The 57,671-nt window shown below is 64.4% G+C and carries 50 protein-coding genes (1 of these 50 only partly in view); 17 read left to right on the forward strand and 33 right to left on the reverse strand.

Annotation, left to right across the window (positions count from 1 at the left end; genetic code table 11):
* Positions 1–104 precede the first annotated feature (104 nt).
* A complete protein-coding gene (locus tag IVB29_RS21975; protein WP_247505478.1) occupies positions 105–1,652 on the reverse strand; it encodes an AMP-binding protein in 1,548 nt (515 codons plus the stop codon).
* A gap of 16 nt (positions 1,653–1,668) precedes the next feature.
* Positions 1,669–2,823 carry an iron-containing alcohol dehydrogenase gene (locus tag IVB29_RS21980; RefSeq protein ID WP_247505479.1) on the reverse strand — a complete coding sequence of 385 codons (1,155 nt, stop codon included), beginning with the start codon at positions 2,821–2,823 and terminating at the stop codon, positions 1,669–1,671.
* A gap of 328 nt (positions 2,824–3,151) precedes the next feature.
* Here IVB29_RS21980 and IVB29_RS21985 point away from each other — a divergent pair, with 328 nt between their 5' ends.
* From IVB29_RS21985 to IVB29_RS21995, 3 genes are all read left to right on the forward strand, one after another.
* A complete protein-coding gene (locus IVB29_RS21985; RefSeq protein WP_247505480.1) occupies positions 3,152–4,357 on the forward strand; it encodes an efflux RND transporter periplasmic adaptor subunit in 1,206 nt (401 codons plus the stop codon).
* Entirely contained in the window at positions 4,354–7,524 is a 3,171-nt protein-coding gene (locus tag IVB29_RS21990) for a multidrug efflux RND transporter permease subunit (protein ID WP_247505481.1), read from the forward strand. The genes IVB29_RS21985 and IVB29_RS21990 overlap by 4 nt, the downstream gene beginning before the upstream one ends.
* Before the next feature lie 179 nt (positions 7,525–7,703).
* Positions 7,704–8,894, forward strand: coding sequence for an ABC transporter substrate-binding protein (locus IVB29_RS21995; RefSeq protein ID WP_247505482.1), 1,191 nt, complete (start codon positions 7,704–7,706; stop codon positions 8,892–8,894).
* A gap of 156 nt (positions 8,895–9,050) precedes the next feature.
* Here the strand turns inward: IVB29_RS21995 and IVB29_RS22000 are convergent, their stop codons facing one another.
* From IVB29_RS22000 to IVB29_RS22015, 4 genes are read right to left on the reverse strand one after another with little or no spacing between them, the layout of a single operon-like run.
* Positions 9,051–9,440: an MAPEG family protein gene (locus IVB29_RS22000; RefSeq protein WP_247505483.1), complete on the reverse strand. Its 390-nt coding sequence runs from the start codon at positions 9,438–9,440 to the stop codon at positions 9,051–9,053.
* A gap of 28 nt (positions 9,441–9,468) precedes the next feature.
* Positions 9,469–10,551, reverse strand: coding sequence for a lipocalin-like domain-containing protein (locus IVB29_RS22005; RefSeq protein WP_247505484.1), 1,083 nt, complete (start codon positions 10,549–10,551; stop codon positions 9,469–9,471).
* Positions 10,541–13,003: an ABC transporter permease gene (locus IVB29_RS22010; protein WP_247505485.1), complete on the reverse strand. Its 2,463-nt coding sequence runs from the start codon at positions 13,001–13,003 to the stop codon at positions 10,541–10,543. The genes IVB29_RS22005 and IVB29_RS22010 overlap by 11 nt, the downstream gene beginning before the upstream one ends.
* Positions 13,000–13,653 carry an ABC transporter ATP-binding protein gene (locus tag IVB29_RS22015; protein WP_247505486.1) on the reverse strand — a complete coding sequence of 218 codons (654 nt, stop codon included), beginning with the start codon at positions 13,651–13,653 and terminating at the stop codon, positions 13,000–13,002. The genes IVB29_RS22010 and IVB29_RS22015 overlap by 4 nt, the downstream gene beginning before the upstream one ends.
* A 146-nt stretch (positions 13,654–13,799) precedes the next feature.
* Here IVB29_RS22015 and IVB29_RS22020 point away from each other — a divergent pair, with 146 nt between their 5' ends.
* On the forward strand, positions 13,800–15,125 hold the full coding sequence (locus tag IVB29_RS22020) for an MFS transporter (RefSeq protein ID WP_247505487.1): 1,326 nt from the start codon (positions 13,800–13,802) through the stop codon (positions 15,123–15,125).
* A gap of 52 nt (positions 15,126–15,177) precedes the next feature.
* Here IVB29_RS22020 and IVB29_RS22025 read toward each other — a convergent pair whose 3' ends face one another.
* The 11 genes from IVB29_RS22025 to soxX all read right to left on the reverse strand — a co-directional run bounded on the left by IVB29_RS22025 (position 15,178) and on the right by soxX (position 24,454).
* Positions 15,178–16,893, reverse strand: coding sequence for an amidohydrolase family protein (locus IVB29_RS22025; protein WP_247505488.1), 1,716 nt, complete (start codon positions 16,891–16,893; stop codon positions 15,178–15,180).
* 80 nt (positions 16,894–16,973) lie between these two features.
* On the reverse strand, positions 16,974–18,194 hold the full coding sequence (locus IVB29_RS22030) for an MFS transporter (protein ID WP_247505489.1): 1,221 nt from the start codon (positions 18,192–18,194) through the stop codon (positions 16,974–16,976).
* Positions 18,195–18,356: 162 nt separating this feature from the next.
* Positions 18,357–18,524, reverse strand: a complete 168-nt coding sequence (locus tag IVB29_RS22035) for a hypothetical protein (RefSeq protein WP_247505490.1) — start codon at positions 18,522–18,524, stop codon at positions 18,357–18,359.
* An 89-nt stretch (positions 18,525–18,613) separates the two neighbouring features.
* Positions 18,614–19,651 (reverse strand): MBL fold metallo-hydrolase, encoded by a 1,038-nt coding sequence (locus IVB29_RS22040; protein WP_247505491.1) that lies wholly within the window; start codon positions 19,649–19,651, stop codon positions 18,614–18,616.
* Positions 19,652–19,811: 160 nt separating this feature from the next.
* On the reverse strand, positions 19,812–20,270 hold the full coding sequence (locus IVB29_RS22045) for a hypothetical protein (RefSeq protein ID WP_247505492.1): 459 nt from the start codon (positions 20,268–20,270) through the stop codon (positions 19,812–19,814).
* 1 nt (position 20,271) lies between these two features.
* A complete protein-coding gene (gene soxB, locus IVB29_RS22050; RefSeq protein WP_247505493.1) occupies positions 20,272–22,017 on the reverse strand; it encodes a thiosulfohydrolase SoxB in 1,746 nt (581 codons plus the stop codon).
* Between the two features lie 51 nt (positions 22,018–22,068).
* The gene (locus tag IVB29_RS22055) at positions 22,069–22,374 is read right to left on the reverse strand and encodes a hypothetical protein (protein WP_247505494.1); all 306 of its coding nucleotides are present in this window, start codon (positions 22,372–22,374) and stop codon (positions 22,069–22,071) included.
* Positions 22,371–23,234 (reverse strand): sulfur oxidation c-type cytochrome SoxA, encoded by an 864-nt coding sequence (gene soxA / locus IVB29_RS22060; protein WP_247505495.1) that lies wholly within the window; start codon positions 23,232–23,234, stop codon positions 22,371–22,373. Before soxA ends, IVB29_RS22055 begins: the two co-directional genes overlap by 4 nt.
* The gene (gene soxZ / locus IVB29_RS22065; protein ID WP_247505496.1) at positions 23,234–23,545 is read right to left on the reverse strand and encodes a thiosulfate oxidation carrier complex protein SoxZ; all 312 of its coding nucleotides are present in this window, start codon (positions 23,543–23,545) and stop codon (positions 23,234–23,236) included. The genes soxA and soxZ overlap by 1 nt, the downstream gene beginning before the upstream one ends.
* Before the next feature lie 11 nt (positions 23,546–23,556).
* Positions 23,557–24,048, reverse strand: coding sequence for a thiosulfate oxidation carrier protein SoxY (gene soxY, locus IVB29_RS22070; protein WP_247505497.1), 492 nt, complete (start codon positions 24,046–24,048; stop codon positions 23,557–23,559).
* A 49-nt stretch (positions 24,049–24,097) separates the two neighbouring features.
* On the reverse strand, positions 24,098–24,454 hold the full coding sequence (soxX, locus tag IVB29_RS22075; RefSeq protein ID WP_247505498.1) for a sulfur oxidation c-type cytochrome SoxX: 357 nt from the start codon (positions 24,452–24,454) through the stop codon (positions 24,098–24,100).
* Between the two features lie 247 nt (positions 24,455–24,701).
* Between soxX and IVB29_RS22080 the strand changes: the two genes are divergently transcribed.
* Entirely contained in the window at positions 24,702–25,373 is a 672-nt protein-coding gene (locus IVB29_RS22080) for a DUF938 domain-containing protein (RefSeq protein ID WP_247505499.1), read from the forward strand.
* Between the two features lie 180 nt (positions 25,374–25,553).
* Here IVB29_RS22080 and IVB29_RS22085 read toward each other — a convergent pair whose 3' ends face one another.
* A complete protein-coding gene (locus tag IVB29_RS22085; protein WP_247505500.1) occupies positions 25,554–27,623 on the reverse strand; it encodes a prolyl oligopeptidase family serine peptidase in 2,070 nt (689 codons plus the stop codon).
* A 185-nt stretch (positions 27,624–27,808) separates the two neighbouring features.
* On the opposite strand from IVB29_RS22085, the gene IVB29_RS22090 reads away from it, so the two are divergent.
* The gene (locus tag IVB29_RS22090) at positions 27,809–29,056 is read left to right on the forward strand and encodes an MFS transporter (RefSeq protein ID WP_247505501.1); all 1,248 of its coding nucleotides are present in this window, start codon (positions 27,809–27,811) and stop codon (positions 29,054–29,056) included.
* 130 nt (positions 29,057–29,186) lie between these two features.
* Positions 29,187–30,425: an MFS transporter gene (locus tag IVB29_RS22095; protein WP_247505502.1), complete on the forward strand. Its 1,239-nt coding sequence runs from the start codon at positions 29,187–29,189 to the stop codon at positions 30,423–30,425.
* 77 nt (positions 30,426–30,502) lie between these two features.
* On the opposite strand, the gene IVB29_RS22100 is transcribed toward IVB29_RS22095, so the two are convergent.
* A complete protein-coding gene (locus tag IVB29_RS22100; protein WP_247505503.1) occupies positions 30,503–30,997 on the reverse strand; it encodes a VOC family protein in 495 nt (164 codons plus the stop codon).
* Between the two features lie 93 nt (positions 30,998–31,090).
* Positions 31,091–31,633, reverse strand: a complete 543-nt coding sequence (locus IVB29_RS22105; RefSeq protein ID WP_247505504.1) for a carboxymuconolactone decarboxylase family protein — start codon at positions 31,631–31,633, stop codon at positions 31,091–31,093.
* Positions 31,634–31,770: 137 nt separating this feature from the next.
* On the opposite strand from IVB29_RS22105, the gene IVB29_RS22110 reads away from it, so the two are divergent.
* Positions 31,771–32,970 carry an acyl-CoA dehydrogenase family protein gene (locus tag IVB29_RS22110; protein ID WP_247505505.1) on the forward strand — a complete coding sequence of 400 codons (1,200 nt, stop codon included), beginning with the start codon at positions 31,771–31,773 and terminating at the stop codon, positions 32,968–32,970.
* Between the two features lie 142 nt (positions 32,971–33,112).
* Positions 33,113–34,252: an acyl-CoA dehydrogenase family protein gene (locus IVB29_RS22115; protein WP_247505506.1), complete on the forward strand. Its 1,140-nt coding sequence runs from the start codon at positions 33,113–33,115 to the stop codon at positions 34,250–34,252.
* Between the two features lie 99 nt (positions 34,253–34,351).
* Here IVB29_RS22115 and IVB29_RS22120 read toward each other — a convergent pair whose 3' ends face one another.
* The 13 genes from IVB29_RS22120 to IVB29_RS22180 form a co-directional block, all read right to left on the reverse strand.
* Positions 34,352–35,389 (reverse strand): amino acid ABC transporter substrate-binding protein, encoded by a 1,038-nt coding sequence (locus IVB29_RS22120; RefSeq protein WP_247505565.1) that lies wholly within the window; start codon positions 35,387–35,389, stop codon positions 34,352–34,354.
* 86 nt (positions 35,390–35,475) lie between these two features.
* A complete protein-coding gene (locus IVB29_RS22125; protein ID WP_247505507.1) occupies positions 35,476–36,069 on the reverse strand; it encodes a L,D-transpeptidase in 594 nt (197 codons plus the stop codon).
* 448 nt (positions 36,070–36,517) lie between these two features.
* Positions 36,518–37,492 (reverse strand): hypothetical protein, encoded by a 975-nt coding sequence (locus tag IVB29_RS22130; protein WP_247505508.1) that lies wholly within the window; start codon positions 37,490–37,492, stop codon positions 36,518–36,520.
* Between the two features lie 114 nt (positions 37,493–37,606).
* Positions 37,607–37,735, reverse strand: coding sequence for a DUF2474 domain-containing protein (locus tag IVB29_RS22135; RefSeq protein ID WP_247505509.1), 129 nt, complete (start codon positions 37,733–37,735; stop codon positions 37,607–37,609).
* Positions 37,735–38,745, reverse strand: a complete 1,011-nt coding sequence (cydB, locus tag IVB29_RS22140; protein WP_247505510.1) for a cytochrome d ubiquinol oxidase subunit II — start codon at positions 38,743–38,745, stop codon at positions 37,735–37,737. Before cydB ends, IVB29_RS22135 begins: the two co-directional genes overlap by 1 nt.
* Complete coding sequence (locus IVB29_RS22145) at positions 38,742–40,151, reverse strand: cytochrome ubiquinol oxidase subunit I (protein WP_247505511.1); 1,410 nt, start codon at positions 40,149–40,151, stop codon at positions 38,742–38,744. The genes cydB and IVB29_RS22145 overlap by 4 nt, the downstream gene beginning before the upstream one ends.
* 142 nt (positions 40,152–40,293) lie before the next feature.
* On the reverse strand, positions 40,294–40,881 hold the full coding sequence (locus IVB29_RS22150) for a thioredoxin family protein (RefSeq protein ID WP_247505512.1): 588 nt from the start codon (positions 40,879–40,881) through the stop codon (positions 40,294–40,296).
* Positions 40,882–40,913: 32 nt separating this feature from the next.
* Positions 40,914–41,612, reverse strand: a complete 699-nt coding sequence (locus tag IVB29_RS22155; RefSeq protein ID WP_247505513.1) for a cytochrome c biogenesis CcdA family protein — start codon at positions 41,610–41,612, stop codon at positions 40,914–40,916.
* A gap of 394 nt (positions 41,613–42,006) precedes the next feature.
* Positions 42,007–42,618, reverse strand: a complete 612-nt coding sequence (locus tag IVB29_RS22160; RefSeq protein ID WP_247505514.1) for a sigma-70 family RNA polymerase sigma factor — start codon at positions 42,616–42,618, stop codon at positions 42,007–42,009.
* A 361-nt stretch (positions 42,619–42,979) separates the two neighbouring features.
* On the reverse strand, positions 42,980–43,717 hold the full coding sequence (locus IVB29_RS22165) for a response regulator (protein ID WP_247505515.1): 738 nt from the start codon (positions 43,715–43,717) through the stop codon (positions 42,980–42,982).
* Positions 43,718–43,727: 10 nt separating this feature from the next.
* Positions 43,728–45,473, reverse strand: coding sequence for a DUF3369 domain-containing protein (locus IVB29_RS22170; RefSeq protein WP_247505516.1), 1,746 nt, complete (start codon positions 45,471–45,473; stop codon positions 43,728–43,730).
* The gene (locus tag IVB29_RS22175) at positions 45,443–47,521 is read right to left on the reverse strand and encodes an ATP-binding protein (protein ID WP_247505517.1); all 2,079 of its coding nucleotides are present in this window, start codon (positions 47,519–47,521) and stop codon (positions 45,443–45,445) included. Before IVB29_RS22175 ends, IVB29_RS22170 begins: the two co-directional genes overlap by 31 nt.
* 6 nt (positions 47,522–47,527) lie before the next feature.
* Positions 47,528–48,523, reverse strand: a complete 996-nt coding sequence (locus IVB29_RS22180) for a TRAP transporter substrate-binding protein (protein WP_247505518.1) — start codon at positions 48,521–48,523, stop codon at positions 47,528–47,530.
* Between the two features lie 189 nt (positions 48,524–48,712).
* Here IVB29_RS22180 and ugpB point away from each other — a divergent pair, with 189 nt between their 5' ends.
* From ugpB to IVB29_RS22220, 8 genes are all read left to right on the forward strand, one after another.
* Positions 48,713–50,053: a sn-glycerol-3-phosphate ABC transporter substrate-binding protein UgpB gene (gene ugpB, locus IVB29_RS22185; RefSeq protein ID WP_247505519.1), complete on the forward strand. Its 1,341-nt coding sequence runs from the start codon at positions 48,713–48,715 to the stop codon at positions 50,051–50,053.
* A 294-nt stretch (positions 50,054–50,347) separates the two neighbouring features.
* Positions 50,348–51,379 (forward strand): M4 family metallopeptidase, encoded by a 1,032-nt coding sequence (locus tag IVB29_RS22190; protein ID WP_247505520.1) that lies wholly within the window; start codon positions 50,348–50,350, stop codon positions 51,377–51,379.
* A gap of 120 nt (positions 51,380–51,499) precedes the next feature.
* Entirely contained in the window at positions 51,500–51,775 is a 276-nt protein-coding gene (locus tag IVB29_RS22195; protein ID WP_247505521.1) for a protealysin inhibitor emfourin, read from the forward strand.
* Positions 51,776–51,787: 12 nt separating this feature from the next.
* Positions 51,788–52,780: an aminoglycoside 3'-phosphotransferase/choline kinase family protein gene (locus IVB29_RS22200; RefSeq protein ID WP_247505522.1), complete on the forward strand. Its 993-nt coding sequence runs from the start codon at positions 51,788–51,790 to the stop codon at positions 52,778–52,780.
* A gap of 232 nt (positions 52,781–53,012) precedes the next feature.
* Positions 53,013–54,635, forward strand: coding sequence for an ABC transporter substrate-binding protein (locus IVB29_RS22205; protein ID WP_247505523.1), 1,623 nt, complete (start codon positions 53,013–53,015; stop codon positions 54,633–54,635).
* Between the two features lie 213 nt (positions 54,636–54,848).
* The gene (locus tag IVB29_RS22210; RefSeq protein ID WP_247505524.1) at positions 54,849–55,862 is read left to right on the forward strand and encodes an ABC transporter permease; all 1,014 of its coding nucleotides are present in this window, start codon (positions 54,849–54,851) and stop codon (positions 55,860–55,862) included.
* Between the two features lie 3 nt (positions 55,863–55,865).
* Positions 55,866–56,765, forward strand: coding sequence for an ABC transporter permease (locus IVB29_RS22215; protein ID WP_247505525.1), 900 nt, complete (start codon positions 55,866–55,868; stop codon positions 56,763–56,765).
* A gap of 94 nt (positions 56,766–56,859) precedes the next feature.
* Positions 56,860–57,671: part of an ABC transporter ATP-binding protein coding region (locus IVB29_RS22220; RefSeq protein ID WP_247505526.1), annotated on the forward strand (this coding region is incomplete at its 3' end). Its footprint extends 140 nt past the window's final position; the window shows 812 of its 952 annotated nt.

The following is a 57,671-nucleotide window of genomic DNA, read 5'->3' on the forward strand; positions in this document are numbered from 1 at the left end:
GGGACGGTGAGAGTTGGACTCGTGGAGAGTCCCCCTCACCCGGAATCCGCGCTTGCGCGCGCATTCCGGCCTCTCCCCGCACGCGGGGAGAGGCGAAGAGCATCTCACACAATCCGCGACGTCTTGTTCCCCCAGTAGCGATCCCTCAGCAGCCGCTTGTACAGCTTCCCCGTCGGCAACCTTGGCAATTCCTTCTCGAAATCAACCGAGCGCGGCACCTTCTGCCGCGACAGCGACGCGCCGCAGAAGGCGATCAGCTCCCCGGCGAGCGCCTCGTCCGGCACCACACCCGGCATCGGCTGCACCACCGCCTTCACCTCCTCGCCGAGATCGGGATTGGGCACGCCGAACACCGCGGCATCGGCAACCTTCGGATGGGTGATCAGCAGGTTCTCGCATTCCTGCGGATAGATGTTCACGCCGCCGGAGATGATCATGAAGGTGGCGCGGTCGGTCAGGTACAGGAAGCGGTCCTCGTCGACATAGCCGACGTCGCCGACCGTGCTCATGCTGCCGTCGTCCGAACGCGCTTCCTTGGTCTTCTCCGGATCATTGAAATATTCGAACGGCGATCCCGTCTTGAACCAAACTTGGCCGGGCGTGCCGGCCGGGCACGGCTTCATGTCTTCGTCGAGAATGTGGAGGTCGCCGAGCAGCACCTTGCCGACGGTGCCGCGATGAGCCAGCCATTCCTCGCTGTTGCAGGCCGTGAAGCCGAGCCCTTCGGTCGCGCCGTAATATTCGTGGATGATCGGCCCCCACCATTTGATGATGTCGTCCTTCACCAGCGCCGGGCAGGGCGCGGCGGCGTGGATTGCGATCTCAAGCGATGACAAATCGTAGCGCTTTCGCACCTCCTCCGGCAGCTTCAGCATGCGCGAGAACATCGTCGGCACCAGCTGGGTGTGGGTGATGCCCCATTGCGGCACGAGCTGCAGATAGCGCTCGGGATCGAAAGTCTCCATGATGATCGCGGTGCCGCCCATGCGGATCGTGAGATTGACCGCCGCCTGCGGCGCCGAGTGATAGAGCGGGGCCGGCGACAGATAGACCATGCCTTCGCGGTAGTGCCAAAGCTTTGAAAGGAAATCGAACAGCGGCAGATTGTGCTTTGGCGGCTCTTCCGGCAGCGGCCGAATAATGCCCTTTGGGCGTCCTGTCGTGCCCGACGAATAGAGCATCGATGTGCCGAGACGTTCATCCGCAATTGGTGTCGCCGGCAGACCGGCGGTGACGTCCGCAAGGCCGACGATGCGCTCGCTCTCGCCAGGACCGTCGGCGACGATGCAGAGCTTGACGTCGGGACAGGCGTTGATCGCCTCGCGCGCGATATCGAGTTTTGCAACGGACGTGATCAAAATCTTGGACTGGCTGTTGGTCAGGAGATAGGCGAGTTCGCCCGCTGTGAGGAAGGAGTTGATGCAGGTGTAGTAGAGCCCCGACCGCTCGCCCGCGCCGCAGGCTTCGAGATAGCGGGAATTGTTCTCCATGAAGATCGCGTAGTGATCGAGCCGCCTCAAGCCGTGCTTGCGGAACAGATGCGCCAGGCGGTTGCTGCGCGCATCGAGTTCGCGATAGGTGGCCTCGCCGCTCGTGGCCATGATGAAGGCGGGCTGGAGCGGGCGTAGACGGGCATGCAGACCGGGATACATCAATCCTCCACGTGAATTAAGCGGCGAGAAGCAAGATTTCGCGCACCTGCGCTGGGCTCTCGATCTTGCGCGGGTTGCGCGGCACCCAGGGCGTGCGCATCGCCTGTTCGGCGATGGCGTCGAAATGCTCCGGCGAGACGCGTACGTCCGCGAGGCTGCGCGGCATGCCGAGCGAGCGGATGAAGGCATCGAGCACGTCGGCGGCGCTGTGACCGGGAAAACCCATCGCGGCCGCGACGATCATCTGCTGCTCGGCATTGTCGCGCGCATTCCAGCGCATCACCGCCGGCAGCATGATGCAGGAGGTGTAGCCGTGCGGCACGTCGAAGGCCGCGCCCAGCACATAGCCGATGCCGTGGCTCGCGCCCATGGGAACGCCGGCCGCGAGCGCACCCATCGACAGCCAGGTGCCGATTTGCGCGTCCATCCGCGCGTCGAGATCGGACGGGTCCGCCTTCACCCGCGGCAGTGCGTCCGCGAGCATCGCAAGCCCCTTGACCGATTGCGCGTCGGCATAAGGGTGTGTTTCGCGTGAGCAGATCGCCTCGACGCAATGATCGATAGCGCGGATGCCGGTGGACAGGAACAGCCATTCCGGCGTGTGCACGGTGATGGCGGGATCAAGGATGGTCGCGCGCGGCACCGTCAGCGGGTGCCGCAGCATCTGCTTCACATGAGTGCTGCGGTCGGTCACGCCGGCAATCGATGAGAACTCGCCGCCGGCTATCGTGGTCGGCACGCTGACCTGGCGCACGGTCGGCGCGATCATCTCGGGCGCGACGCCCTTGTGCACGCGGATGCGCTCGATGCCGTCGATATCGTCGATGCCGTTGGCAAGGCAGAGCTGCACCGCCTTGGCGCCGTCGGTGATCGAGCCGCCGCCGACGGTGACGATCAAATCGGCACCCGCCTCGCGCGCCGCGTTGCTGGCCGCGATCACCGCCTCGCGCGGAGTATGCGCCGGCATCGCGTCGAACAAGCCCGCGCAGCGTGCACCGAGCGCGTCTTTGATCTTCGTGATCTCGTCGGTCTCTCGGTTGAGCGTGCCCGAAGCCATCAGGAAAGCCCGGCGCGTTCCCAGCCGGTCCATCTGCGCGACGATGGCTTCAGCCGCCGGATGGCCGAACACGACCTCCTCGATCGCGCCGTAAACGACACGTCCCTGGTGCACGGCTGTCCTCCCGGACAATTCGTCTTGTTTTGTAGGGGCAATCTAGCCGAGCCGGCGGTGCGCGTCATGTGCGAAGACGCTGGCCGCTTCTTACCCTCCCCCTCCCTGGGCGGGTCGCGACCGCCGCGCTTTCATCGCCAATCTCACTCGCACCAACCGCCGCGCGCACTCACCTATCTCGCTGTCAACCCGCCATCCGGCCAGGGCGCTCCTCCGAGCGTTGCGCGCGTTTTGGTCTTGAAGAGTTCATCATCTCCACCCATCTTGTGGCGCCCGCGGGTAGAGGCGTACCCTGCATTTTCCGCGGCTTTTGATGCGAGGACATGGGATGAGTGGACCGAACGGAAGCGAGCCATTTGTGAAAAAGCACGATTTCGTTCAGCCTCGGCACATTGCCATCACCGGCCTTCTCGCCGCGGCGTTTGCGCTCACCGGTTGCGGACAGCCGACCTCGCAAGCGGGCGCTCCGCCGCCCGCGCCGGTGTCCGTCGCCCAGCCGGTCAAGCGCACCGTCACCGATTGGGACGAGTTCACCGGCCGCTTCGAGGCGGTCGAGGAGGTGCAGGTGCGCCCGCGCGTCGGCGGCTTCGTCAACTCGGTCGAATTCCAGGACGGCGCCATCGTGCACCAGGGCGATCTGCTCTACGTGATCGACCCGCGTCCGTTCGAGGCGGTGGCCGAGCAGGCTGATGGCCAGCTCTCCGATGCGCGCGCCAAGGTGGAACTTGCCAAGCGCGAGCTCGATCGTGGCTTGAACCTGGTCCAGACCAGCGCGGTCTCGGAGCAGGCCGTCGACCAGCGCCGCCAGGCCTTGCAGGCCGCACACGCAGCCGAGACCCAGGCCGCGGGTGCATTGAAGGCCGCCCGGCTCAACATCGAATTCACCCATGTGACCGCGCCGCTCACCGGCCGCGTCAGCCGCCATCTCGTCAGCCCCGGCAATCTCGTGCAGGGCAGCGATACCGGCACCTCGACGCTTCTCACCTCGATCGTCGCGCTCGATCCGATCTACGTCTATTTTGACATGGATGAGGCAACCTTCATCAAATACAGCAAGCTGTGGTTCGAAGGCCGGCGCCCGAGCTCGCGCGATACGGCGAACCCGGTGCAGGTGACGCTGGCCGGCGAGACCAAGCCGTCGCACGAGGGCACCATCAACTTCCTCGACAACCGCCTCGATGTCTCGACCGGCACGCTGCGCAGCCGCGCCGTCGTCAAGAACACGGATATGTCGATCCTGCCCGGCCAGTTCGGCCGCGTCCGCCTGATCGGCAGCGCGCCCTATGAAGCGCTGCTGATTCCTGACGTCGCTATTGCAACCGACCAGTCCCGCAAGATCGTGTTCGTGGTGAAGCCTGACGACACCGTCGAGGCGCGCCCCGTCGTGCTCGGGCCGCTCGATGAGGGCCTGCGTGTGATCCGCGAAGGGCTGAAGCCGGAGGACCGCGTCATCGTCAACGGCATCCAGCGCGCCCGCGTCGGCGCCAAGGTGGCGCCGTCTCCCGCGCCAGCGCCGGCCGGTGGCAAGTCATGAATCTGGGCCGTCTCTCCATCAACCAGCCCATCCTCGCGATGGTGCTGTCGATCGTGCTGCTGATCGTCGGCGCGCTCGCCTATACCACGCTGCCGGTCTCCGAATATCCGCAAGTGGTGCCGCCGACCGTCGTCGTCACCACGCAATATCCCGGCGCCTCCGCACAAACTGTTTCCGATACCGTTGCAGCTCCCATCGAGCAGCAGATCAACGGCGTCGAGGACATGCTGTATCTCTACAGCCAGGCGACCTCGAACGGGCAGCTGACCATCACCGTCACCTTCAAGCTCGGCACCGACCTCGACAAGGCGCAGGTGCTGGTGCAGAACCGCGTCGCGATCGCGCAGCCGCAATTGCCGGACGAAGTGCAGCGCAACGGCGTCGTCACTCGCAAGAACTCGCCCGACATCCTGATGGTCGTGTTCATGCTGTCGCCCGACGACACCTTCGACCAGCTCTACATCTCCAACTATGCGCTGCTCCAGGTCCGCGACCAACTGCTGCGCATCGACGGCGTCGGCGACATCCAGATCTTTGGTGCGCGCGACTATTCGATGCGGCTGTGGCTCGACCCTGATCGCATTGCCAATCTCGGCCTGACGTCGAGCGAGGTGCTCGCGGCGATCCGTGCCCAGAACGTGCAGATCGCAGGCGGCCAGATCGCCGAGCCGCCGATCGCCGACCGCGCGTTCCAGCCGAACCTCGTTTTCACGGGACGGTTGAAAGACCAGAAGCAGTTCGAGGACATCCTGATCAAGGCCGGCTCCGACGGCCGCACGGTGCGGCTGCGCGACGTCGCCCGCATCGAGCTCGGTGCTCTCGCGTATTCCACCAACAGCTTCCTGTTGCGCAAATCGGCGGTGGCCATGCTGGTGACGCAGCGGCCGGGATCCAACGCGCTCGCGACGGCAAAGAATATCTCCGACACGATGACGAAGCTCAAGGCGAGCTTCCCGAAAGGGCTCGACTACAATATCGGCTACAACCCGACCGAGTTCATCGCGCAGTCGGTCCATGAGCTGATCAAGACCATCTACGAGGCCATGCTGCTCGTGGTTATCGTGGTGCTGGTGTTCCTGCAGGGATGGCGGCCCGCGATCATTCCGATCATCGCGATCCCGGTTTCGCTGGTCGGCACCTTCGCGGTGATGGCGGCGCTCGGTTTCTCCATCAACAATCTCACGCTGTTCGGCCTCGTGCTCGCCGTCGGCATCGTGGTCGACGATGCCATCGTGGTGGTCGAGAACGTCGAGCGCCATCTCGAGCATGGCTTGAGCCGGCGCGACGCCGCGCTCAAGACCATGGAGGAGGTCGGTGGCGCGCTGGTCTCGATCGCGCTGGTGCTGTGCGCGGTGTTCGTGCCGACCGCGTTCATCGGGGGCATTTCCGGACAGTTCTTCCAGCAATTCGCCGTCACCATTGCGGTGGCGACCGCGATCTCCTGCTTCTGCTCGCTGACGCTGTCACCGGCGCTGGCCTCGCTGCTCCTCGTCCCGCATGAGGAGAAGCGGCCGCCGGCCGCCTGGAATCTCATCGCACGCGGCTGGAACGCGTTCACCGGCGCCTTCAACCGTGTGTTCGACCGGCTCGCGCATGGCTATGCCGGCCTTGCCAATTTCGTGATCCGGCATTCGGTGGTGATGATCCTGATCTACATCGTGCTGATCGGCAGTGCCGGCTGGCTGATCGGGACCACGTCGCAAGGCTTTATTCCGGCGCAGGACCGCGGCTACGTCATCATCTCCGTGCAATTGCCAGGCGCGGCATCGCTGGCGCGCACCACCGAGATCGTTCGCGAGATCGAGCGGATCTCGCTGGATACGCCGGGCATCGTCCGCGTTGCCGCTTTCGCGGGCTTCTCCGGTGCGACACGCACGCAGGCCGGCAACGCAGCCGCATTGTTCCCGGTGTTCGACGAACCCGAGGTGCGCCTGAAGAAGGGGCTGACGGCGAACGCCATCACGGCCGAGCTGCGCAAGCGGCTCGCCGCGATCCAGGGCGCATTCATCATCGTCATTCCGCCGCCGGCCGTGCCCGGCATCGGCACCGGCGGCGGCTTCACCATCCGCATCCAGGACCGCCAGGGCCGCGGGCCGGAGCTGCTCGCCGCGGCCACCGACGAGCTTGTCGCCGCGGCGCGCAAATCGCCCATGCTGCTCGCTCCCACGGTGTTCTCGCCGTTCTCGGCCAGCACGCCGCAGCTCTTCGTCGACATCGACCGCACCAAGGCGCAGAAGCTCGGCGTCCCCATCGCCAACATCAACGACACGATCCAGACCTATTTCGGATCGACCTATGTCAACGACTTCAACCTGTTCGGCCGCACCTATCACGTCACAGCCCAAGCCGACTTCCCGTTCCGCAAAGAACCCAGCGATCTCTCGCGGCTGCGCACGCGCAACGCTTCGGGTGACATGGTGATGCTCGGCAGCGTGGTCGAGTTCAAGGACGTCTCGGGTCCCGACCGTGTCGCGCGCTACAATCTCTATGCGGCGTCCGAACTGCAAGGTGAGCCGGCGCCGGGCGTGAGCTCGACCACCGCGCTCGACGCCATCAAGAAGCTGGCGGACGACACGCTGCCGAGCGGCTTCACTTTCGAATGGACGGATCTGTCCTATCAGCAGGTCACCGGCGGCAACGCCGGCCTCTACGTGTTCCCGATCTGCGTGCTGTTCGTCTACCTCGTGCTCGCCGCGCAATATGGCAGCTGGACGCTGCCGTTTGCGGTGATCCTGATCGTGCCGATGTGCCTGCTCGCCGCGACTATCGGCGTGCGCATCATGGGCCAGGACGTCAATATCCTCACTCAGATCGGCTTCGTCGTGCTGGTCGGGTTGGCGGCGAAGAACGCGATCCTGATCGTCGAGTTCGCGCGCGACATCGAGAAGGAGGGCAAACCGAGGCTGGAGGCCGTGATCGACGCCTGCCGGCTGCGCCTGCGGCCGATCCTGATGACGTCCTTCGCCTTCATCCTCGGCGTGCTGCCGCTGGTGATCTCGTCCGGCTCCGGCTCGGAGATGCGGCAAGCCGTCGGCGTCGCGGTGTTCTTCGGCATGATCGGCGTCACCCTGTTCGGGCTTTTGTTCACGCCGATCTTCTACGTCGTGGTGCGGAACCTGGCCGAGGGGCGCAACGAGGGGAAGAAGCCGGACGCGGTGGCGCCTTAAATGCTGGCGATGGCCACCGACGTATCCTCAATCACGGTGCCGTCCCGCGAAGGCTGGGAGACACCGTTTTTGTAGCCGGCCCTCCATACTAACGACCAACATGAAATGGATGGGCAGGCGCGGGGTTCTTCACTAGTATTCGCGCGATTTCAAAACAGAAAACTGCTGGGAGCTAACGAATGAAATCAGCACTTTTGGCCGCTGTCGCAACCTCTGCCCTGTTGCTGGCGGCGCCGGCCTCCGCGCAAGGCGTCAAGATCGGCATCCTCAACGACCAGTCCGGCGTCTATGCCGACTACGGTGGAAAATACTCGGTCGAAGCCGCCAAGATGGCGATCGAGGATTTCGGCGGCGAAGTGCTCGGCCAGAAGGTCGAGATGATCACCGCCGATCACCAGAACAAGCCCGATCTCGCCACCTCCATCGCACGTCGCTGGTATGACGCCGACAACGTCGACATGATCACGGAACTGACGACGTCGTCTGTCGCGTTGGCCGTGCAGGACCTGTCGAAGGAAAAGAAGAAGATCGACATCGTGGTCGGCGCGGCCACGTCGAACATCACGGGAAGTGCCTGCTCGCCTTATGGCTTCCACTGGTCATTCGACACCCATGCGCTGGCAGTCGGCACCGGCGGCGCGCTGACCAAGGCCGGCGGTGACAGCTGGTTCTTCCTCACCGCAGACTATGCCTTCGGTTACGCATTGGAGAAGGACACCAGCGAGATCGTCACCCACAATGGCGGCAAGGTGCTGGGTTCGGTCCGCGTTCCCCTCAACTCGTCGGACTTTTCCTCCTTCCTGCTCCAGGCGCAGAGCTCGAAGGCGAAGATCGTCGGTCTCGCCAATGCCGGTCAGGACACCACCAACTCGATCAAGCAGGCCGCCGAATTCGGTATCGTCCAGGGCGGCCAGAAGCTCGCCGGGCTGCTGATGACGCTGGCCGAAGTGCACGGCCTCGGCTTGCAGGCCGCGCAAGGTCTGGTGCTGACCGAAGGCTTCTATTGGGATCAGAACGACACCACGCGCGCCTTCTCCGAACGCTTCTTCAAGCGCACCGGCCGGATGCCGAGCATGATTCACGCCGGCACCTATTCGGCGACGCTGAGCTATTTGAAGGCGGTGAAGGCTGCGGGCACCAAGGACACGGAGGCGGTTGCCAAGAAGCTGAAGGAGCTGCCGGTCGACGACGCCTTTGCCAAGGGCAAGGTGCTGGAGAATGGCCGCATGGTCCACGACATGTATCTGTTCGAGGTCAAGAAGCCCTCGGAATCGAAGAAGCCGTGGGATTATTACAAGCAACTCGCCGTCGTCCCCGGTGATCAGGCCTTCTTCACCGCCAAGGAAAGCGGCTGCCCGCTGACGAAGTAGCCTCTCGTGTCCCGGACGCGCTGCAACGCGTAGCGTTGCTGCGCAGAGCCGGGACCCACTCTTCTTCACGAGTCGAGGCCTGACTGGGTCCTGGTTCAGCGGCGCAGCGTTACACGCTGCACCGCGCCCGGGACACGAGCGCGTGTGATGCCGCGCTTATTGAGCCATCCGCAGCACCACCGCCCCCAGCGCACCGGCCCACAACGCAATGGCGGCGAGGCCCTGGATCGCAAAGCCGGGGCCGCGCTTTGCCGCCGCCCGGGAATAGCCGATGAAATAGACGATGCGGCCGATAACCCAGACCGCGCCGATGCCGGCTGCAATGGCGTCGCCGATATAGATCGCGAACAGCCAGAGCGCCGGCAGGACGATCGGCATCCATTCCAGCGTGTTCGCCTGGATGCGGAAGGCGCGCTCGAAATCGGGATGGCCCGATGTCGCCGGCACCTTTACGCCTGTCTTCGACCGCGACCGCGAGACGTTTATGCAGGTGAAGAAATAAAATGCGATCGCCAGCAGCGTGACGAGGGCGGTGAGATGATACATCGCGCGATTCCCCAAAAGAGATCGCGCTTCAATAGCCCGTCAGCTCGAGATAGCCAACGCCGTTATGCGTGCCGGCAAAGCTGATCGGCCCCTCCCAATAGGAGAAGCCGGTCCCCATCCAGGCTTTTGGATTGAGCGGCTTGCAGGAAATCGAGAAGGACCGCGAGGGGATCGCGATCTGCCATTCCACCGGCAGCTTGCGACCCGCGACCTCGGCGGTCACCTTCGGAATCATCTGGATGTCGCCACCCGCAATCATCTGCGTGTCGCCGGCGGTGCTGATCCAGTTGCCGAACGGGTAGTCCCTGCCGTCCTTCTGGCGCAGCCGGTACAGCATCAGCTTGTCGCCGGATGAAAGATGCAGCGACAGCCAGTCCCAGCCGGTCTGATCAGTGTCGAGCGGCTGGCTGCTCCATTCGCGGTCCATCCAGGCCTGGCCGGAAACATCGACCGGCTTGTCGTCGATGGTGAGCGTGCCGCGCGCGCGGTAGAATGGCTGGCTGTAATAATAGGAAGCCTGCCCGCGCTCGGACTTGCGGCTGAAGCCGCGATCGCCCTGCAGCACCACCGGACGATCGGCCTCCAACGTCAGCGCGTAGCTGAAATCGGTGCCCGATGCCTTCAGCGTCAGCGGCGCCAACGTGCGATCGTCGGTGCGCTCAAGACCTTTCATCTCCCAATCGTCGATCCATGCCGCAAACGGTTTTGCCGTGACGCCGGCCTGCCCGATCCCGCCGCGAGAAAACACCTCGTTGAAGCGGTGCGTGTCGGCGCGGGTCACCGCGGCATGCGCCATCCAGATCTGCTGATTGGCCCAGCCTTCACCTTGCGGCCCCGGCTGCGTTGCCTGGCGGAACAGCGTCCATTGCAGGCCGCAAGCCGCGCCGCTGCCATCTGTGAGATTCGCCGTGAGATACCACCACTCGATGCGAAACTCCGGATGCGGCCCGTGATCCGCCGGAAAGGCGAAGGTCTTTCCCGGCGTCACCTTCGCAAAGCCGTCGGCGGTCTCGCCGAGCCCGGCATATCCCTGCGCGGCAGCGCGCCGCGCAAGAGCGAGCGCCGCGATTCCGCCGGCAAAAGTGCGCCGCGAGATTTTGTCAGCGTTCATTGGCGAACACCTTGACGAGACTCGCGGGCTGCATCCGCGCCAGCCGTATCATCGGCAGCAATGCGGCAAGCAGCGAGGCAAACAGCGCGACCGCAACCAGCTCGACCAGCTGCAACGGAAAGACGTGGAACGGCAGCCGCCAGCCGAACGCCTTGACGTTGACGATTGCGATCAGGCACCACGCCACCAGCAGCCCGAGCGGCACGGCCAGCAGCGCGGTGAACAGCGCGACCGACAGCGTCTTGGTCAATTCGATCGCGGCAAGGCGCGGCCGCGTGATGCCGATCGCCCACAGGGGTGCGAGCTGCGGCAGGCGCGAATTCGCCAGCGTCAAGAGGCTGGTCAGCAGCGCGATGCCGGCCACGCCGAGCGTGAAGGCGTTCAGCGCGGACGTCACTGCAAAGGTGCGATTGAAGATGCGGATCGATTCCGCCTTCACCGTCGCCTGGTCGGCGACGCTGCGGTCGTCGAGCGCAAACTGCTTCTGCAACGCTGCGATCAGACCGGGGATGTTTTCCCTCGCGACAATGAGACCGATCCGCGTCTGCGGCGTCTGCGGAAAATGCCGGATCAGCGCCGCGACGTTCACCGCGAGCTGCCCCTTGGGATTGCCGTAATCCGCATAGATGCCGACGATGTCGAGCTCCCAGGTCCCGCCAGGCGCCGGAACCTCGATGACATCGCCGACGCGGACATTGAGGCGGCGGCTCAGCTGCTCGCTGATGAAGGCGGCATTGCCCGGCACGAGTTGGGTCCAGGCGCGCGGCGCGGTTTCCAGCAGCGGCCAGCGTTCGCGATAGAGGGCGTGATCGGGCAGGCCGAGCAACTCCACCGGCTGACCCTGCACCTGGCTGTCGGCGCGTCCGCCCGACAGGATCGCCTGCACGTCGCCGCGCTCCTTCAGCCAATTCCGGATCGCGACACCTTGCGAATTGTCGGAGGCGCTGATGTAAACATCAGCCGCAAGCCGCCCGTTGAGCCAGCCGATGAAAGTGCGGCTGAAGGTTTCCACCATGGTGGAGACCCCGACATTGACGGCGAGCGCGAGCAGCAGCGCCATCAGCGCCAGCGACAATCCCGAGAGCTGCTGCCGACTGTCCGCCCAGAACCACAGCGCAAGCGGCCCTTTCGCAAAACGCTGGCCGACGAGCAGGATGATCTCGAGGAACGCCGGCAGGATCAGCGCCGCGCCGAGCATCAGCGCCGCCAGCACGCCAAAACCTGCGATCAGCGATTGCCCGTAATGAAGCAGCAGCAGCGCGACCGCGAACACCATGCAGGCCGCAGCGCTTTGCAGGACCAGCCAGCGGCGCTGCCGCTGCTGCCAGGCGTGCGGCTGGGCGGTCGCGAGCACCGGCATCCGGATCGCCTTGATCAAGCTGGTTGCCGCCGCCACCATCGCACCGGCGATGCTGATGCCGATGCCGGCGAGCCACCATTCAGGCTGCAGCGTGAGCTGCCCCGGGATCTGCGCGCCATAAAGCCCGCGCAGCGAGGCCGCGACGTCGGGCAACAGCGCAGCCGCGATGAAATAGCCGCAGACAAGCCCGATCAGCCCGCCGACCAGCGCCAGCGCCACCAGCTCGATCACCAGCACCGTGTTGACTAGCCGCGCCGAGGCACCGCAGGCCCGCAATGTCCGCAGCATCGGCAGCCGCTGCTCGAAGGCGAGCCCGACGGCCGAGTTGACGATGAAGAGGCCAACGAAAAACGACAGCAGGCCGAAGGCGGTGAGGTTGAGATGGAAACTGTCGGTGAGACGCTCCAGCTCGGTCTCCGCATTCGGCTCGACCCGCTGCAACTGGTCGCCGACGACGCTTGCGAGCGGCGCCGGCTTGCCCTTCGCCTTGCCGATCAGGAGCCGCGACACCTGATCCGGCTTGTTCAGGAGACGCTGCGCCACGCCGATATCCACGACGAGAACGCTGGGGACGAGCTGCGGCAGCACGCGCAGCGGCGGCAGTTTTGCGCCACTGCTGATCGGTGGCGCGGCGCCTTCCTGCTCCTGCAAATCGTTCAGCGTTTCTCGCGCCACCAGCGTCTGGCCGGGCGGAGCAACAAAACTGCCCAGATCCGAAGCACCAAGGCGCGGTGCATTGCCGACATCGGCCGGCATCGTCACCGGCTCGATGCCGAGCAGCCGCACTGAACGGCCGTTGATCTGGACCCGTCCTTCCAGCATAGGCGACACCGGCCAGCCCGCGCGGCGGAGTTTTACGAACAGCTCCTGCGGAAAAGTCGCGGCGTCGGGCGCGACCAGCATGGCGGTGCGCGCGCCGCCAAAGGTCGCCGCTGCGCGGTCATAAGCGTTGCGGGCCTGCTGGTTGATGGCCTGCACGCCGCTCCACAATGCGGTTGCTGCAATCAGCCCGATCAGCAGCGTCGCGAACTGCATCTTGTGCCGCCGCCAATGGCTCAGGAGCACCGCGAGCACCCACAGCGCGCGCCTCATGCGATCCGCCCCGCATGCAAAGTGAGGTGACGGTCGAGCGTGCCGGCCAGATGCAGGCTGTGCGTCACCATCAGGAAGCCGCAGCCGGTGCGCGCGACGAGGTCGCGCGCCAGTGCCAGCACGTCCTCGGCGGTGGTCTCATCGAGATTGCCGGTCGGCTCGTCGGCGAGCAGCAGCAACGGTTTTGTCGCCAGCGCCCGGCCGATCGCGACCCGCTGCTGCTGGCCGCCTGATAATTGCTCTGGATAACGTTTGAGGAGGTCGCCGAGTCCGAGCCGCTCGACCAGCTCCTTCATCCAGACGGCGTCATGCCGGCCGGCGATCCGCGCCTGGAAAGCCAGATTGTCCGCGACCGACAGGCTCGGGATCAGGTTGAACTGCTGGAAAACCAGGCCGATCCGGTCGCGCCGCAAGCCGGCGCGCCCTGCGTCCGAGAGCTTGGTGACCTCGGTCTCCTCCAGCCGGATCGAGCCGCCGTCGGCAGCATCTAACCCTGCGATCAGGTGCAGCAGCGTGCTCTTGCCGCTGCCGGATTCGCCTGTGAGCGCGACGCGCTCGCCGGCCCTGAGGTCGAGATCGACACCGCGCAGCACATGGACCGGTTCGCCGGCCGAGGAGAAGGTCTTGGAGAGATTTCGGATACTCAGCACGATGGATGGCGCCGGACGGAATTAACGGAAATGCTGCGTAGCACACTTGCTGCGGAAATGCCGGGGTTGCGTTGCCGTTCAAGCCGTTGTTAGCTCCCGAGACGACCAAATCAAAAAGTGCCAAAAAAAGACATACGGGGAGAACGATGAGCGCTCAGGGAACGCCCAATGCGGCGGGGAAGACGACCGATACGCCGAAGGGCGCCTGGACCGTCACGTTTCTGCTCTTTCTCTTCATGGTGGTGAACTTCGCGGACAAGATCGTCGTCGGCCTCGCCGGCGTGCCGATCATGACCGATCTGAAGCTCGAGCCGGAGCAGTTCGGCATGCTCGGCTCCTCGTTCTTCATCCTGTTCTCGATCTCGGCCATCGTGGTCGGCTTCATCGTCAACAAGGTGCCGACGCGCTGGGTGCTGCTGATCTTGGCGGTGATCTGGGCGCTGGCGCAGTTTCCGATGGTCGGCACGGTCTCCTTCACCACGCTGCTGATCTGCCGCATCGTGTTGGGCGCGGGCGAAGGCCCGGCCTTCTCGGTTGCCGCGCACGCGATCTACAAATGGTTCCCGGACGAGAGGCGCACGCTGCCGACCGCGATCCTGTCGCAGGGCTCGGCCTTCGGCGTGATCCTCGCCGTGCCGGCGCTGAACTGGGTCATCGTCAATCATTCCTGGCACTACGCCTTCGGCGCGCTCGGCGTCGCCGGCCTGATCTGGGTCTGTGCCTGGCTCACCTTCGGCAAGGAGGGCCCGCTGGAGGATACGCAGACCCTCGCCGCCACTGAGCCGCAAATCCCCTATTTGCAGCTTCTGACCTCGCGCACTTTCCTGGGCTGCGTGATCGCGACCTTCGGCGCTTATTGGGCGCTGTCGCTCGGCCTCACCTGGTTCACGCCCTTCATCGTCAAGGGTCTCGGTTTCTCGCAGAGCCAGGCCGGCTTCGTCTCGATCCTGCCCTGGGTGTTCGGCGCTGCCGTCGTCATGCTCACCGGCTGGATCTCGCAGGTGATGATGGCGCGCGGCTACACCACGCGCATCTCGCGCGGCGTGCTGGGCTCGGTACCGCTGATCCTCGGCGGCTTGATCCTGTCGACGATGCCGCATGTCACGGGCGCGGGTTTTCAGATCGCGCTGCTCGTGGTTGGCTCCGGCCTGTGCGGCGCGATCTACGTGGTCTGTCCGCCGATGCTCGGCGAATTCACCCCGGCGTCGCAGCGCGGTGCGGTCCTGGCCATCTACGGCGCGCTCTACACGCTTTCGGGCATCATCGCGCCGACGGTGATGGGCACCGTGATCCAGCGCGCCGGCAACATGGTCGGCGGCTACATGACCGGCTTCACCATCAACGCGGTGGTGATGGTCGGCTCTGGCGTCATCGGCCTGCTGCTGCTCTGGCCGAACACGGAAAAGGCGAGGCTGACCCGTGGCGCTGCTCCGCAGACGGCACCGCTGAAGGGCGTGGTGTCGCCGACGTAAGGGTGGCTCTTACCCTGCCCCTCCAGGGGGAGGGTCAGCAAGAAGCCGTCGCCTAATTCATCCCCTGCGCGCCCCGAATCAGCTTGCCCGGCCGGCGCCCCGTCGCCTCGCCCTGCCGCCGCGTCACGACGCCCGACACGATCGTCGCGTCATAGCCATCGACATCCTGCAACAGCCGGCGCCCGCCCACCGGCAGATCGTAATGCACCTTCGGCGGATGCAGATGCAGCCGGTCGTAGTCGATCACATTGACGTCGGCCTTGTAGCCGGGCGCAATCAACCCACGATCGGTGAGGCCGACCGAGAGTGCGGTCTTGCGCGACTGCGCTGCGACCACGAATGGAATCGTGAGCTTCTCGCCGCGGGTACGGTCGCGCGTCCAATGCGTCAGCAGATAGGTCGGGAAGCTCGCATCGCAGATGATGCCGCAATGCGCGCCGCCGTCGGAGAGGCCCGGTACCGATTGCGGATCGATCAGCATCTCGCGCGTCGCGTCGAGATTGCCGTCGGCATAATTGAGGAACGGCACGTAGAGCATGCCGCGCCCGTCATCCGACAGCATCGCATCGTAGGCGAGCTCTTCCGGCTGCCGGCCCTGCTTGCGCGCCTGCGGGCCCAGCGCGTTCTCCGGCGGCTGCTCGTAATCGGGGGGATCGCCGAGCAGGAACATCTTGTCGTAGTTGGGACGGAAGAACAGCGGATCGTCGGTCGCGGTCGCCGTCTCGCTCAGGATCGCCTTGCGCAATTCGCTCTGATGCAGCCGTGCGAGTCGCTCCTTCAGCGGCAGATGGGCAATCGCCTTGTAGCTCGGATGGGTCTGGAACGGATTTCGCGACAGCTCGAGGCCAAGCAAGAGCCCCACGGGGCGCGCCGCGATCTGCGCGGTGATGGAGAGGCCGCGCTTGGCCGCCGCGTTGATCTCGTCCAGCGTCTGGCGCCAGCGGTTTGGCGCCTTGTCGTTCTGCGTGATCGAGAACGAGATCGGGCATTTTGTGGCATCGGCCACCCGCAGCATCATCGGCAGATCTTCGTGGAGGGTCGAGAGATCGAGCACGAATTGCAGCACGCTGCGGCCCTGGCTGTGCATCGCGCCGGCGATGGCGGTGAGCTCGTCCTCGCCCGCCTTCAGCGTCGGCGTGAAATCGCCGGTGGATGTGCGGTGGTTGAGCGTGCGCGAGGTCGAGAAGCCGAGCGCACCTGATAGCACCGCCTCGCCCGCGAGTTTTGCCATCGCCGCGTTGTCGTCCGCCGTCGAGGGATCGCGGCGCGCGCCGCGCTCGCCCATCACGTAGACGCGCAGCGCGGCATGCGGCAGCTGCGCGCCGATATCGATGTCGAAATCGCGCTTGGACAGCCAGTCCATGTAATCCGGAAAACTTTCCCACGCCCAGGGAATGCCGGCGCTCAGCACCGGCTCGGGAATGTCCTCGACGCCTTCCATCAACTGGATCAGGCGGGTGTGGTCGACAGGCTTGCACGGCGCAAAGCCGACGCCGCAATTGCCCATGATCGCGGTGGTGACGCCGTTCTGCGAGGACGGCGTGATGTCCTGGCTCCAGGTGACCTGCCCGTCGTAATGGGTGTGGACGTCGACGAAGCCCGGCGTCACCAGTTTTCCGCGCGCGTCGATCTCTTCGGCGCCCTTGGCCGAGATATTCCCGACCTCGCTGATCCTGCCGCCGATGATGGCGACATCAGCCTCGAACAGCTCGCCGCCGCTTCCATCCGCGACAGTGCCGCCGCGGATCACGAGATCAGGGGTGCTCATGGTGTTTCTTCCCGTTTTGTTGTTTTGCTTGGGCGCATTTTCGGGCGCGCCGGCGCAGTGTCAACCGCAGGGACGTGCGCTCAGGGTTGCGCGGCCGCCTTGGCTTGCGGCTTCCGCTCCGTGAACGGCGACAGCACCACCGTCGCCAGCATGAAGATCACGGACGCCCCGAACACCCAGTGCGGCGCGTTCTGGTCCATGATCCAGCCGAACAGCAGCGGGCTGACGATGCCGCCGAGATTGAAGCCGGTGGAGACGATACCGAAGGCGCGGCCGGCTGCACCGGCAGGCGCGGCATTGCGCACCAGCATGTCGCGCGATGGCGCGATCACGCCGGAGAGGAAACCTGCGGTCGCCATCGTCGCGGTCAAGGCCCAGCCCGGCAATGTCACCAGTGCGATCAAAAGCACGATTGCCGCATTCGCGGCAAAGCAGGCCGCCGCGACATAGCCGTGATGCTCGGTGTGGTCGGCGAGGAAGCCGCCCGCGAGCACGCCCGCGGCGCTGGCGCCGAGAAATGCGGTGAGCGCGACGTTGGCGACGGAATAGGTTGTGCCGTAGCCGCTCATCAGCGCGACCACGCCGAAATTGTTGATGCCGGCGACCGACAGGCTGAGTAGCATGAACAGCGCGGTCAGCGTGATCAGCGCCGGGGTGATGACGGCCTGCTTAGGTGCGTTTTCGTTGCCCGGCTTTGTCTTGTGTGCGCCGGTCTCGGGAATGCCGATGGCCACCAGCAGCAAGGCCACCAGAATGGCGATCGCGCCCGATGCGATCAATGCGCCGGCGCCGCCCGACACGGTGACCAGCGCGGCCACGATCGCCGGCGTCACGGCACCGCCGAAATAGCCGGCAAAGGTGTGGATCGAGAAAGCGCGCCCCATCCGCGCCTCGTCCATGTGCTCGGCGAGAATGGCGTAATCGGCGGGGTGATAGACGCTGTTGGCGAGCCCGAGCAGCACGGCGCAGGCGATCAGCGAGGCATAGCTCAGATGCAGGCCGAGCAGGATCAGCGCGAGGCCGCCGAGCGTGAGCCCAATCAGCAGGATCTTCCGCGCGCCAAAATGATCGACGAGATAGCCGGTCGGCGCCTGGGTCAGGCCGGATACGACGGCGAGGGTGGTGAGCGCAAAGCCGAGCTCGACATAGCCGACGCCGAGCTGGCTCTTCAGGAACGGGAACAGCATCGGCAGGACCAGCAGATGGAAATGGCTGACCCAATGCGCGATCGAGATTCCGGTCAGCGTGCGCAGCGCACTGTCCGCCTTGCCTTGTTGCGGTGCGGCGAAAACGTCGACCATTGCAGTTCCGTTTCACTCCCTGAGGGAGCGCAAACTATCGGGGAGAGCAGTTATTTGTCCATGAACGCAGGCGCATGGCAGGTAGTGGAGGTTGCTCGCTGGCGATCTCGAGGATGCCGTCGAGGGGAGGGGACGCACTGTTCGTGGGGAAGCATCACACCCTCACAACGGCTCGTCGTCGTTGCCATGGCGGTCGCGCTTCGGCGTGGCCATGTCGCCGTCCTCATCATCGTCGTCGGTGTCGCGCGGAGGCGGGGGCTTTTTCGCCTTGCCTTCAGCCGGCTTGGGCGGTTCGGTCTTGGGCGGTTCGCTCGGCTTGGTCTTGGCCATGGCTGGTCCCGGATGGTGATGCGTCATCCGCTTCTACCCGGAAAATATGTGCGGTTCCTGACTTATCTCAAGGGCCCTCGGCGAAGCCGTCAATGCAGGATCGGCCCGCCCGCCTTCTTCCAGGCATCGATGCCGCCGGCGATGTGGGCGGTGTTGGAAAGGCCGGATTCCTTCGCGGCCGCAACCGCCATCGCCGAGCGTTCGCCGAAAGCGCAGAAGAACACGATTCGGCGCCCGGTCGCAGCCGCGACCTCGCGCAGCATGCCGCCGGGCTTGAGGCTCTCCTCGACGCTCGGATAGGGCGTGTGCAGCGCACCTTCGAGCGTGCCGTGCTTGGCGCGCTCGTTGCTCTCGCGCAAATCGACCAGCAAGATGTCGGGCCGGCCGAGCGAGCGGATCGCCTCGACCGCGCTGAGCGCGCGGCCTTCCTTCTCCAGCTCTTCCTGATGCAGGCCGACGCGCATGTTGGCGGGCACCGCCACGTCCATCATCTTCGGATTGGGCAGCTTCAGGTTCGCCATCAGCTCGATATAATCGTCGACCGAACGCACCTGGAGCCGCGGATTGTAGCGCTTCTCCTCGCCGATGGTGGAGACGGTGTCGCCCTTGTAGTCATGCGCCGGGAACACCATCGTCTCGTCCGGCAGCTTCAGCAGCCGGTTGAAAATCGAGTCATACTGCGCGCGTGAAGAACCGTTCTGGAAATCGGTGCGGCCGGTACCGCGGATCAGCAACGTATCGCCGGTGAAGACGCGGTCGCCCATCAGATAGGAATAGGAATCGTCGGTGTGGCCCGGCGTGTACATCACGTCGAGCGACAGGCCCTCGATCGTCACCTTGTCGCCGTCGGCGACCCGCATCGCGACAACGTCGGCCTTGGTCTGGTCGCCCATCACGGTCATGCAATGGGTGCGGTCGCGCAACTCGCCGAGGCCGGTGACATGGTCGGCGTGCAGATGGGTGTCGACGGCCTTGACCAGCTTGAGGTCGAGCTCGCGCAGCAACTGGCAGTAGCGATCGACCTTCTCCAGCACGGGATCAAGGATCAGCGCCTCGCCGCCGGGGCGGCTGGCGAGGACGTAGCTATAGGTGCCCGAAACGCTGTCGAAGAGCTGGCGGAAGATCATGGCAAGACCCGGCGTGAACTGATTTCGACGATTCTACTATGCCGGGGGCCGGAAAGAGAAGCAATTCACTGTGTAGACAAGGAAATTTAGAAAAATTTTATTGTGAGGGATGGGGCGGGTCGGGGGCGGCGGCATCACCCGCTGTGTGCCTGCAAAAGGCTTACGGCCTCACCACCGTGTACCCATTCTCCGCCAGGAACAGGATCTGCCCGACGCCGACCTGCACCGGCGTCGCCGCCGGAATGAACTCGGGCCGCTTGCCCGTTTCCCGCTCGATCGTGTCGACGGTGTTGAGGCAGATGTCGAAGCGTACGCCCTGCGCGATCAGGCTCTCGACCTGCCTGCGGCGCTCGCTGCCGGTGAGCAGCAAATCGACGCCGGGGCCGAAGGCCACCAGTTCGATCGCAACCTTGTCGGGATCATACGCCTTCAGCAGATTGTTGGCGACGCTCAGCACCAGCGCCTGCTTCTTCGCATCGCCGTCGGAGAGCTGAAGCACGATTCTGTGCTCGGCGAACGGCTTGTCCTGAAGCGGTACCTGCTGGGCCGAAACGAGCGGCGTCGCGGCGAAGGCGAGCAGCGCCAGCGTCAGCGCGGATGAGATCAGCGAGCGCATCATCCTATCCCGCAATGCCCGGGTTGTTCTCGACGCCCATCAGCGTGACGCCGGTGCCGAGCCGTTCCTGAAACATGCGGCCCGAGCGCAGATATTTGGCGACGACGTCCCAGACCGGCGCGCCTTGCTGGCCGTTGACCGAGGCCCAGCCCGCGACCTTGTAGCGGTGGCTCGCGCTGAGCGTCTTGCCGCCGTTGAGCTTCACGTCGGAGATGCGGCTGCCGATCGCAGCGGTCGGCGTGCAGGTGTAGCTGAGCCCGCCGGTGCGCACCATGTCGCCGCCCTGCTGGTAATAGGGATCGGCGTTGAAGAGATTGTCGCAGATGTCTTCCAGCACGTTCTTGATATCTGCCCCGAGCATCTCCTGCACATAGGTCTCGGGATAGGTGATCGCGGTCTCCGCGAGCACATCCTCCATGGTCAGCGGCTGGCCGGACAACGCGGTGACGCCCCAGCGGAAACCCGGCGACAGCGCGATCTCCGCATCGAGCTCGGTGCGTAGCGCGGTGCAGATCAATTCGTCGACCGGACCGGTGAAATTGCCGCGGCGATAGAGCAGGCGGTCGGGTGTTGCGATCTTCTCCGCCCAGTCGGTCACATGGGGCGCGCGCAGCCGGCCGATCAGTTCGGCCATGGCGGGGTCGGGCTTCAACAGCTCGGAGTAGACCGGCAGCAGATGATATTTGACGTCGCTGACTTTGCCCTTGTCGAGCGCGAGGTCGAGCACGGCCAGAAATTTTCCGTTGGAGCCGGCATTGGTGACGAGCGTCGTGCCGCCGGCGTTCTTCACCGGGATAGGCTGCGGCACGGCATCATGGGTGTGGCCGCCGAGGATGACGTCGATGCCGGTGACGCGGCTCGCCAGCTTGAGGTCGACATCCATGCCGTTGTGGGACAGCAGGATGACCGCATCGACCTTGTCGGCGCCGCGCAAGGCGTCGACGTGTTTCTGCAACTCCTCCTCGCGGATGCCAAAAGTCCAGTCCGGCGTGAACCGTTTTGGATGCGCGATCGGCACGTAGGGAAAGGCCTGGCCGATGATCGCGACGCGATGGCCGCCGAGTTCCTTGATCACAGAGGGCTTGAACACGCGCCCCGTAGCCTTGTCGAAGGCGGCGGCATCGTTGAACGCGGCTTCCTCGGTCAGGAAAACGTTCTGCGCCAGGAACTCGCCCTTGAAGCGCTCGAGATTGTCGCGCAGCGCCTGCTCGCCATAAGTGAATTCCCAATGCCCGGTCATCGCCTCGATGCCGAGCAGATTGGCGACCTCGACCATGTCGCGGCCCTGCATGACGTTGGCGAGCCCGGTGCCCTGCCAGAGGTCGCCGCCGTCGAGCAGCAGCGAACGCGCCTCGCCGGCCTCGTTGCGCAGGCGATCGACCAGCGTCTTCAGATGAGCGAAGCCGCCGAGCTTGCCGAAGCGGCCTGCGGACTTCTCGAACTCGAAGCAGGTGAAGGCATAGGCATCGGCGCTGTCGGGCCGGATGCCGAAACGTTCGAGGAAGGCGCGCCCGACCAGATGCGGCGGCCGCCCCGCCATCTCGCCGATGCCGATATTGACGCTGGGCTCGCGGAAATAGACCGGGTTGAGCTGCGCATGCGTGTCGGTGATGTGCAGGATGCGCGCATTGCCGAACCGTTCGAGGTCGTAAATGCTGGCAGTCTCAGCGCCCCGCGCGAGCCGCGGCAGTCCGAGCGATGCGGCGGCAAATGCTGTGCTCTTCAGGAAATCGCGGCGGCGGATCGCCATCTCGAATTCTCCGCCCCTCAATGATCGCTCGACTGTTTCAACAGGTTCAGTCTAGCGGATTTCCATCGCCTTCCACGCCTCTTTTTCAGACGTGGCCTGGAAGGTTGATGCTTTTGCCAGGGCTTCGGCCTCTTTCGCCGCGGCAATGGCGCGATCGAAATCGCCGCTGTCGCCCGCCTTTTTGGCTGCCGCCAGCGCCGATACGGTCACGGTCCATTGGTTGCGCATGCCGGCTGCCTCCTTGGAAGCAGCCTCCGCAGCGGCATAGGCCGCCTTGTAGTCCGCCTCGTTTGCCGCGCGCGCCGCTGGCGCCAGGCTCAATGAGAGCAGCATGGCGAGTGGAAGTGACCGCTTCATGGCCGCGCTCCCGGGCCTGAAATCGGCAGGCCGTTGGCGACGTAGGAGAGGAAATATTCGACGTCGCGATATTCGTCCGCCTGCGGCTCCAGCGGAACCGCGCGGGTTTGGCTGTTGCAGGTGACGAAGCGGCGGCTGGTCGTGCCCATGCCGCTCCATTCGGACCGGTAGATCGGCATCGCGTTCAGAATGCCGAGCGCCGGCGCCAGGATCTCGGCGCGGATGCGCTCGCCCGGGCTCTGCACATGGCAGCTCGCGCAGGAGAAATTCAGCTGGCCGCGGCGGGTGTAGAAATAGCGCTTGCCGTTCTCGAACGCCGCGAGCGCGCGGGGATCGTCGGGTATCCTGATGTCCATCGGCTTGCCGCGCGAGGTGAACGCCATGTACGCCGTCAGCGAAGCCATCTCGTCCTTGACGTAGGAATAGGGCGCCTCGCCATTGCCCTCGCGGCAGCGGTTGAGCGCGAGCTCCAGCGTGACGACCTTGCCTTCCTTCCCGTCGAAATAAGGATAGTTCTGGCGGATGCCGATACCGCGGTTCGGGAAGCAGTCGGCGTAGGTCTTGCCGTTCTTGAACGGGGTCGCGAACATTTCCTTGCCGGCGTCGAGCGCGAACTCGTAGGGCGGGAATTCTTCCTTCTCCTGCCACTGCCGCTTCATGTCCGCGTTCATCGAATAGGGACCGTTGACGAAGTCCTCGTGCTTCACATCAGGAAATTTCTGGAAGAAGAAATTCTGGAACGCTTTGGCGTCCGCAACGGGATCGACCTTGTCGGCTGCGACCACGCGCGGCGAGGTGAGGGCGAACGCGACGAGCGCGGCACTCAACGAGCCAAGCAGGAGAGCGGAGCGGGCCTTCATCACGCGATCTTCGCGGTGATCGTATCCGAGCCGCCCTTGTTGTCGGTCCATGAGATCTTGAGGTCGTCGCCCTTCTTGCCGCCCTTGAAGCTGAACTTCACATAGGGGTCCTTGGAGACCGCGGTGCCCCAATTGGCGACGAAGACGTCCTTGCCGTTACATTCGAACTTCAGCTCCTGGATGTAGTGCGCAGGGATCGGCTCGCCCTTGGCATCCTTGACTAGGCCGGTGTCCATGGGGTGCTGGATCAGCGTCTGCACCTCGGTGATGTCGCCGTTGGATGTTGCGCGTACGCGAATGCTGGATGCCATCTCGGTTCTCCTTAGCCGCCGCAGCCGCCGACGGTGACCTTGACCTCTTTGGTCGCGCTGTAGAGCTTGCCGTCGGCCTCCACGATCGCGGTCACGTTGCTGGTCTTGGCCATCTTCAGCCGGTTGGCGATACCTGGAATCGTGCCGTCTGGAATCTTGTAGGAAGCAGCGAGCGCGTTCGGGTTCTCGGCCACGAAGAACGAGATCGAGGTCACCTTGTCGAGCGTCGTCGTCACCGAGATCGGCACCACGCCGCCATTCTCGGCGATCTCGGGCGCATCCAGCTTGACCTTGTCGGAGGGCTCGGCGGTCCTGCCGTAGAGCGCCTCGATGGCGTCGGCCTCGTTCTTCAGCTTGAACGCCTCTTCCGGATATTTGTCGTTGGCCGCCGCGAGCGCGAAGCTTGCGCCAAACGGCAGATTGCCGAGGCCGAGCAGCGCGACCGAGGCCGCGCCCTGAAGGATCAGGCGCCGCGTCGGATGAGAGCCGGTGGTCGTCGTCATCAAAAGTCTCCTCGGCAGTCTCTTGGATGGTCTTTTGGCGTGCCTGACGTCACAGGGTTTGCAGGAAATCGACGATCGCGCTGATCTCCTGGTCGGTCAAAATCCTGTTACGACCGAACGGCGGCATCATGGTCTGCGGATTGCGCTTGGTCTCGTCGAAGATGATCGCGGCCAGCTCGTTGCGATCAGGGTATTTTGATTTGAGGTCCTTCAGCTCCGGGCCGATCGTTCCCGGCAGGTCGCCGCCCTTGATGACGTGGCAGGTCAGGCAGTTGCCCTTGCCGCGGTCGAAGGCGAGCTTCTGGCCTTCGCTGACGGCGGATTGCGCCTGCGCGGAGCTTGCCGCAAGGCCGGCGGCAATGGCCAGCAGGATGGTCAGGACGGGCGTGCGGGGAAAGGCGGTCAAGGCGTCATTCCGAGGCGTTATGTCGATGATCTCGTTCGCGGAAATATAGTGTTCCAAAGCACAAAGGCGATCGCCTGACAATCAAGACTATGCATGCGCCAAAATGGAGTTAATATCTTCCGCATTGCAACTAAAGAGATTATTTGTTCGGCGGATTCGGGCCAGGGGCGCTGGCCTGCTGTTTTCAGGGCGTTTGGGCGCTCGTACTGCTTTCTATCTCGTTCTCGCTTTTTCAAGGGGACCTCAATTGGCTGAATATGTCGTCGAATTTGGCAGGGACGGCGGACGGGTCGAGTCGGATGGACGGCTCGATGCGCCGGCATTTCATCGCAATCACGAGTCGCTCTGGGCGGCGCTGGAAAAGCATCTCGCAGGCACCACCGGCAACGTGGTCGAACTCGGCAGTGGAACCGGGCAGCACGTCGTTCATTTCGCCCGCCACACGCCCGGCCTGATCTGGTGGCCGAGCGACCTCAATCAGCGCCACCTCAAGAGCATCGAGGCCTGGCGCGTTCATTCGGGCCTGCCAAACATCCGCTCGCCGTTGCGGATCGATCTGACCGATCCCGACTGGTGCCCGGAGATGAAAAGCGGGCAGGCACCGACAAGCCTCGCCGCATTGTTCTGCGCCAATGTCATCCACATCGCGCCATGGAGCGTGGCCGAAGGCCTGTTCGCCGGCGCCGGCCGTTATCTGCGTGCCGACGGCAAGCTGTTCCTCTACGGCCCGTTCAAGCGCGATGGCAAGCACACCGCGCTCAGCAACGCCGTGTTCGACACGTCGCTGCGTGAGGGCAATCCGGATTGGGGCGTGCGCGATATCAGCGACGTCGAGAAGTTAGCGCGAGGCGTGGGCCTGCGTCTCGTCGATACGATCGAGATGCCTGCGAACAACCTGACGCTGGTGTTTTCGCGCTAGTACGCAGGAGGTGCGCTCCCTCCCCCGCCTGCGGGGGAGGGTTGGGGAGAGGGTGTCTCACCAACGGGACAATCCCCCAGAGGAGAAAGCCCTCACCCGCCGCGCTCTTCGAGCGCGTCGACCTCTCCCGCAAGCGGGAGAGGTAAGCGGCGCCCTTGGCATGCAGCGATCAAATCAAGATCACGCCTCGCCATCCCGCCACCCGATCTTCTCCTTCAAGAACTGAAAACCGATCACCTCAAAACCCGCGCGCTCCTTGTTGTCCTTGCCGTAGCCATGGCCGCCGGCTTCCGGCTCGTAGAACCAGGCCTCGTATCCCATCGCCTGGAGCTTTGCCGCCATCTTGCGCGCGTGGCCGGGATGGACGCGATCGTCGCGCCGCGTGGTGGCGATCAGGATCGGCGGATAGGGCTGGCTGGCTTTGACGTTGTGATAGGCCGAGTAGGTCTTGAGCCACTCCCATTCCTCGGGCTTATCAGGATCGCCGTATTCCGCGATCCAGCTCGCGCCGGCGAGCAGCTTTGTGTAGCGGCGCATGTCGATCAGCGGGATGGTGCAGAACAGCGCGCCGAAACGCTCGGGATAGCGCACCAGCATGTTGGTGATGAGGATGCCGCCGTTCGAACCGCCCTGCGCGGCGATGCGCTTTGCTTTGGTCACGCCGCGTCGCACGAGATCGGCGGCCACTGCGGCGAAATCGTCATGCGAGAGCTTCTTGCCGGCGAGCCGGCCGGCATCGTGCCAGCGCGTGCCGAACTCGCCGCCGCCGCGCAAATTCGCTTGAACCGTGGTGCCGCCGCGCTCCAGCCACAGCTTGCCGAGCGAGGGGTTGTAATACGGCTTCACGGAATGGGCGAAGCCACCATAGGCGCTCATATAGACCGGCGCATCGCCGGTCTCCCCGGCGGGGCCGGTCTGCACATAGGGAATGCGCTCGCCGTCGATCGAGACTGCTTCGTGCTGCGTCACCACGAGGCCGTCGGCGGTGAAAGTCTTCGGCGCTTGCTTCAACACGGTCGGACTTGCAACGCCGCGCGCGATCAACAGCATCGATGGTGGCGTGAGCGGATCCTGCACATTGGCGAGCAGATCGCCATTGCTCTCGGACGGATGGCGATCAAGCGGCCAGATGTCGACGACGCCAATCTGCGGCAGACCAGGAAGTGCCTCGCGGCTCCACCCATTGGCGGAAGGCGTGCAGACATCGAAGCGCGGCCTGAGCTCGTCGAGGATCGACAGCACCAGCCGGCCCGCTGTCCAGAAGAAGCCTTGCACGGCCCGGCGAGGCGCCGGCTCGAACAGCACCGTAAATTCGCGGCTGCCCGCCAGAAGGGCCGAGAGCGATATGCCAAGCACGGCATCCGCCTCGTACGTTCGTCCGGCCACGGACCAATCCGCGCGCGGCTTGATCGCGAGCCAGTCGCCATGGGTTTGCAGCTCGATGTTGGTGGGGAGGTCTATCTTTGAGGTGGGGCCGGTCTCGTCTCCGATCGAGACACTGTAGTTGAAGAAATCCAGCATGCGGCCAAACCATATGATTCGATCCGGCGTCATGCGATCGATATGGCCATACGCCGCCATGTCGCTCGCCGAGGCTTCGAACAGCACCGTCGCTTGTTCGATCGATTGGCCGCGCCGCCAAAGCCGCACGGTCCGTGCATAGCCAGATGTCGTCGCCATGCCTTCGCCATGCGCGCTCGACAGCAGCAGCGTATCGGCATCGAGCCAGTCCGCGCCGCCCTTGGCTTCCGGCAGCGTAAAGCCGTCGGCGACGAAGCTCTTGGTAGCGAGATCGAACTCGCGCAAGGTGACGGCATCGCTGCCGCCGCGCGACAGGCTCAAAATCGCCCGCGCGCTTCCCGGCGTCGTGGCGATCCCGCTGAGCAGCCAGTCTTCACCCTCGCTCGCTGCGAGCTTGTCGATGTCCAGCATGATCTCCCACGCCGGATGCGGTTTTCGAAACTCCGCCAGCGTGGTCCGCCGCCACAGGCCGCGCGGATTGGTGGCGTCCTTCCAGAGGTTGTGCAGATCGTTGCCGCGCCGGCTGACATAGGGGATGTTGTCGGGACGATCGTAGATCGCCGCGAGGATGTCGCGATCGCGCGCGAAGGCCGCTCCGCCGAATGCTTGAAGCGTCAGTTGATTCTGCCGTTCGACGAAATCGAGCGCCTGCGTGCCTTCGATCTCCTCGAGCCAGAGCCAGGGATCGTCGTCGGGAGCGCTGAGCGTGGGCCTGTCGTCGACGGACATGAACGAAACTCCTGAAGTGGCGGCGGATAGGATTTGATCGAGCGCAAGCCGTCAAGGGTACGCTCCGGTATCATCGGCCCGATTGCGTCAGAGGCATGGCCTGCGCCCGTTTGCGCCGGTTGCTCGCCCTCCCGCACCCCTCCATAGTGCCGGGAATCAACCAAGCCTTTCGGGCGGAAATGCCGATGCTAGACGTGACTTCAGCCAATGAGATCGCCGCCGACGCGCGGGTGCGTGCCAATGTGGTGCGCCTGGCCGCAGCGCAGGCGCTGACCGGTGCCAATTCGGCGGTGATCTTCGCGACCGGCGCGATCGTCGGCGCCACGCTCGCGCCCGACATGTCGTTCGCGACCGTGCCGATCTCGATGTATGTGGTCGGCCTCGCCGCCGGCACGCTGCCGACCGGCGCGATCTCGCGCCGCTTCGGCCGCCGCGTGGCCTTCATCGTCGGCACGGGCCTTGGCATGCTCACCGGTCTGTGCGGCTCGTTCGCGATCCTGCACGGCTCGTTCGCGCTGTTCTGCGTCGCGACCTTCCTCGGCGGCCTCTATGGCTCCGTGGCGCAATCCTATCGCTTCGCAGCTGCCGACGGTGCCAGCGCGGCCTACCGGCCGAAAGCCGTGTCCTGGGTGATGGCGGGCGGCGTGTTCGCCGGCGTGCTCGGTCCGCAGCTCGTGCAATGGACCATGGATGTCTGGCAGCCCTACCTGTTCGCCTTCAGCTTTCTGGTGCAGGCGGCCGTCGCGCTGATCGCAATGGGCATCGTCGCCGGCGTCGACATGCCGAAGCCGGCGCCGGCCGATCTGCATGGCGGCCGGCCGCTGCTCACCATCGTGAGCCAGCCGCGCTTCATCGCAGCGGCGCTGTGCGGCGTGATCTCCTATCCCATGATGAATCTGGTGATGACTTCGGCGCCGCTCGCCATGAAGCTGTGCGGCCTCAGCCTCAGCGATTCCAATTTCGGCATTCAATGGCACATCGTCGCCATGTACGGCCCGAGCTTCTTCACCGGCGCGCTGATCGCGCGTTTCGGTGCGCCCAAAGTCGTTGCGGCCGGCCTGCTGCTGGAAGCAGGTGCAGCCACCATCGGTCTCTCCGGCATCACCGCGATGCACTTCTGGGCGACGCTGATCGTGCTCGGTATCGGCTGGAATTTCTCCTTCATCGGCGCCTCCGCTTTGGTGCTGGAGACGCACCGGCCGCAGGAGCGCAACAAGGTGCAGGCCTTCAACGATTTCCTCGTGTTCGGCATGATGGCGATCGGCTCGTTCTCCTCCGGGCAATTGCTCGCCAATTACGGCTGGTCCGCGGTGAACATGGTGGTGTTCCCGCCGGTGGTGCTTGGTCTTGCCGTGCTCTCGCTCATCTCCTACAGCCGCCGCCGCAAGGCGCGGCTGGAGGCGGCGATGGGCGAGTTCCCGGACGCGATCTGAGGTGGCGGGAGGCTGTCAGCAACGTTGATACTTCGATCCAGCTCGAAGTGATTTTCTGCCCTCACATCGTTACATGATGGCCGTCATGGACAGAAAATCGCAACGCGGGGGACGCGAAGGAGAAGCGCAAATGCTCGACAATCCCCGGCACGCAACTCGCATCGACGAATCCTCGCTCGGCTACGAAGGCTGGCGCATCGTCGCGGTCTGCTTCCTGCTCGCGACCTTCGGCTGGGGGCTCGGCTTCTACGGCCAGAGCGTCTATGTCGCCGAACTCCAGCGCGCGCGGGGCTGGCCAACCTCGCTGGTCTCCGCAGGGACCACGTTCTTCTATCTGTTCGGCGCACTGCTCGTCGTCTTCGTCGGCGAGGCCGTCAGGAAATATGGGCCGCGGCTTTGTCTCATCGCTGGCACGCTGGCGATGGCAGCCGCCGCTGTCGCGATCGGCGCGGTGCGCGAGCCATGGCAGCTGTATCTCGCCGATGCCGTGCTCGCCTTCGGCTGGGCCGGCACGAGCCTCGCCATGATCACCAACACGATCAGTCTATGGTTTGATCAGAAGCGCGGCATGGCGATCAGCCTCGCGCTGAACGGCGCCAGCTTTGGCGGCATCGTCGGCGTGCCGTTGCTGGTGACGCTGATCGGCCATGTCGGCTTTGCAAGCTCGATGTACGCCGCCGCCGGCGCCATGCTGGTGCTGCTGTTGCCGGTGATCCTGTTCGTCGTTGGCCACCCGCCCGATCTTCACGGCTGGCACGCGACGGCGAAGGCAAAGCCGCAATCCTCAAGCGAGATCCGCGCCTGGGCGCTGCGTGATGTCGGCTTCCTCACGGTGACCATTGCCTTTGCTTTGGTGCTGTTCGCGCAAGTCGGCTTCATCGTGCACCTGATCTCGTTCCTCGATCCCGTGATCGGCCGCGAACGCGCCGCCGTGGCCGTCGCGGTGTTGACCGCGATGGCGGTGGTCGGCCGGGTGCTGTTCTCGATGGTGATCGACCGCCTCAACCAGCGGCTTGCGTCTGCGCTGTCGTTCCTGAGTCAGGCTGCGGCGTTGTGCGTCGTCATCAACGTCCACCACGACTATGTGCTGATCGCGGCTTGCGCGGTGTTCGGTTTCTCGGTCGGCAACCTCATCACGCTGCCGTCGCTGATCGTGCAGCAGGAGTTCGACAGTGCCTCGTTCGGCGTGCTGATCAGTTTGAATACGGCGATCAACCAGGTGACGTATGCGTTCGGCCCGGGCATCGTCGGGGCCTTGCGCGATTGGTCCGGCGGATATTCGCTGCCGTTCTATCTCTGCATCGCGCTGGAGGTGACGGCGGCGGCGCTGATCATGGTACGGGGCAAACCAAAAACAAAGCTCTCGTAGGGTGGGCAAAGGCGCGTAGCGCCGTGCCCACGATTAGGTTTTGGTGGGCACGCTCCGCTTTGCCCACCCTACGAGACCTATTCCTCCCGCTGCTTCAGCAGCCCCTCGACATCCAGCCGCTTCGTCAACATCGAGAGCTTGCCGTCCGGACCGAACGGCCATTGCTCCCGCGGCTTGTCCCAATACAACTCCACGCCATTCTGGTCGGGATCGCGCAGATACAGCGCCTCGCTGACGCCGTGGTCGCTGGCACCATCCAGCGCGATGCCGGCCGAGAGCACGCGATGCAGCGCATCCGCCAGCGCTGGCCGCGTCGGATAGAGGATCGCGGTGTGGAATAGCCCGGTCGTCCCCGGCGGCGGCGGCGAGCCGCCCTTGCTTTCCCAGGTGTTGAGCCCGATGTGGTGATGATAGCCGCCGGCCGAGATGAAGGCCGCGCCGGAGCCCATGCGTTGCATCAGCTCGAAACCGAGCACGCCGCAATAGAAGCCGAGCGCGCGATCGAGATCGGCGACCTTGAGGTGGACGTGGCCGATCCTGGTGCCAGCGGCGACGGCGGGGCTTTGCGACATGGTGTTGCTCCGTTGATCAACTCCAGATAGGTCCGGCTTCGGGACAGCGCTACGGGCCTATCCCGAAACCCAGCGTTTCCGGATGCGAAACTATCACAGCTCGCGCACCTCGCCCTCGGGCAGCTCGAACTCAAACGTATTCAGCGTCATCGATACCATTGTGTAATAGCCGCACAGCCCGATCACCTCCACGACGCCGCGCTCGCCGAGCAGCTTCACCGCCGCATCATAGAGACCCTTCTCGACGCCGTGGCCCTCATGCAGCGATTTTGCGAAATCGTAGATCATCTTGCCCTTGGGATCGTCGAACTCTGGCGTGCGGCGGTCGCGGATCGCGTCGATGATTTCAGGGGCCATGCCGCCGGCAAGCGCGAGGCGCTTATGCGCGTACCATTCATAATGTGCGGTCCAGTGCCGCGCGGTCACCAGGATCGCAATCTCCGAAAGTTTTGCCGGGAAGATCGTGTCGTACCGCAGCACCTCGCCGAGCCGCGTGGCATGACGGGCCATGTCGGGGCTGTTGAGCCAGGCCATCATCGGCGCGGGCGGCTTGCCGCGCTTGCCGGCAATCGACTCGTCATAAGTCTGCCGCTGGCTCTCGTTCATTTCGCCAGGCGAAAGAAGTTTCAGGCGCATTCTCGTTTCCTCTTTGTTTTCAAGCACCGTCGTGACCTCGACTATAGCCGATGCGCGCCACGGAAGTGGTTGAATTCCGCAAGGCGATGGCCCAGAGTCGCGTCCAACAAGCCTGTGATGATTGATGGAAACGACCAATGAGCGAGACTGAAGACGTCGATCTCGAACAATTCCGCAACGAGACGCGCGCCTGGCTGGAATCCAATTGCCCGCCGGAGATGCGCAAGCCCGCGACGTCAGATGCCGACGTGTTCTGGGGCGGACGCAATACGAAATTCGCATCCGAGCCGCAGCGCATCTGGTTCGAGCGCATGCGCGACAAGGGCTGGACCGTACCGGATTGGCCGAAAGAATATGGCGGTGGTGGCCTCAGCGCCGCCGAGCACAAGGTGCTGCGCGCGGAAATGGGAAGAATCGGCGCCCGTCCGCCGCTGTCGAGTTTTGGCATCTGGATGCTCGGGCCGGCGCTGCTGAAATACGGCAACGAGGCGCAGAAGAAAGAGCACCTGCCGAAAATCGCAGCGGGGCTGATCCGCTGGTGCCAGGGCTATTCCGAGCCGAACGCCGGCTCCGATCTCGCTTCGCTCCAGACCCGCGCCGAGAGCGACGGCGACGATTTCGTCATCACGGGCTCGAAGATCTGGACCTCCTACGCCAACTACGCCGATTGGATATTCTGCCTCGTGCGCACCGACTCGGCTGCGAAGAAGCACGACGGCATCAGCTTCATCCTGTTCGACATGAATTCGAAGGGCGTGACGACCAAGCCGATCCTGCTGATATCAGGCTACTCGCCGTTCTGCGAAACCTTCTTCGACGGTGTCCGCGTGCCGAAATCGCATGTGGTCGGCACCGTCAATCGCGGCTGGGACGTCGCGAAATATCTGCTCCAGCACGAGCGCGCGATGATCTCGGGTATGGGCGAGCGCGGCGTCGGCCGTCCGCTCGGCCAGATCGCGGCCGACTCGGTCGGCTCCGATGCGCAAGGCAAGCTGGATGATTCCATGCTGCGCGGCCGGATCGCCAGCTTCGATGTCGATGAAGCCGCACTTGCGGCCTGCGCCGAGCGCGCCGTCGATCTCGCCAAAGCCGGTCAGGCGCATCCGGCGTTCTCGTCGGCGATGAAATATTACGGCACCGAGCTCAACAAGCGCCGCTACGAAATCCTGATGTCGGCCGGCGGCGTCGATGCGCTGGAATGGGAGAGCGAACGCTCCCGCCAAGGCGCGCGCCCACGTGCGTGGCTGCGCACCAAGGCCAACTCGATCGAGGGCGGCACCACGGAGGTGATGCTCGGCATCGTCGCCAAGCGCATCCTGGATCTGCCGGGGGCGTAGCCGCCGTCATTCCGGGGCGCGCATAGCGCGAGCCCGGAATCCATCAGGCGGCATTCTCTGCGGTGGAATGGATTCCGGGCCCGGCCCTTCGGGCCATCCCGGAATGACGAAGACAAATAGATTTCGAATCGGAAACACCACCATGGCCCTCGTCCTCACCGAAGAACAATCGATGCTCCGCGACAGCGCGCGCGGGCTGATCAGCGACAAGGCGCCGGTGTCGCATTTGCGGTCCTTGCGCGATTCCAGAGACCCTGCCGGCTTCTCGAAAGAGCTGTGGCATTCCTTCGCCGAGATGGGCTTTGCCGGCCTCTTGGTGCCGGAAGAGTTCGGCGGCAGCGGTCTCGGCTTCATGGAAGCCGGAATCGTGATGGAGGAGATCGGCCGCACCTTGATGCCGTCGCCCTTCCTCGCCACCAGCGTGGTCGCGGCCTCGGCCCTGAACCGCGGCGGCAACGCCGCGCAGAAGTCCGAATATCTGCCGAAGGTTTCCAACGGTTCGCTGCTCGCAACGCTCGCGATCGACGAGGGCGCAAAGCATCGCCCGCTCCAGACCAGCTTGCAGGCCGTGCGCGCCGGCAACGGTTTCAAGCTTTCCGGCGCCAAGGCACTGGTGGTTGACGGCCACGTCGCCGATCTCTTCATCATCGCCGCGCGCACCGCGGGCGCCGCCGGCGAGCGCGAGGGATTGACGCTGTTCCTGGTGAACCCCAAGGCCAAGGGCGTTTCGATCGAGCGCACCATCATGGTCGACGCGCACAATGCGGCGCGGATCGAGCTTGCCAATGTCGAGGTCAATGCCGACAGCGTGCTCGGCGAGGTCGATCAGGGCGCGGCCCTGCTCGACGGCGTGCTCGATATCGGCCGCGGCGCGGTCGCCGCCGAAATGGTCGGCTTGAGCGAAGAAGTCTTCAATCGCACCGTCGAGTACCTCAAGAACAGAAAGCAGTTCGGCAAGCTGATCGGCGAATTCCAGGCGCTGCAGCACCGCGCCGCCGAGCTCTATGTCGACATCGAGATCACCCGCGCCGCCACCATGAAGGCGCTGCAGGCGCTGGATACCGATGTCGCCAAGGCCGCATCAAGCGTCGCCGTGGCAAAGGCCCGCGCCGGCACCACCGCCACGCGCGCGGTGCAGGAGGGCGTGCAGATGCATGGCGGCATGGGCATGACCGACCAGTTCGACATCGGCTTCTTCATGAAGCGCGCACGGGTGTGCGAGGAATTGTTCGGGGACGCGAGCTACCACACCGAGCAGCTGGCGCGGGCGCGGGGGTATTGAGCTCGTAGAACTCTCGTAGGGTGGGTTACGCCGAGCGACTGCGCTACGCGCAGCCGCAGGGCTAGCCCACCCTACTCGCTAAGCCAGGACGACACGAGTCTACCGCATCGGCGGCGCATACTGCACGCCACCCGCGTTCCACAGCTGGTTCATCCCGCGCGGGATCTTCAGCTTCGACTTCTCGCCGATATTGCGCTCGTACATCTCGCCGTAATTGCCGACGTTTCGGATGATGCGGACGACCCAGTCCTTGGTGAGGCCGAGCTGCTCGCCGTAATTGCCTTCGGTGCCGACCAGCCGCATCACTTCCGGCTTCTTCGACTTCAGGGCCTCGTCGATGTTCTCCGAGGTGACGCCGAGCTCTTCCGCGTTGATCATGGCGTAGAGCGTCCACTTCACGATCATCATCCAGTCGTCGTCGCGCTGCCGCACGACGGGGGCGAGCGGCTCCTTGGAGATCATGTCCGGCAGGATCATGCTGTCGCCGGGCTTGGAAAGATTCAGCCGCAGCGCGTAGAGCTGGGAGACGTCGGCGGAGAGCGTGTCGCACTTGCCGGTGTCGTAGGCCTTCACGACGTCATCCAGCTTGTCGAACTTCACCTCTTCATACTTCATGTTGTTGGCACGGAAGTAGTCGGCGACGTTGAGCAGCGTCGTGGTGCCGGACTGCACGCAGACCTTGCTGCCATCAAGGTCCAGCGAGGTCTCCTTGTTGCGCGCGCGCGGCAGCATGAAGCCAGCCCCGTCGTAATAGGCGACCGCCGGGAAATACAGGTCGTAGTCGAGCTCGCGGGCCATGCTCCAGGTCGAGTTGCGCGAGAGGATGTCGACTTTCCGGCTCTGCAATTCCTTGAAGCGCTCGCTGGCGTCGAGCGGAACGAACTTCGCCTTGCCCGGGTCGTTGAAGATGGCAGCTGCCACCGCGCGGCAGAAATCGACGTCGAAGCCGGTCCAGTTGCCCTTGTCGTCGGGGATCGAGAAGCCCGGCAGGCCCTTGTTGACGCCGCACAGCACTTCACCGCGGCGAACCGTGCGCTTCAGGGTGCGGGTGTCGTAGAACTCGTAGATCACCGCGAGGACGCCGACCAGCACGGCAACCGCGAGCCCGATCAGCAGGCCGCCTCGAAAAGTGCGCATCATGTTGCTCTCTCGAAAAAATCGGGAAAAGGAATTTTGGCGAAGGCGGGGAGCATGATCCGGAGGATCATGCCCAAACCATAGCCCTAGAGTTCGGGCTTCTGCCGGATGACAACCTTGGTGCCGACCGGGACGCGATCATAGAGGTCGGCGACGTCGCGGTTGACCAGCCGGAAGCAGCCCGAGGACACCTTGGTGCCGATCGTGTCGGGCCGGTTGGTGCCGTGGATGCGGTAGACCGTGGTGCCGAGATACATGGCGCGCGCGCCGAGCGGGTTGCCGGGGCCGCCGGCCATGAAGCGCGGCAGATAGGGCTGGCGCTGGATCATCTCCGGCGGCGGCGTCCAGTCCGGCCACTCCTTCTTGTTGGTGATGTTCACCAGCCCCTGCCACTGAAAGCCATCGCGGCCGACGCCGATGCCGTAGCGGATCGCGCGGCCGCCGGGCTGCACCAGATAGAGGTGGCGCTCCGCGGTCGAGATGATGAGGGTGCCCGGCGCTTCGGTGGTGCGGAAGTAGACGACCTGCTTCTGCCATTCCGGGTCGAGCTCATAGGCGTCGTCGGCGACCAGGCCCGGCTCGTCGCCGCGGTCTGGCTGCTGGGCGTAGGCGTGGGGTGCAGACAGAAACAGGCCGATTGCAGCCACGAACGCCCCGGTCAGGCGACGAAAATCCGTCATTTCAAGCTCTCCCCGCTGCCACAGCGCAAATCTGTCGGAACCATCTGAACTCAGGGGCAGCTTCGTGGCAAGTTGATGGCGCGCCCGGCTGGTATGTCACGAGAATGCTTTGGTTTTTTGACGGACCCTTGGCAATGCCACAAACGGGGGATGGCGCGAAAAGCAGTGAGCTGGGCTCGTGCACGGGTTGAGGCGTCCTCGAGCGTGATGGATTGAAGTCAATCGCGTTGGGCCAACACAAGCGCTCTCTCTGTTCCCTCCCCCCTTGTGGGGGAGGAGCAGGGAGGGGGGTGCCACACGGGGACTCCTTCCGTCGCGCGCCGACACTCGAGCCATCGCCAATAACCGACGCCTTTTCCTGGGCTACCCCCCTCCCTAGCCCTCCCCCACAAGGGGGGAGGGAACGCACCTCCGTCGGAGCGCTGGCGGCGTCGCATTTCATCATCAGCTAAATCTTGTTGCTCTCCGCCGGGATCCCCAGCCGCCGCACGATCTCCGTTCCCACCGCGCGGGCCTCCGGCCTCGATCCGATGCGGGGGCTGCGAAACCGTCGCCCGGATCGCAACCTGATCGTGACGATACAATGCTCGTCTTCGGACCGGCCGCGGCGGTCGACGGTGATCGTCTTCACCTCATGCCCCTCGATTTGGTCCGCGCGCGGCTGGCCGTCACCCCAGAGACGTTCGACGCGGATATCGCCCTCGCGGATAATCCAGAAGGCGCCGATCACGAGGTTGGCGTATCGGTAAACCGCGAATGCGGCGAGCGCGCCGAGCGGCAGCAGCAGGAGGTCGACCTGGCTCGGCGGCCATCCGCGCCAGAGCTTGTAGGCGTAGGGCACGGTGGACAAGGCAACGGCGATCAGCGCAACGATCCTGATGTCCCGCGCGGAAAACGCCTCGAGCGGCTCGCCGAGATGCATCTCGGGATTGCTGGCATCGAGCGGATTGACCGGCTCCTCGAAATTGGGGACCTCGAACTGCGCAGCGATCCGGGCCACGGTGTCGCGAACATGGGTGACGTCGGCGATCGGCGGGGAGGTCAGGCGCTCCCCTGAAGCGAGCGTGAAAACAAGTTGAAAGCGGGCCTTCACCCGCTTGCTGCCGGGAACCTGTAACCCCGTGATGTCGTCCTTCGCGACGATCCGCGTGCGGAGCTTTCCGAACGGACTTTGCCGCCCGATCAGGATCTCGGTCGGCGTGATGATCCACACCACCGCCGGCGCCAGCATGATGCCGCCGACGAACCCTGCTCCCACCAGCAGCGCGAGCACGGAGATGATGATTTCCAGGGTGTCGTGCGTGAACAGGCCCGGCGTGAAGCACAGCGCGACGGCCGCCGCAAAGCCGGACATGACCAGCCGCTGCGCGATCGAGGAGCCTTCACGAAGGCGGATGTCGTTGCTGGTGGGGGCGTCGTCCATTGCGGGCGGCTGATTTTCGTCGCCGCGAACCTCCACGCACGGGTCCGTGGAGTCAAGCAACAACGCAGGCCTCCGCATGCGGCGCCAACTCTCGGCCTTCAGCAGCCGAGCCGGTCATTTGGGTGCAAGCCATAGTCTGAGGCCAAACGAAATCAGTGCAACCGTGCCCACCCCGCCAAGCCAGAGAACGGCGAACCACATCAGTCGCCGCGCCAGCGGTCTCGGCTCCGTCTTGCGCGGCATCAATGATAACCGCTCCCGGCCCGGACCTTGCCGCGGAAGACCCAATAGGCCCAGCCGGTATAGCCGAGAATCAGCGGCACCAGTCCGGCGAAGCCGACGAGCATGAAGATCTGGCTGTTCCGGGGCGCGGCCGCCTGCCAGATTGTGATGCTCTGCGGCACGATATAGGGATACATGCTGATGCCCAGCCCGGCATAGGACAGCGCGAACAAGACCAGCGACAGGAAGAACGGCCTGGAGTCCTGTTTCTGCGCGAGGCTGCGCATCAAGAGGGCGGTGACGGCGGCGACCGCGATCGGCACCGGCGCGACCAGGATGACGTTCGGCCAGGCGAACCAGCGCTGCGCATACTGGATGCTGAGAAACGGCGTGGCCAGGCTGACCATTGCGATCGCTGCAAGCATCGCGAACAGCAGGACCCAACTCAGTCGGTAGGCCTTGTCGCGCAGGGCGCCCTCGGTCTTCAGAACGAGCCAGGTGGCGCCCAGCAAGCAATAGCCGATCATCAGGGCGATTCCCGTCAGGAGGCTGAACAGTGTCAGCCAGTCCCACCAGCCGCCCGCGTAATTGCGCCCCTCGACATGCACGCCCTGCAGGATGGCGCCAAGCGCCACGCCTTGGGCCAGCGTCGCCAGCAGCGACCCGCCGGCAAAGGCAATGTCCCAGCGGTTTCGTGCCGCGGTCGTGCGCCAGCGGAATTCGAAGGCGACGCCGCGGAAGATCAATCCAATCAGCATCGCGATGATCGGTGTATAGAGCGCCGGCATCAGCACCGCGTAGGCGAGCGGAAAGGCCGCCATCAAGCCGCCGCCGCCCAGCACCAGCCAGGTCTCGTTGCCATCCCAGACCGGCGCCACGCTGTTCATCATGACGTCGCGGTCGGCCTTGGCGGGAAACAAGGGAAACAGCATGCCGAGGCCGAGATCGAATCCGTCCATCACGATGTAGACGAATACCGCGAAGGCGATGATGAAGGCCCAGACGGTGGCAAGGTCGACGGCGGCCATCATGGCAGCGCCCCCTGTCCCGCAACGCCCGAGGCCGGTGTGATGCCGGCGGCGCGCGCCGGCATGTCGCCGCGCGGCCCTTGCTCGCCGTGATGGGGCGAGGCCGCCATCAGGCGCAGAATGTAGATCGCGCCCGCCGCGAACACGGTGAAATAGACGACGACAAAGGCCAGCAGTGACGAGCCCACCGCGGGCGCGGCCAGTGGCGAGGCGGCGTCCGCCGTCCGCAACAGGCCGTAGACCGTGAAGGGCTGCCGGCCGGTCTCGGTGGTGATCCAGCCCGCGAGCACGGCGATGAATCCGGCCGGACCCATCGACAGCGCGAAGATGTGCAGCGGCCGGGAGACGAACAGCGTACCGCGCCATCGTGTCCACAGGCTGAACAGCCCGAGCCCGAAGATCAGGAAACCGAGCGCTACCATGACGCGGAACGACCAAAACGTGATCGGCACCGGCGGCCAGTTTTCGCGAGGCACGGTATCTAGTCCCGCGAGCGGCGCGTCGAGAGAGTGCTTCAGAATCAGCGACGACAGTTTCGGGATGGCGATCTGATAGCCGACCCTGCCGGCCGCCTGATCGGGCAGGCCGAACAGGACGAGCGGTGCGCCGTCGGGATGGCTCTGGTAATGCCCTTCCATCGCCATCACCTTGGCTGGCTGATGCTCCAGCGTGTTGAGGCCGTGCTGGTCGCCGGCCAGGATCTGGATGGGCGCCACCAGCGCCGCCATCCACATCGCCATCGAGAACATCACCCGTGGGCCGGCAAGATGCGGGTCGCGCAGCAGATGATACGCGCCGACCGCGCCGACCACGAGCGAGGTCGTCAGGTAGGCGGCGAGCACCATATGCACGAGCCGGTAGGGGAACGACGGATTGAAGATCACCTTGAACCAGTCGGCGACCACGAACTGGCCATCGGGATTGACGGCGTATCCCGCTGGCGTCTGCATCCACGAATTGGCGGAGAGGATCCAGAACGCCGAGATCAGCGTGCCGGTCGCGACCATCAGCGTTGCGACGAAGTGCAGCCTCGGACCGACGCGATCGAGACCGAACAGCATCACGCCGAGGAAACCGGCTTCGAGGAAGAATGCGGTCAGCACCTCGTAAGCCATCAACGGACCGATGACCGGTCCGGTCTTGTCCGCGAACCCCGACCAGTTGGTTCCGAACTGGTAGGACATCACAATGCCCGATACCACGCCCATGCCGAACGCGATTGCGAAGATCTTCAGCCAATAGTGAAACAGGTTGAGGAAGACCTCGCGGCCGGTCCACAGCCAGATGGCTTCCAGCACGGCAAGATAGCTCGCAAGCCCGATCGAGAACGCCGGAAATACGATGTGGAACGACATCGTGAATGCAAACTGCGCGCGTGCAAGCACGATTGGGTCAAGGTTCGATAGCATCGGCGCTCCCGTCACAACGCGACAAGTTGTGGCTATGGGGGCGCCGATCTGGCTGCTCAGCTACGCCATCGCGCCCGGCCTATGCATCATGACTCATGCCGTTCTCCCGTCATAGAGGACTCTTTGTCTAACCTGTCCGACCTCAGCTGTTGGCGTTCAGCAGCTTCGCCACGGTGCGGTCGATCTCGTCGTAACGGCCTTCGCCTTCATGCTGGAACACGATCTTGCCGTTCTGGTCGATGATGTATTGCGCCGGCCAATATCGGTTGCTGTAGGCATCCCAGGTCCTGGAATCATTGTCCTGCGCCACCGGGTAGGTGATGCCGTGGCGCTTCAGCGCGGCCTGCACGTTCGAGGCGGAGCGCTCGAACGGGAATTCCGGCGTGTGCACGCCGACCACGATCAGGCCCTTGTCCTTGTATTTGGCGTAGAGCTCGGTGACGTGCGGCAGCGTGTTGACGCAGTTGACGCAGCCATAGGTCCAGAAGTCTACCAGCACGACCTTGCCGCGGAGGCCGGCGATGTTGAGCGGTTTTGAGTTGAACCAGTTGCTGATGCCGGCGAAGTCGGGCGCGGCCTGCTGGCTCGCGGCAGCGACCTGGATCGGTGTTGCGGCAGCGGTGACGACAGGCGTTGCGCGCGCAGCCTCGTCGCAGATGCCGGGGATGACGGCGCCTGTGACGGCGATGCCGATCAGGGCGGCGGAGACTGCGAGCAGTTTGAAAGTCATGGAAATCGTCCTCCGGTTGAGATGCGAGATGTTCACAGGCCGATCTGGCCGGTGGGATAGAAGCCGGTGAGCCACGCCACGATCAGCGTGTCGTATTGGAAATAGGCGGCGACCGCGAAGGCGATCACGACGACACCAAAGCCCTGCTGGAGCCGGGGCGAGATGCGGGCGAGACTGCGCACGCGCGTGGTCGCGGCCTGTCCGCCATAGGCGATCGCCAGCATCGGGATTGCGGCGCCGATGGCGTAGGCGATCAGCAGCACGCTGGCCCAGGCCAAATTCCTGGAGGTCGCAACCAAGGTCAGGATCGAGCCGAGCACGGGGCCGGCGCAGGGCGTCCAGACCAGGCCGAGCGTAGTGCCGAGGATGAGCCCGCCGAGCGCGCCTTCGCGTTGCGTGGCGCTGGTGTTGCCGAGATCGAGCCAGCCATTGAGCCGGATCGACAGCCATTCGAACGGCGCCGGCCACAGCATCAACAGGCCGAAGCCGAGCAGCAGGATCGAGGCGGCCTCGCGCAGCACGTTCGGATCGAAATCAAACAGCCGCGTCAGCGCGCCGAGCAGCAACGCGACTGCGGAGAACGAGACGACGAAGCCGAGCGCGATCATCGCGGGACGCAAATGTCCCGCGCGCCCGATCGAGGCGCCGAGCAGGATCGGCAGCATCGGCAAGGTGCAGGGCGCGGCGATGGTAAGGACACCGGCCAGGACGGCGAAGAGAAGTTCGAGCATCGGGGCACTCGTGAGGAAGGTCACGAGGGCAGTTCGGGTTGGATGTACGGGTCGTTACGTGGCGTCACGCGTTCGTGACGGGAGATGCCTGCCGATCGCGCGGACGGGGCGCTCCCTCCCCCGCCGCACTCTGCGAGTGCGTCGGCCTCTCCCGCAAGCGGGAGAGGCGGGAGCCCGCGGCATCACCCCCCCAAATACAAAACGACCCGGACGGGGGCATCGTCCGGGTCGCTGGAGGTCTTGGGAGGTTTAACGAAACCGTATGTGATCTTTATAGGGAGGAAGTTTTTCCGCCTGATGTTGTGGTTTGTTTCAATTGTTTCGTCGGCGGTAACGCTTCCGTGTCCAGGGATAGGGCGGTAAGATCAGTCCTATCCCCTTGAAATCATGTGACTTAAGCGGCGAAGCGGTCGACGCCGGCGCCCTTAAGCAAATCGGCCAATTGCTTCCGGGCGTAGAACATCCGCGTCTTCACCGTGCTCTGGGGGATGCCGATGATCTGACCGACCTCCTCCACCGACTTCTCATGGTAGTAGACGAGGGTGATGATCTCGCGATGCGCGGGTGACAGTTTTTGCACGCAGGCGCGCAGGATGGCGCTCGTGTCGCTGCGGTCGAGCGAGGTCTCCGGCGTGTCGCAATCATCCGGGATCTGGCGCACGTCTTCCTGGTCGATGTCCTCGAAGCGGCGCTGGCGCATCGCGGTGAGCGCCTTGAAGCGGGCGATCGAGAGCAGCCAGGTCGAGACCTGCGAGCGGCCCTGGAACTGGCCGGCGGTCCGCCACACGTCGAGGAACACCTGACTGACCAGGTCTTCCGCCGTGGTCGCGTCACGCACGATGCGCAGGATGAAGCGATAAACCCGCACATTGTGCCGGCAATAAAGGATGTGCATAGACGTCCGGTTGCCGTCGGCAATGCTTTCCAGAAGCATGTCGTCCGAAGTCGCCTGAGCGGCAATGATGCTCTGGCTGGCCTGGGCGTTGATGGCGATGACGTTCGGCATTGACTTGGCTCCCCGGTGCGCCGCAACCGAGCGGCGTTTCCTTGGACCAAAGTGTTAATGAGCCAACGTTTCGGGACGTCTGCACGAAAAGGGGAAAATGGTTTCGTGCGCCGCCAAATTGTTTCGTCGGGAGGGGCGCGACGAAACATTCGGGGCAAAAAGTCGTGGAATTTCAATGTACGGAAAATACGGGAGTGGGGTTTGGAGGCGCGGAACGAATTTTGAACGTTTGCGTTCCGTCGCGCCTCACCCCGCCATTGTCGTCCCGGACAAGTGTCTGTGGATATGAATCCCGGATCAGCGCTCCGCTTCGCTCGCTTGTCCGGGACGACAGCGGAGGATGACGCGCCTGACGCGCCCCCTACGCCTTCTCGCCCGCGGGCGAGAACAAATAGCCGCCGCCGCGGATGGTGCGGATCACGGCGGGCTTGGTCGGGTCGGGTTCGATCTTGCGGCGGATGCGCATGATGCGCAGGTCCACGGCGCGGTCGAAAGCTTCGGCGTCGCGCGCGTTCGCAAGCTCAAGCAGGCGCTCGCGCGACAGCACGCGCTTCGGATTGGCCGCGAACACCTTCAATAGCCCGAATTCGGACGCGGTCAGCGGATGCTCGTTGCCCTCGTCGTCGCGTAGCGCCTGGGCTTCGAGATCGAGCCACTTTGTCCCGAACCGTACCAGCTGCTCCTTGTCCGACTTCGCAGGCGCAGCTTGCGCAACGGCAGCCCTTGCCGGCGTGCTCCGCCGCAGCACCGAGCGGATGCGCGCCATCAGCTCGCGCAGCTCGCAGGGCTTTGCCACGTAATCGTCGGCGCCGAGCTCGAGTCCGACGACGCGGTCGATCGGGCTCGCGGTTGCCGTGAGCATGATGACGGGCACGTTGATGCGGCTCTTGAGGTCGCGGATGATCGAGAGGCCGTCTTCCTCGGGCATGTTGAGGTCGAGCACGACGAGGTCGGGCATGCCGCCGTCGATCGCGGTGCGCAGCGACTTGCCGCCGTCGCACAGCGTCACGGTGAAGCCGTGCATCTTGAGGTAATCGCCGACCATCTCCCGGGCCGGGGCCTCGTCGTCGACGATCATGATGTGCTGGCTTTGGGTCATGGTCTCTACATCACGGCAGTTCGGTCGCGGGGAGGGTGATGGTGAAGGTCGAGCCTTTGCCGGGGCCGTCGCTGTCGGCGGTCACCTCGCCGCCATGCATGTCCACAATACGCTTGACGATGGAAAGCCCAAGCCCCGTCGAGCTCTCGCCTGCCGTCGGTTTTGCGGATAGCCGCTGGAACCGGCCGAACAGGCGGCCGAGATCCTCCGGCGACAGGCCGGCGCCCTCGTCGCTGACGCGGACGACGGTGTCGCTGCCCTCATGGCTGACGGCGACGCTGATCTTGCCGCCGATCGGTGAGTATTTGATGGCGTTGCTGATGAGGTTGTCGATCGCTTCGCGGATGCGGTCGGTGTCGCACATGGTGACGATGTTGGAGGGAGCGGTGAGGTTGATGGTCTGCTGCTTGTTGACGGCGAGCGGCTGGTTGGCGTCGGCGACCTCCTTGACCAGGGCCGCGACATCGACCGGCTCGCGGCGGATGGTGATGTCGAAGGCATCGGCCATCGCGTCCGAAATCAGGTGATCGACCATGGTGGTCAGGCGCTTGGTGGCGTCGCGGATGTGGTCGACCTGGGCGACCACGCCGCTCGCCGAGGCCCCGGTCGAGATCAGCTCCTTCAGCATCTCGGTGCGGCCGAGGATGACGCCGAGCGGATTCTTCAGATCGTGCGCGACGGTGCCCAGAATCTCGTTCTTGAAACCGTTGGCGCGTTGCAGTCGCAGCCATTGCGCGGAGAGGCGGCGGTTGGCCTGCATCAGCGCGCGGGTGCGCTGGGCGACGCGGTCTTCCAGCTGCGTGTTGGCGTCCTGGAGCTGCTGGTAGAGGATGACGTTGTCGAACGCGATCGAGAGCCGGCTGGAGAAGATCTCGACCAGCGAGCGGTCGGTCTCCGACAGCTCGCGCTCGGCCTGCAGCAGCACCACCACCTCGCGGCCGCTTCCGGTGCGCAAATAGATCACGCTGCGGTGGTCGGCGAATTCGTTCTTGCGGCCCTGGAAGGCGGCTTCCACCATCGCGCGCAGATCAGGGTCGAGCGCCTTGGATGACGTCGTGCCGATGAAGCGGCTGTAGCAGCCGCTGCCGGCAAGCACCGAAAGCTCGGGGTCGACGCCGCCATTGTCGCGCAAAACCAGTATACCGGCGCAATCGACATTGAGCAGCGAGGCGAGCTGGGTCAGCACGCCCTCGGCGAGCCGCTGCATCGACTTGAAGTCGTACAGCGTGGACGCCGCATCGATGATGATCTCGAGCCCGCGCCGCGTCTGCAACATCCGCTCGAGCTGCTGGTAGGAGCGCAGCGCCGCGGTCAGCGAGGTGAACAGCTTGTCGGCGGTGAGCTCGGTCTTGGCCTTGTAGTCGTTGATGTCGTACTGCACGATTACGCGCCGCTCCGGCGCCTGGCCCGGCTGTCCGGTGCGCAGGATGATGCGCACGGTCTCGTTCTTGAGCTCGTTGCGGATGAATTCGACCAGCTCGAGGCCGGCGACATCGGTCTCCATGATGACGTCGAGCAGCACGGCGGCGATGTCGCTGTGCGCGGCCATCAGCTTGCGACCTTCGGCCGCGGAATGCGCCGAGAGGATCTCCAGGCCCTGGCCGTTGAGATTGTAGTCCGAGAGCGCAAAACGCGTGCCGTCATGCACGGCCTGATCGTCGTCGATGACGGCGATCTTCCATTTCCGGGCGTTGGTCTCCTCCGACGCGGTACCGGTATCGTCGATCAGGTGGAGGACATCGTCCTGTTCGGCCATTGAGAAGTCCCGTCACTCTCTGTGCTTTGCGCGCCGCCCTTGGCGACCCGGGGCATGATAATGCGAAAAGTGGTGCCTTGTCCCAGCTTGGATTCCAGCATCATGCGCCCGCCGAGCTGCTGGGTGACGAGGTTATAGACGATATGAAGCCCGAGTCCCGTGCCACCTTCGTTGCGCCTCGTGGTAAAGAATGGGTCAAAGGCCTGGCGCTGCACGTCGGGGGTCATGCCGGCCCCGTCGTCGGTGAAGATGATCTCGATGTCGTCGGCCCCGCGCGGCCGCGCCGAGATCGTGATGGTGCCGGCGCGCCCGTCAGCGAAGGCGTGGTTGGCGGCGTTGAGGAATAAATTGGTCAGGATCTGGCCGTAGGAGCCGGGATAGCCGTCGAGCAACAGTCCCTCGGGCACGTCGACCTGGAGCGTGGTCGGCGAGCGCTTCAGCACCGGGCGCAGGCTGGCAATGATCTGGTCGGTGGCTTCGCTGAGTGAGAACTGCCGCCGCTCGGCATGGGAGCGGTCGACCGCGACCTGCTTGAACGACTGGATCAGCTCGCCGGCGCGGGTGAGGTTGGCGACGAGCTGCTGCGAGGCATCGCGCGAGGACTGCACGAATTCCTCCAGCTGCGAGCGGCGCAGGCCGCCATCGCCCTTGAGCTGGGCTTCGAAGATGTCGGTGCGCCGGGCAAAGCTGGAGGCAACCGTCAGGCTGATGCCGATCGGGTTGTTGACCTCGTGGGCGACGCCGGCGACGAGGCCGCCAAGCGCGGCGAGCCGCTCGGCATCGATCAAATTCTGCTGCGCGGTGTTGAGCTCGAGCAGCGCGCTCTCGGCCTTTTCCTTGGAGGCGCGCAGCTCGTCCTCGGTCTCGCGCTTCGCGATGGCATTCTCGCGGAACACCTCCACCGCGCGCGCCATGGCGCCGACCTCGTCGCGCGCGCGCGTGCCCTGCACCTCGCGGCCGAGATCGCCGAGCGCGATCGCGCGCATCGCGGTCATGATCTGCTGCAGCGGCAGCCGGATCGACAGCGCGATCAGCACGCCTGCGGTCAGGATGATGCCGAGGAAGATCACCGCGATCGACAGCACCCGCCGCGAAATATCCGCCAGCGTGCGGTCGAACGTCTCTTGCGCCTTCTGCTCGCGCTGGCGCATCTTGGTCGAGAGGTCGTCGATGGCGCCGATCGCCTCGGCCTGGCTGGCATCGATGGTGTTGCGCAGCAATTCGGTGCGGCTCGTCAGTTGCTCCGAGAGCTTTGCAAACCCCTCGCGCAGCGCCATGGTGCGGGCAGCCAGCCGTTGCAGCGCCATCTTCTGGAGGTCGTTGTCGGCGAGATCGATCATCACCGGAATGGTTTTCTCGATCGTCTCGGTGTTGCGGCGCGCGTCGTCGGCGGCACCTGGCGACAGCGACAGATAGTACGAGTTGGCCGCGACCAGCATCGCAGTAAAAGCCTCGCGCGACTTGCCGAGCGAGGGCCAGATCAGCGCGTCGCGATGGCCGGTGGCGCCTTCGATGACGGAGTAGAGGCCCGCCATGTCCCGGGCCGGGCCCTGCACCTGGTCCTCATAGGTCCTGGCGATGGTCGCCTGCACGCTGCGCAGCTCGCCAAAGCCGTTGAGGAAGCGGTCGGTGGTGCGCTCCAGCTCCTCGACCGAGCCCGACAGCATCGGGTCCTTGGCGGCGCGGTTGGTCAGCGTGCCCAGCACCGCCTCGCGCAGCAGCAGGATCTCGGCGAACAGATCCGGGCTCGGCTGGTTGATGTAGCGGTGGATCAGGTTCTGCAGCCGCCCGGTCTCGCTTTCGAGCAGCGCCAGGATGCGGTCGGATTCGCGCACTTGGCGGACGTCGTCCCAGGCTGAGCCGAGCACCTGCGAGCCGTTCCAGATCATCGCCACCAGCACGATCACCACGGCGGAGTTCAGCGCCGCGATCGACAGGATGCGCCAGCGGATCGGCACGGCCCGGAGCGCGCCGACGAGACGCGCGCGCAGCCGCCCGATCGGGCCGGACGGCCGGTCTGCGTGCTCGTGATGTCCAAGTGCAGGCAACAGGCCTCACTCCACCTTGCGAATGCGTTCGATCAGCGCGGCCGCGGTGGGATCGCGTCCGGCCTTGGCGTAGATCGCAGCCATCGCGTCCTCGAACGGCTTGCGGTCGATATCCTTGACGATGGTGACGCCGGCCGCGCGCGCTTTAAGCTGCGACTGCTCCTCGAGGTCGCGCCATTTCTCGCGCATGAATCGGCTGGAGCGAAGCGCGGCCTCGCGGAAAGTCTGCTGGTCGTCGGCCGAGAGGCTTTTCCAGGCCTTCAGCGAGATCACCAGCACTTCGGGGCTCATCGTGTGCTCGGTGAGCGCGAGGTAGCCGGCATGTTTGTAATGGTCCGTGGTCACGAAAGATGGCCAGTTGTTTTCGGCGCCGTCGATCAGATGATTGGCAAGCCCGGTGAGCACCTGCCCATAGGGCATCTCGACCGGCTCGGCGCCGAGCGCGCGGATCATCTCGCTCATCAACTCCGATTGCTGCACCCGGATCCGCAGGCCCCGGAGATCAGCGACGCTGCTGACGGGGCGGACGCCGTTGTAGATCGAGCGCGCGCCGGAATCGTAGAAGGCGAGTCCGACGAAGCCGTAGGGCTCGAAACTGTCCAGGATCTCGCTGCCAACAGGCCCGTCCAGCACCTTCTGCATGTGCTCGATGGATCGGAACAGGAACGGCATCGCCAGCACCTTCATCGCCGGGACGAAGTTGCCGATCAGCGCGACATTGGTCCGGTTGAGGTCGATCGCGCCGACCCGGGTCTGCTCGATGGTCTCCTTTTCCTCACCGAGCTGGCGGGAGTGGAACACCTTGAGCTCGTGCCGGCCGCCGGTGCGCTCATTGATCAGCGCGCCCATGTAGCGCAGCGCCTGCACGGTCGGGTAATCCTCGGTCTGGGTGTCGGCGGCGCGAAACTCGCGCGCAACGGCGCTCGTCGCGCAGATGGCGAGCAGAAGCGCGACAAAAACCACCCCGGCCCGCGAGAGTTCGGCACGGTTCAACACTGGCACACTCAACCCCTCAGTGGTGGAGTCTATGACGGGAGCAAAAGGTTCAATGCAATCTAGCAGATGGTTAAGGGAAGGCCATCCCGTGCGGGGCCCGCGGGGTGATTGTGCGTGGCCTCTCGCCCTCATTCCCGGTTGAAACTGCAAAGGCCGCGCCGTAAGCAGGATGCAGCCGCCTTTTTGCCGCGCGGGATGGAAAGAGCCATCGTGATTTCAGCATTGCGCTTTTTGCAAATCGTTGCCGCCGCCGCGGCCCTCACGCTCACCGCGCAGGCGCGCGCGGCCACCGATATCGCGCTGTGGCACGCCATGTCCGGCGAGCTCGGCAAGCAGCTCGAAAAACTCACCTCCGATTTCAACGCCGCGCAATCCGATTACCGCATCGTGCCCACCTACAAGGGCAACTACACCGAGACCGTGACGGCCGCGATCTTCGCCTTCCGCTCGCGCAGCCAGCCCGCGATCGTCCAGGTCAACGAGGTCGCCACCGCGACCATGACCGCGGCCAAGGGCGCGATCTATCCGGTCTTCAGCCTGATGCGCGACATGGGCGAGCCGTTCTCGCTCAACGATTACCTTCCCGCCGTCTCCGGCTATTACACCGACGCGGCCGGCAATCTGCTGTCGTTCCCGTTCAATTCGTCGACGCCGATCCTCTACTACAACAAGACCATGTTCCGCGACGCGGGCCTCGATCCCGAGACGCCGCCGAAGACCTGGCCCGAGCTTGGTGCCGCTGCAAAACGCTTGCGCGACCGCGGCGCTGTGTGCGGCTTCACCACGTCATGGCCGTCCTGGATCCACATCGAGAATTTTTCGGCCTTTCACAATCTGCCGCTGGCCACGCGCGCGAATGGTTTTGCCGGCCTTGATGCGGAATTGACCATCAACAATCCTGTTATCGTCAAGCACGTCGCCCAGCTTGCCGAGTGGCAAAGGACAAAGCTGTTCGACTATAGCGGCCGCGGGCAGTCCGCCGAGCCGCGCTTCCAGAACGGCGAATGCGGCATCTTCATCGGCTCCTCGGCGACGCGCGCCGACATCAAGGCGAATTCGAAGTTCGACATCGGCTACGGCATGATGCCGTACTGGCCCGACGTGAAGGACGCGCCGCAGAACTCGTTCATCGGCGGCGCCACGCTGTGGGTGCTGCGCGACCGGCCGCGCGAGGAGTACAAGGGCGTGGCGCGGTTCTTCGCCTACCTGTCGCAGCCCGGCGTGCAGGCGGCCTGGCACCAGAACACCGGATATCTGCCTGTGACCCGCGCCGCCTTCGAGCTGACGCGCGCGCAGGGCTTTTACGAGCGCAATCCGGGCTCGGCGATCTCGTTCGAGGAGATCACGCTGCATCCGCCGACGGAGAATTCGAAGGGCATCCGGCTCGGCTCCTTCGTATTGATCCGCGGCGCGATCGAGGACGAGCTCGAGCATGCCTTCGCCGGTCAGAAGAGCGCGCAAGCCGCGCTCGATGCCGCCGTCGAGCGCGGCAACAAGCTGCTGCGCCAGTTCGAGCGCGCCAGTCCTGAGCGATAGCGCATGATCCGGAAAAGTGTGAAGCGGTTTTCCGATAGGATCATGCCTAAACAACAACCTAAAGCGCGATAGCTCATCGCGCTTTAGCGCCGGCCGCTTGCTGCACCCGCGACTGCGGCCGGACATCGCACAACCCCGAAGTGTGTGCGAGTTCACACGCAATGGGCCGCCCACCTGCGATAGTCTCGAAGGCGTGACGCCAGGCCGGCGCCGACGCCTGCCGCTCGCCGGCAGGAATAATCCCGGGGTTGTTTGACCCATCCATTTTCAACAAAGCTGTAGTGGAGATTCTCAATGCCCTGCACATGTTGCATCATCCCGAACGACGTTCTGACCAGGCTCTCACAGGACAAGAAGCTGTCCGCTCCGTTGCGCAAGCAGCTGGTCGACACGGTCCAGATCAGCCATGAGCTGCGCGAATTGCGCAACCAGGCTGCGAAATTGACCAGCGTGGCCGCGGCGCGTGCCGGCGGTATGATCACGCTGGCCGCGGCGCCGTCCGTCACCGTGTACGATTGCAAGCACACGCAGACGCTGCCGGGCACGCCCGTCCCGAAGCCGAAGACGTCCTCGGACGGCTCCGTCAAGCGCACCTTCAACCAGACCACGAAGGTGGCGAAGTTCTACCAGCAGGTCTTCAATCGCAATTCGATCGACGATCACGGCATGACCATGATGTCGTCGGTCCATTTCGGCGAGAAGTACAACAACGCGATGTGGAACGGCTCGCAGATGGTCTATGGCGACGGCGATGGCAGCATCTTCGTCGACTTCACCAAAGGCAACGACGTCATCGGCCATGAGCTGACCCATGGCGTGACCCAGCACAGCCTTCAGCTCGCCTATAGCGGCGATGCCGGCGGCCTCAACGAAAGCATCTCCGACTGTTTCGGCTCGATGTTCCGGCAGTGGGAGGCCAAGCAGGACGTCAAGAAGGCCGACTGGCTGATCGGCAAGGACATCATGGGTCCGGCCGCCAAGAAGCAAGGCTTCACCTGCCTGCGCGACATGGCCAATCCCGCAGCCAAGCACTGCCTTGCGCCGCAGCCGACCCAATATTCGCAAATCACGCCCGGCATGGACCCGCATTATTCCAGCGGGCCGCCGAACCTCGCCTTCTGCACGGCGTGCACGACGCTTGGCGGATACAGTTGGGCCAAGATCGGGCAGGTGTGGTACAATTCGCTCACCGGTTTCGGGCCGACGCCGAACATGACGATGAAGGCGTTTGCGGCGAGGACCCGGCAGGGTGCCCACACGTTGTATCCTGGCAACGCCGCCGTCATGGCCGCCGTTGATACGGGATGGAAGAAGGTCGGGCTTTAAAGCGTTTTCGAGCGAAGTGGATACCGGTTCGCGTCAAGAAAACGCGTCAAAACAAGAATCTGGAGTCCGTTCCGATCCCATCGGAACGAGGCTCCAGGCGCGTTATGAAAGGAAGAAGGCGTGGATCGCTTGAAGATCGAGCGCGTCGGAGGGTTCGCCGGCTTCGGCGGCCCTCACCTCAAAAGCCGCGGTGAAGTGGCGTTGTCGGATCTGTCGGCCGCCGATCAGAAGACGGTGGAATCGTTGTTTGCCGATCCGAACAAAGGTCTTGCCGCGCATCCCGGCCAGGCCGATTCGTTCAGTTACCGGATCACGCGCGGCGCCACGACGATCGAAGTCCCCGAGCATGCGGTCCCCTCGACCATTAAGAACAGCGTCAAGGATGTGTTGGAATAGGTTGACGCTGTGATGGATGAGACGCTGCCGGATTCCGCCGGTGCCTGTTCGGCAGGGGCTTGGGGACCGTCCGCGTCGACGAGCCTCACAGCCTACCGCGCCTTGCGTGCCGACCGGGCGCGATGGCTGCCGGTCGCACTCGACATCGCGCGCAGCCATGGCCTCGATGTCGGTTCGCCGCATGTGTTTTCGACCGGAACCAATCTCGTCGTCGGCCTCGGCGAAAGCCTGATCCTGAAGATATTCCCGCCGCTGCTCCGTGCGCAATTCGTCTCCGAGCGCGGCTCGCTGACGCAGCTCGCCGGCCGGCTTCCCCTGCCGATCCCCGAGATCGTCGCCGAAGGGGTGCGCGACGGCTGGCCCTATCTCGTCATCACGCGCCTCACGGGCACGCTCGGCTCGGAGGCCTGGCCGTCCCTGCCGGAGGACCAGAAGGAACGTGTGCTGCGCCAGGTCGGCGAGACCATCGCTTCCGTGCAGCGTGCGCCCCTCGGTCCGCTCGCGAGCATCGAACCGCGCTGGGATGCATTCATGCGCGCCCAGATGCAGGGCTGCCGCGCCAGGCACGAGCGTCTCGGCCTTGCGCCGAAATTCCTTGGAGGGCTCGACGATCTCCTGCGCGAGGCGGCGACCGGTCTCATTCCGATGGATGCGCCGCCGGTGATCCTGACCGGCGAATACATTCCGGAGAATTTCCTGCTCGCCTGCGATGACGGCGAATGGTCGCTCAAAGGCCTGTTCGATTTCGGCGATGTGCGGGCGGGATGGCGCGACTATGATCTGCTCGGCCCCAGCGCCTTCATGGCGGCGGGCCGGCCCGGCCGCGTCCGCAGCCTGCTCGAAGGCTTTGGCTATACGAAGCCGGACCATGCGCTCAGGCGGCGCCTGATGGCCCTGATGCTGCTGCACCACGCCAGCGATCTCAACAGCCATATCTGCATCGAGGGCTGGCAGCAGCAGGCCGACGATCTCGTCGAATTGCAGGAGCTGATCTGGCCGGGCTGAGGCGTCAACGCTCTGCTCAAATCAACAGCGCCAGTTTTTCAGCCTAATTTTGAAGCATAATTCTGTCTTTGTATGCAATTTTGGTGATGGCACCAACAGATGATCGGCGCCCTGGATTGCAGTTATCTTTTGTCCAACAACGACTTAGGCAGCTCCTAAGCTACCATTAAGCTTTGGCACGAACCTTGCGAATCCCTGTTCCAACCAGAAACTTTTGCGTTGGAGCAGTTTCATGAAGCGCCGCGATTTCCTCAAGTCCGTTTCCGGATTGGCCGCTGGCGCGGCGCTTCCGGCCATGCCCTCCGTGATCTCCTCGGCCCAGGCCGACGCGCGCTCGGAGACGCTGCTGATCGTCTCGGAAGGCGGCCCCAACAATCTCGACATCCACGGCGTCGGCACCAACGTGCCCGGCTATGAGGTGTCGTGGAACTGCTACGACCGGTTGATCAGCCATGAGATGAAGAGCGGCCCCGGCGGCGTGCCCTATTACGACCGCGACAAGTTCAAGGGCGAGCTCGCCGACGACATGAAGATCGACGACATGTCGGTCACCTTCAAGCTGAAGAAGAACGCCAAATTCCACGACGGCGCGCCCGTCACCGCCAAGGACGTGAAGTGGTCGCTCGACCGCGCCGTCACCGTCGGCGGCTTCCCGACCTTCCAGATGAGCGCGGGCTCGCTGACGAAACCCGAGCAGTTCGTCGTGATCGACGACAACACGGTGCGGGTCGACTTCGCGAAGAAGGACCGGCTCACGGTCCCCGATCTCGCCGTGATCGTGCCGTGCATCATCAACTCCGAGCTGGTGAAGAAGAACGCCAGCGAGAAGGACCCGTGGGGTCTCGAGTATACAAAGCAGCAGACCGCGGGCTCCGGCGCCTACAAGGTGACGAAGTGGACCGCCGGCACCGAAGTGGTGATGGAGCGCAACGAGGATTGGGTCGGCGGCCCGCTGCCGAAGATCAAGCGCGTGATCTGGCGCATGGTGCCGCAGGCCGGCAACCGTCGCGCCCTGCTCGAGCGTGGCGACGCCGATATCTCCTACGAACTGCCGTTCAAGGATTTCCAGGAGATGAAGGCGAGCGGCAAGCTCAACGTGGTGTCGCTGCCGTTCTCCAACGGCATCCAGTACATCGGCATGAACGTCACCAAGCCGCCGTTCGACAATCCAAAAGTGCGTCAGGCGGTCGCCTACGCGATCCCCTATCAGAAGATCATGGACGCCGTGATGTTCGGGCTGGCGAACCCGATGTTCGGCGCCGCCAAGGACAAGCCGACCGAAGTCGCGTGGCCGCAGCCGCACAAATACAACACCGACATCGAGAAGGCGAAGGCGCTGATGGCCGAGGCCGGCCTCGCGGGCGGCTTCGAGACCACGATCTCGTTCGACCTGAATTTCGCGGGCGTCAACGAGCCGCTCTGCGTGCTGGTGCAGGAGAGCCTCGCCCAGATCGGCATCAAGACCACCATCAACAAGGTGCCCGGCGCCAACTGGCGCACCGAGCTGAACAAGAAGGAGATGCCGCTCTTCACCAACGTGTTCTCGGGCTGGCTCGATTACCCCGAATACTTCTTCTACTGGTGCTATCACGGCAACAATTCCGTCTTCAACACCATGAGCTACAAGTCGGCCGAGATGGACAAGCTGATTGACGGCGCCCGCACCGCCGCTGCGACCGGCGATACCGCGACCTACGACACCGACGTGAAAGGCTTTGTCGATCTCGCCTACAGCGACATCCCGCGCATCCCGCTGTACCAGCCGTTCGTCAACGTCGCGATGCAGAAGAACATCAGCGGCTACCAATACTGGTTCCACCGCCGCCTCGATTATCGCGCGATGGCGAAGGGGTGAGGGGATGGCGGGCGCTGTCCTTCGGAGTGAGGTGAGCACGCTTTTCAGGCTCCCTCCCCCCTTGTGGGGGAGGGTTGGGGAGAGGGGCAGCCACAACCTCAGACCTCTCCCGGAGCCACCCCCCTCCCTAACCCTCCCCCACAAGGGGGGAGGGAACGCAGCGGAGCGCGTTGCGCGATCTCATTTCAAAGCGAAGCGCGAGAGGACATCCCCATGCTGACCATGATCGGCAAGCGCCTGATGTTCGCGATCCCGTCGCTCATCGGCGTCGTCATCGTCACCTTCCTGCTGACGCGCGCGCTCCCCGGCGACCCCGCCGCGTACTTCGCAGGGCCCGCGGCAACCAAGGAAGCCGTCGAGCAGATCCGCAAGAAGCTCGGCCTCGACAAGCCGCTGATCGAGCAGTTCTTCCGCTACACCAACGACCTCGCCCACGGCGATTTCGGCAACTCGCTGACTACGGGACAGCCGGTCGCGGCCGAGATCCGCAACCGCCTGCCGGCCTCCGCCGAACTCACGCTGCTCGGCCTCATCGTCTCCGTCGTCATCGCCATTCCGCTCGGCGTGCTGGCGGCAACGCGGCCGGGATCATGGGTCGATCATTTATGTCGGGTGACGACGACAGCCGGCGTGTCGTTACCCGTGTTCTTCACCGGGCTCGTGCTGGTTTATGTCTTCTATTTCCAGCTCGGCTGGTCGCCCGCACCACTCGGCCGGCTCGACGTATTCTACAGCGCGCCGCCGACGGTCACCGGGTTCTATCTGATCGACACGCTGATCGCGCGCGACCTCGAGGCGTTTCGTTCGGCGGCGAGCCAGCTCATCCTGCCCGCGACGACGCTTGCGATCTTCTCGCTGGCGCCGATCGCGCGCATGACGCGCGCCTCGATGCTCGCGGTGCTGTCGTCGGAGTTCGTGCGCACCGCCCGCGCCAGCGGCCTGTCGCCGGCGACCGTCATCGTCACCTACGCGTTTCGCAACGCGATGCTGCCTGTCATCACCACGCTCAGCATGGTGTTCTCGTTCCTGTTGGGTGCCAACGTGCTGGTCGAGAAAGTGTTCGCCTGGCCCGGCATCGGCTCCTACGCGGTGGAAGCACTGATCTCGTCGGACTTCGCGCCGGTGCAAGGCTTCGTGCTGACCATGGCGGTGATGTACGTGCTGCTCAATCTCGTGATCGACATTCTCTACGGCGTGATCGATCCACGCGTCAGGCTTGAGGGCTGAACCATGAGCTCCGTTGCACCTGCTGTTGAACCCGCTGGTCCCGCGCGTACGTCGGGACTGGTCGCGCTCCTCGAACAGACCCGTTACGTTCTCGGCGAGAACAAGGTCACGGGCTTTTCCTTCGCCCTGCTGATCGTGATTCTGCTGGCCGCGATCTTCGGTCCCTATGTGGTGCCGTACGATCCGCTGGCGTCCGACACCGCCGCGTCGCTGAAGCCGCCGTCGATGGCGCACTGGTTCGGCACTGACCAGCTCGGTCGGGACATCTTTAGCCGCGTCGTGGTGGCGACACGGCTCGATACCTTCATCGCGGTCGCCTCCGTCGTGCTGGTGTTTTTGATGGGCGGGCTCGCCGGCATTGCGGCCGGTTACTTCGGCGGCTGGACCGATCGCATCGTCGGCCGCATCGCCGACACCATCATGGCGTTTCCGCTGTTCGTGCTCGCCATGGGCATCGTCGCCGCGCTGGGCAACACCGTGCAGAACATCATTCTCGCGACCGCGATCGTGAACTTCCCGCTCTATGCCCGCGTCGCTCGCGCCGAGGCCAATGTCCGCCGCAATGCCGGCTTCGTGCAGGCCGCGCGTCTGTCCGGCAATGGCGAATTCCGCATCCTGCTGGTGCACATTCTGCCGAACATCATGCCGATCATGATCGTGCAGATGTCGCTGACCATGGGCTACGCCATCCTCAATGCCGCCGGCCTCTCCTTCATCGGCCTCGGCGTCCGACCGCCGACCGCCGAATGGGGCATCATGGTCGCGGAAGGCGCGGGCTTCATGGTCTCCGGCGAATGGTGGATCGCGCTATTTCCGGGCCTCGCGCTGATGATCGCCGTGTTCTGCTTCAACCTCCTCGGCGACGGCCTCCGCGACATCGTCGACCCCCAGCGGAGGACGTGATGGCCAATCCTCCACAAAAAATCTCCAGCGATTCCAATGCCATCTCTACTGTGCATGGGGTTGTTTTCGACCTTTTGAGTGACGGGAGGCCCGCATGACCGCCCAGCCGCTGCTCGACGTCCAGGATCTCACCGTCGAATTCACCACCCGCCGCGGCATCGTGAAAGCCGTGCAGCACGTCAACATCTCCGTCGCCAAGGGCGAGACGCTCGCCATCGTCGGCGAGTCCGGCTCCGGCAAGTCGGTGACGTCCTACGCGGTGATGCGCATCCTCGACCGCGCCGGGCGGATCGCCGAGGGCTCGGTGATGTTCTCGGGCATCGACGTCAAGGCCGCGACTGAAGACCAGATGCGCGATCTGCGCGGCCGCGAAGTCTCGATGATCTTCCAGAACCCGCGCGCGGCGCTGAACCCGATCCGGAAAGTGGGCGACCAGATCGAGGACGTGCTGCGCACCCATGTGCAGCAAGCCATGGTTTCGGACCGCGGCGAAAAGGCGATCGAGGCGCTGGAGCAGGTCAAGATCGCCCGCCCGCGCGAGCGCTATCACGCCTATCCGTTCGAACTGTCGGGCGGCATGTGCCAGCGCGTCGTCATCGCGCTCGCGCTGGCCTGCAATCCGCAACTGCTGATCGCGGACGAGCCGACCACCGGCCTCGACGTCACCACGCAGAAGGCGGTGATGGACCTGATCGTCGAGCTGACCAGGCGCAAGGCGATGTCGACCATCCTGATCACGCATGATCTCGGTTTGGCTGCCGCCTATTGCGACCGTGTCGTCGTGATGGAAAAGGGCCGGGTGGTCGAGACCGCCAAGGCCGCCGACATCTTCGCCAACCCGCAGCACCCCTATACGAAAAAGCTGATGCGCGCGACGCCGCGGCTTGGTGTGAGCCTGCGGGATCT

Source organism: Bradyrhizobium sp. 1, assembly GCF_023073315.1.
In the GTDB taxonomy this organism is placed as follows: Bacteria; Pseudomonadota; Alphaproteobacteria; order Rhizobiales; family Xanthobacteraceae; genus Bradyrhizobium.

What these genes read in the sequence shown, in the direction of transcription:
- IVB29_RS21975 (WP_247505478.1), bottom strand. Translation starts at nt 1,652, where the DNA reads ATGTATCCCGGTCTGCATGCCCGTCTACGCCCGCTCCAGCCCGCCTTC.
- IVB29_RS21985 (WP_247505480.1), top strand. Translation starts at nt 3,152, where the DNA reads ATGAGTGGACCGAACGGAAGCGAGCCATTTGTGAAAAAGCACGATTTC.
- IVB29_RS21990 (WP_247505481.1), top strand. Translation starts at nt 4,354, where the DNA reads ATGAATCTGGGCCGTCTCTCCATCAACCAGCCCATCCTCGCGATGGTG.
- IVB29_RS21995 (WP_247505482.1), top strand. Translation starts at nt 7,704, where the DNA reads ATGAAATCAGCACTTTTGGCCGCTGTCGCAACCTCTGCCCTGTTGCTG.
- IVB29_RS22000 (WP_247505483.1), bottom strand. Translation starts at nt 9,440, where the DNA reads ATGTATCATCTCACCGCCCTCGTCACGCTGCTGGCGATCGCATTTTAT.
- IVB29_RS22005 (WP_247505484.1), bottom strand. Translation starts at nt 10,551, where the DNA reads ATGAACGCTGACAAAATCTCGCGGCGCACTTTTGCCGGCGGAATCGCG.
- IVB29_RS22010 (WP_247505485.1), bottom strand. Translation starts at nt 13,003, where the DNA reads ATGAGGCGCGCGCTGTGGGTGCTCGCGGTGCTCCTGAGCCATTGGCGG.
- IVB29_RS22020 (WP_247505487.1), top strand. Translation starts at nt 13,800, where the DNA reads ATGAGCGCTCAGGGAACGCCCAATGCGGCGGGGAAGACGACCGATACG.
- IVB29_RS22025 (WP_247505488.1), bottom strand. Translation starts at nt 16,893, where the DNA reads ATGAGCACCCCTGATCTCGTGATCCGCGGCGGCACTGTCGCGGATGGA.
- IVB29_RS22030 (WP_247505489.1), bottom strand. Translation starts at nt 18,194, where the DNA reads ATGGTCGACGTTTTCGCCGCACCGCAACAAGGCAAGGCGGACAGTGCG.
- IVB29_RS22035 (WP_247505490.1), bottom strand. Translation starts at nt 18,524, where the DNA reads ATGGCCAAGACCAAGCCGAGCGAACCGCCCAAGACCGAACCGCCCAAG.
- IVB29_RS22040 (WP_247505491.1), bottom strand. Translation starts at nt 19,651, where the DNA reads ATGATCTTCCGCCAGCTCTTCGACAGCGTTTCGGGCACCTATAGCTAC.
- IVB29_RS22045 (WP_247505492.1), bottom strand. Translation starts at nt 20,270, where the DNA reads ATGATGCGCTCGCTGATCTCATCCGCGCTGACGCTGGCGCTGCTCGCC.
- soxB (WP_247505493.1), bottom strand. Translation starts at nt 22,017, where the DNA reads ATGGCGATCCGCCGCCGCGATTTCCTGAAGAGCACAGCATTTGCCGCC.
- IVB29_RS22055 (WP_247505494.1), bottom strand. Translation starts at nt 22,374, where the DNA reads ATGAAGCGGTCACTTCCACTCGCCATGCTGCTCTCATTGAGCCTGGCG.
- soxA (WP_247505495.1), bottom strand. Translation starts at nt 23,234, where the DNA reads ATGAAGGCCCGCTCCGCTCTCCTGCTTGGCTCGTTGAGTGCCGCGCTC.
- soxZ (WP_247505496.1), bottom strand. Translation starts at nt 23,545, where the DNA reads ATGGCATCCAGCATTCGCGTACGCGCAACATCCAACGGCGACATCACC.
- soxY (WP_247505497.1), bottom strand. Translation starts at nt 24,048, where the DNA reads ATGACGACGACCACCGGCTCTCATCCGACGCGGCGCCTGATCCTTCAG.
- IVB29_RS22085 (WP_247505500.1), bottom strand. Translation starts at nt 27,623, where the DNA reads ATGTCCGTCGACGACAGGCCCACGCTCAGCGCTCCCGACGACGATCCC.
- IVB29_RS22090 (WP_247505501.1), top strand. Translation starts at nt 27,809, where the DNA reads ATGCTAGACGTGACTTCAGCCAATGAGATCGCCGCCGACGCGCGGGTG.
- IVB29_RS22095 (WP_247505502.1), top strand. Translation starts at nt 29,187, where the DNA reads ATGCTCGACAATCCCCGGCACGCAACTCGCATCGACGAATCCTCGCTC.
- IVB29_RS22100 (WP_247505503.1), bottom strand. Translation starts at nt 30,997, where the DNA reads ATGTCGCAAAGCCCCGCCGTCGCCGCTGGCACCAGGATCGGCCACGTC.
- IVB29_RS22105 (WP_247505504.1), bottom strand. Translation starts at nt 31,633, where the DNA reads ATGCGCCTGAAACTTCTTTCGCCTGGCGAAATGAACGAGAGCCAGCGG.
- IVB29_RS22110 (WP_247505505.1), top strand. Translation starts at nt 31,771, where the DNA reads ATGAGCGAGACTGAAGACGTCGATCTCGAACAATTCCGCAACGAGACG.
- IVB29_RS22115 (WP_247505506.1), top strand. Translation starts at nt 33,113, where the DNA reads ATGGCCCTCGTCCTCACCGAAGAACAATCGATGCTCCGCGACAGCGCG.
- IVB29_RS22120 (WP_247505565.1), bottom strand. Translation starts at nt 35,389, where the DNA reads ATGCGCACTTTTCGAGGCGGCCTGCTGATCGGGCTCGCGGTTGCCGTG.
- IVB29_RS22125 (WP_247505507.1), bottom strand. Translation starts at nt 36,069, where the DNA reads ATGACGGATTTTCGTCGCCTGACCGGGGCGTTCGTGGCTGCAATCGGC.
- IVB29_RS22130 (WP_247505508.1), bottom strand. Translation starts at nt 37,492, where the DNA reads ATGGACGACGCCCCCACCAGCAACGACATCCGCCTTCGTGAAGGCTCC.
- IVB29_RS22135 (WP_247505509.1), bottom strand. Translation starts at nt 37,735, where the DNA reads ATGCCGCGCAAGACGGAGCCGAGACCGCTGGCGCGGCGACTGATGTGG.
- cydB (WP_247505510.1), bottom strand. Translation starts at nt 38,745, where the DNA reads ATGATGGCCGCCGTCGACCTTGCCACCGTCTGGGCCTTCATCATCGCC.
- IVB29_RS22145 (WP_247505511.1), bottom strand. Translation starts at nt 40,151, where the DNA reads ATGCTATCGAACCTTGACCCAATCGTGCTTGCACGCGCGCAGTTTGCA.
- IVB29_RS22150 (WP_247505512.1), bottom strand. Translation starts at nt 40,881, where the DNA reads ATGACTTTCAAACTGCTCGCAGTCTCCGCCGCCCTGATCGGCATCGCC.
- IVB29_RS22155 (WP_247505513.1), bottom strand. Translation starts at nt 41,612, where the DNA reads ATGCTCGAACTTCTCTTCGCCGTCCTGGCCGGTGTCCTTACCATCGCC.
- IVB29_RS22160 (WP_247505514.1), bottom strand. Translation starts at nt 42,618, where the DNA reads ATGCCGAACGTCATCGCCATCAACGCCCAGGCCAGCCAGAGCATCATT.
- IVB29_RS22165 (WP_247505515.1), bottom strand. Translation starts at nt 43,717, where the DNA reads ATGACCCAAAGCCAGCACATCATGATCGTCGACGACGAGGCCCCGGCC.
- IVB29_RS22170 (WP_247505516.1), bottom strand. Translation starts at nt 45,473, where the DNA reads ATGGCCGAACAGGACGATGTCCTCCACCTGATCGACGATACCGGTACC.
- ugpB (WP_247505519.1), top strand. Translation starts at nt 48,713, where the DNA reads ATGGAAAGAGCCATCGTGATTTCAGCATTGCGCTTTTTGCAAATCGTT.
- IVB29_RS22190 (WP_247505520.1), top strand. Translation starts at nt 50,348, where the DNA reads ATGCCCTGCACATGTTGCATCATCCCGAACGACGTTCTGACCAGGCTC.
- IVB29_RS22200 (WP_247505522.1), top strand. Translation starts at nt 51,788, where the DNA reads ATGGATGAGACGCTGCCGGATTCCGCCGGTGCCTGTTCGGCAGGGGCT.
- IVB29_RS22205 (WP_247505523.1), top strand. Translation starts at nt 53,013, where the DNA reads ATGAAGCGCCGCGATTTCCTCAAGTCCGTTTCCGGATTGGCCGCTGGC.
- IVB29_RS22210 (WP_247505524.1), top strand. Translation starts at nt 54,849, where the DNA reads ATGCTGACCATGATCGGCAAGCGCCTGATGTTCGCGATCCCGTCGCTC.
- IVB29_RS22215 (WP_247505525.1), top strand. Translation starts at nt 55,866, where the DNA reads ATGAGCTCCGTTGCACCTGCTGTTGAACCCGCTGGTCCCGCGCGTACG.